Source organism: Acaryochloris sp. IP29b_bin.148, from assembly GCF_028285565.1.
Taxonomy (GTDB): domain Bacteria; phylum Cyanobacteriota; class Cyanobacteriia; order Thermosynechococcales; family Thermosynechococcaceae; genus Acaryochloris.
Genome location: NZ_JANQOY010000249.1, coordinates 1 through 53,749, shown reverse-complemented (window position 1 = coordinate 53,749; position 53,749 = coordinate 1). Strand labels below are relative to the sequence as shown.

Annotated in this window: 41 protein-coding genes and 1 tRNA gene; 19 read left to right on the top strand and 23 right to left on the bottom strand. The window is 49.0% G+C overall.

Going from position 1 to position 53,749, the window contains the following annotated elements; genetic code table 11:
* From Q0986_RS22720 to Q0986_RS22705, 4 genes are all read right to left on the bottom strand, one after another.
* A partial coding sequence (locus tag Q0986_RS22720) for an MFS transporter (protein WP_299416577.1) occupies positions 1-1,464 on the bottom strand: 1,464 nt, incomplete at its 3' end.
* Positions 1,461-2,342 (bottom strand): DNA repair protein RecO, encoded by an 882-nt coding sequence (gene recO / locus Q0986_RS22715; RefSeq protein ID WP_299416574.1) that lies wholly within the window; start codon positions 2,340-2,342, stop codon positions 1,461-1,463. The genes recO and Q0986_RS22720, both read right to left, overlap by 4 nt.
* A 94-nt stretch (positions 2,343-2,436) precedes the next feature.
* The gene (gene deoC, locus Q0986_RS22710; RefSeq protein WP_299416570.1) at positions 2,437-3,135 is read right to left on the bottom strand and encodes a deoxyribose-phosphate aldolase; all 699 of its coding nucleotides are present in this window, start codon (positions 3,133-3,135) and stop codon (positions 2,437-2,439) included.
* Between the two features lie 103 nt (positions 3,136-3,238).
* On the bottom strand, positions 3,239-4,204 hold the full coding sequence (locus Q0986_RS22705; RefSeq protein ID WP_299416567.1) for a TraB/GumN family protein: 966 nt from the start codon (positions 4,202-4,204) through the stop codon (positions 3,239-3,241).
* A 432-nt stretch (positions 4,205-4,636) separates the two neighbouring features.
* On the opposite strand from Q0986_RS22705, the gene Q0986_RS22700 reads away from it, so the two are divergent.
* The 7 genes from Q0986_RS22700 to clpB all read left to right on the top strand — a co-directional run bounded on the left by Q0986_RS22700 (position 4,637) and on the right by clpB (position 14,262).
* A complete protein-coding gene (locus Q0986_RS22700; protein ID WP_299416564.1) occupies positions 4,637-5,926 on the top strand; it encodes a ferredoxin-NADP reductase in 1,290 nt (429 codons plus the stop codon).
* Between the two features lie 223 nt (positions 5,927-6,149).
* Positions 6,150-6,497, top strand: a complete 348-nt coding sequence (locus Q0986_RS22695) for a DUF4870 domain-containing protein (protein ID WP_299416556.1) — start codon at positions 6,150-6,152, stop codon at positions 6,495-6,497.
* A gap of 627 nt (positions 6,498-7,124) precedes the next feature.
* Positions 7,125-8,705, top strand: coding sequence for a peptide ligase PGM1-related protein (locus Q0986_RS22690; RefSeq protein ID WP_299416553.1), 1,581 nt, complete (start codon positions 7,125-7,127; stop codon positions 8,703-8,705).
* 119 nt (positions 8,706-8,824) lie between these two features.
* The gene (gene rfbB / locus Q0986_RS22685) at positions 8,825-9,892 is read left to right on the top strand and encodes a dTDP-glucose 4,6-dehydratase (protein WP_299416549.1); all 1,068 of its coding nucleotides are present in this window, start codon (positions 8,825-8,827) and stop codon (positions 9,890-9,892) included.
* 61 nt (positions 9,893-9,953) lie between these two features.
* Positions 9,954-10,826 (top strand): glucose-1-phosphate thymidylyltransferase RfbA, encoded by an 873-nt coding sequence (rfbA, locus tag Q0986_RS22680; RefSeq protein ID WP_299416545.1) that lies wholly within the window; start codon positions 9,954-9,956, stop codon positions 10,824-10,826.
* A gap of 6 nt (positions 10,827-10,832) precedes the next feature.
* Positions 10,833-11,396 (top strand): dTDP-4-dehydrorhamnose 3,5-epimerase, encoded by a 564-nt coding sequence (gene rfbC / locus Q0986_RS22675; protein ID WP_299416542.1) that lies wholly within the window; start codon positions 10,833-10,835, stop codon positions 11,394-11,396.
* Between the two features lie 178 nt (positions 11,397-11,574).
* Complete coding sequence (gene clpB, locus Q0986_RS22670) at positions 11,575-14,262, top strand: ATP-dependent chaperone ClpB (protein WP_299416538.1); 2,688 nt, start codon at positions 11,575-11,577, stop codon at positions 14,260-14,262.
* Between the two features lie 57 nt (positions 14,263-14,319).
* On the opposite strand, the gene Q0986_RS22665 is transcribed toward clpB, so the two are convergent.
* Together Q0986_RS22665 and Q0986_RS22660 are read right to left on the bottom strand one after the other, a co-directional pair.
* On the bottom strand, positions 14,320-15,000 hold the full coding sequence (locus Q0986_RS22665) for a phosphatase PAP2 family protein (protein WP_299416534.1): 681 nt from the start codon (positions 14,998-15,000) through the stop codon (positions 14,320-14,322).
* 121 nt (positions 15,001-15,121) lie between these two features.
* Positions 15,122-15,496: a DUF2237 domain-containing protein gene (locus tag Q0986_RS22660; RefSeq protein WP_299416530.1), complete on the bottom strand. Its 375-nt coding sequence runs from the start codon at positions 15,494-15,496 to the stop codon at positions 15,122-15,124.
* Positions 15,497-16,072: 576 nt separating this feature from the next.
* Between Q0986_RS22660 and Q0986_RS22655 the strand changes: the two genes are divergently transcribed.
* The gene (locus Q0986_RS22655) at positions 16,073-17,683 is read left to right on the top strand and encodes an SUMF1/EgtB/PvdO family nonheme iron enzyme (RefSeq protein ID WP_366918668.1); all 1,611 of its coding nucleotides are present in this window, start codon (positions 16,073-16,075) and stop codon (positions 17,681-17,683) included.
* A 115-nt stretch (positions 17,684-17,798) separates the two neighbouring features.
* Positions 17,799-19,418, top strand: coding sequence for an SUMF1/EgtB/PvdO family nonheme iron enzyme (locus Q0986_RS22650; protein WP_299416522.1), 1,620 nt, complete (start codon positions 17,799-17,801; stop codon positions 19,416-19,418).
* Positions 19,419-19,440: 22 nt separating this feature from the next.
* Here the strand turns inward: Q0986_RS22650 and Q0986_RS22645 are convergent, their stop codons facing one another.
* The 5 genes from Q0986_RS22645 to Q0986_RS22625 all read right to left on the bottom strand — a co-directional run bounded on the left by Q0986_RS22645 (position 19,441) and on the right by Q0986_RS22625 (position 27,585).
* Positions 19,441-22,764 carry a hybrid sensor histidine kinase/response regulator gene (locus tag Q0986_RS22645; protein WP_299416518.1) on the bottom strand — a complete coding sequence of 1,108 codons (3,324 nt, stop codon included), beginning with the start codon at positions 22,762-22,764 and terminating at the stop codon, positions 19,441-19,443.
* The gene (locus Q0986_RS22640; RefSeq protein ID WP_299416515.1) at positions 22,765-25,206 is read right to left on the bottom strand and encodes a methyl-accepting chemotaxis protein; all 2,442 of its coding nucleotides are present in this window, start codon (positions 25,204-25,206) and stop codon (positions 22,765-22,767) included.
* A 76-nt stretch (positions 25,207-25,282) separates the two neighbouring features.
* Positions 25,283-25,849, bottom strand: a complete 567-nt coding sequence (locus tag Q0986_RS22635; protein WP_299416510.1) for a chemotaxis protein CheW — start codon at positions 25,847-25,849, stop codon at positions 25,283-25,285.
* Entirely contained in the window at positions 25,850-26,215 is a 366-nt protein-coding gene (locus tag Q0986_RS22630; RefSeq protein ID WP_299416507.1) for a response regulator, read from the bottom strand.
* Between the two features lie 149 nt (positions 26,216-26,364).
* On the bottom strand, positions 26,365-27,585 hold the full coding sequence (locus tag Q0986_RS22625) for a response regulator (RefSeq protein WP_299416504.1): 1,221 nt from the start codon (positions 27,583-27,585) through the stop codon (positions 26,365-26,367).
* Between the two features lie 615 nt (positions 27,586-28,200).
* Here Q0986_RS22625 and Q0986_RS22620 point away from each other — a divergent pair.
* Both Q0986_RS22620 and Q0986_RS22615 read left to right on the top strand, forming a co-directional pair.
* Positions 28,201-31,080 (top strand): BRCT domain-containing protein, encoded by a 2,880-nt coding sequence (locus Q0986_RS22620; RefSeq protein WP_299416501.1) that lies wholly within the window; start codon positions 28,201-28,203, stop codon positions 31,078-31,080.
* Between the two features lie 160 nt (positions 31,081-31,240).
* Positions 31,241-31,375: a hypothetical protein gene (locus tag Q0986_RS22615; RefSeq protein WP_299416498.1), complete on the top strand. Its 135-nt coding sequence runs from the start codon at positions 31,241-31,243 to the stop codon at positions 31,373-31,375.
* A gap of 159 nt (positions 31,376-31,534) precedes the next feature.
* On the opposite strand, the gene Q0986_RS22610 is transcribed toward Q0986_RS22615, so the two are convergent.
* The 4 genes from Q0986_RS22610 to Q0986_RS22595 form a co-directional block, all read right to left on the bottom strand.
* Positions 31,535-31,993 (bottom strand): DM13 domain-containing protein, encoded by a 459-nt coding sequence (locus tag Q0986_RS22610; RefSeq protein ID WP_299416495.1) that lies wholly within the window; start codon positions 31,991-31,993, stop codon positions 31,535-31,537.
* A 133-nt stretch (positions 31,994-32,126) separates the two neighbouring features.
* Positions 32,127-32,972, bottom strand: coding sequence for a neutral zinc metallopeptidase (locus Q0986_RS22605; RefSeq protein WP_299416492.1), 846 nt, complete (start codon positions 32,970-32,972; stop codon positions 32,127-32,129).
* A 136-nt stretch (positions 32,973-33,108) separates the two neighbouring features.
* Positions 33,109-34,614, bottom strand: a complete 1,506-nt coding sequence (locus Q0986_RS22600; protein ID WP_299416489.1) for a pentapeptide repeat-containing protein — start codon at positions 34,612-34,614, stop codon at positions 33,109-33,111.
* A gap of 134 nt (positions 34,615-34,748) precedes the next feature.
* Positions 34,749-36,335 (bottom strand): bifunctional aminoglycoside phosphotransferase/ATP-binding protein, encoded by a 1,587-nt coding sequence (locus Q0986_RS22595; RefSeq protein ID WP_299416486.1) that lies wholly within the window; start codon positions 36,333-36,335, stop codon positions 34,749-34,751.
* A 130-nt stretch (positions 36,336-36,465) separates the two neighbouring features.
* Here Q0986_RS22595 and dacB point away from each other — a divergent pair, with 130 nt between their 5' ends.
* The 5 genes from dacB to Q0986_RS22570 all read left to right on the top strand — a co-directional run bounded on the left by dacB (position 36,466) and on the right by Q0986_RS22570 (position 44,254).
* On the top strand, positions 36,466-37,932 hold the full coding sequence (dacB, locus tag Q0986_RS22590) for a D-alanyl-D-alanine carboxypeptidase/D-alanyl-D-alanine-endopeptidase (protein WP_299416483.1): 1,467 nt from the start codon (positions 36,466-36,468) through the stop codon (positions 37,930-37,932).
* Positions 37,932-40,319, top strand: coding sequence for a heavy metal translocating P-type ATPase (locus Q0986_RS22585; protein WP_299416479.1), 2,388 nt, complete (start codon positions 37,932-37,934; stop codon positions 40,317-40,319). The genes dacB and Q0986_RS22585 overlap by 1 nt, the downstream gene beginning before the upstream one ends.
* A gap of 658 nt (positions 40,320-40,977) precedes the next feature.
* Complete coding sequence (rpoD, locus tag Q0986_RS22580; RefSeq protein WP_299416475.1) at positions 40,978-42,093, top strand: RNA polymerase sigma factor RpoD; 1,116 nt, start codon at positions 40,978-40,980, stop codon at positions 42,091-42,093.
* A 313-nt stretch (positions 42,094-42,406) separates the two neighbouring features.
* Entirely contained in the window at positions 42,407-43,543 is a 1,137-nt protein-coding gene (locus Q0986_RS22575) for an NAD(P)-dependent oxidoreductase (RefSeq protein ID WP_299416469.1), read from the top strand.
* 135 nt (positions 43,544-43,678) lie between these two features.
* The gene (locus tag Q0986_RS22570) at positions 43,679-44,254 is read left to right on the top strand and encodes a TIGR04376 family protein (RefSeq protein WP_366918667.1); all 576 of its coding nucleotides are present in this window, start codon (positions 43,679-43,681) and stop codon (positions 44,252-44,254) included.
* A gap of 105 nt (positions 44,255-44,359) precedes the next feature.
* Here the strand turns inward: Q0986_RS22570 and Q0986_RS22565 are convergent, their stop codons facing one another.
* The 7 genes from Q0986_RS22565 to Q0986_RS22535 are packed head-to-tail and all read right to left on the bottom strand — an operon-like array spanning position 44,360 to position 48,721.
* Positions 44,360-45,376 carry a hypothetical protein gene (locus Q0986_RS22565; RefSeq protein ID WP_299416461.1) on the bottom strand — a complete coding sequence of 339 codons (1,017 nt, stop codon included), beginning with the start codon at positions 45,374-45,376 and terminating at the stop codon, positions 44,360-44,362.
* A 44-nt stretch (positions 45,377-45,420) separates the two neighbouring features.
* The gene (locus Q0986_RS22560) at positions 45,421-45,888 is read right to left on the bottom strand and encodes an allophycocyanin (protein ID WP_299416457.1); all 468 of its coding nucleotides are present in this window, start codon (positions 45,886-45,888) and stop codon (positions 45,421-45,423) included.
* A gap of 29 nt (positions 45,889-45,917) precedes the next feature.
* Positions 45,918-46,400, bottom strand: coding sequence for a 2Fe-2S iron-sulfur cluster-binding protein (locus tag Q0986_RS22555; RefSeq protein WP_299416454.1), 483 nt, complete (start codon positions 46,398-46,400; stop codon positions 45,918-45,920).
* A 48-nt stretch (positions 46,401-46,448) separates the two neighbouring features.
* Positions 46,449-47,126, bottom strand: coding sequence for a V4R domain-containing protein (locus Q0986_RS22550; protein ID WP_299416449.1), 678 nt, complete (start codon positions 47,124-47,126; stop codon positions 46,449-46,451).
* A 19-nt stretch (positions 47,127-47,145) separates the two neighbouring features.
* The gene (locus Q0986_RS22545; protein ID WP_299416447.1) at positions 47,146-47,634 is read right to left on the bottom strand and encodes a hypothetical protein; all 489 of its coding nucleotides are present in this window, start codon (positions 47,632-47,634) and stop codon (positions 47,146-47,148) included.
* An 8-nt stretch (positions 47,635-47,642) separates the two neighbouring features.
* On the bottom strand, positions 47,643-48,008 hold the full coding sequence (locus tag Q0986_RS22540) for a hypothetical protein (protein WP_299416444.1): 366 nt from the start codon (positions 48,006-48,008) through the stop codon (positions 47,643-47,645).
* Positions 48,005-48,721, bottom strand: coding sequence for a V4R domain-containing protein (locus tag Q0986_RS22535; protein ID WP_299416440.1), 717 nt, complete (start codon positions 48,719-48,721; stop codon positions 48,005-48,007). Before Q0986_RS22535 ends, Q0986_RS22540 begins: the two co-directional genes overlap by 4 nt.
* Positions 48,722-49,439: 718 nt before the next feature.
* Here Q0986_RS22535 and Q0986_RS22530 point away from each other — a divergent pair.
* Complete coding sequence (locus tag Q0986_RS22530; protein ID WP_299416436.1) at positions 49,440-50,081, top strand: hypothetical protein; 642 nt, start codon at positions 49,440-49,442, stop codon at positions 50,079-50,081.
* Positions 50,082-50,192: 111 nt separating this feature from the next.
* Positions 50,193-51,707, top strand: coding sequence for a threonine ammonia-lyase, biosynthetic (gene ilvA / locus Q0986_RS22525; protein WP_299416433.1), 1,515 nt, complete (start codon positions 50,193-50,195; stop codon positions 51,705-51,707).
* Between the two features lie 60 nt (positions 51,708-51,767).
* Here ilvA and Q0986_RS22520 read toward each other — a convergent pair whose 3' ends face one another.
* Positions 51,768-53,477 (bottom strand): SulP family inorganic anion transporter, encoded by a 1,710-nt coding sequence (locus Q0986_RS22520; RefSeq protein ID WP_299416430.1) that lies wholly within the window; start codon positions 53,475-53,477, stop codon positions 51,768-51,770.
* 193 nt (positions 53,478-53,670) lie between these two features.
* On the opposite strand from Q0986_RS22520, the gene Q0986_RS22515 reads away from it, so the two are divergent.
* Positions 53,671-53,747 (top strand) — tRNA-Met (locus Q0986_RS22515).
* Positions 53,748-53,749 lie beyond the last annotated feature (2 nt).

Sequence of the window (53,749 nt, the reverse complement as noted above, 5' to 3'; positions counted from 1 at the left end):
TGAGGGGTTTGCATCATCTGATACAGATGAGCTGGTATCGGCAATATACCAGGATAAGAGCCCCCCGATCACAACAATCCCTGCCAACCCTAGTAAAACCGTTTGTAATCCGAAGAAGGTTTCGGCCAAGCCTGCCAGGGCTAAGGGCAAACTTAGGGCGATGTTGCTGGCATTATTTTGCAGGCCAAACACCTTGCCCCGCATCTCTTCTGGCGTTTTTTCTTGGATCGTGGTTTGCATAGGAACGCCAATCAAGGCGGCAGCCGCTCCCAAGCCGACCATCAGGATCAGAGAAATCCACAAGGATTGGGTGGTGAAGGCTAAGCCCCCTAACATGGCAGCCATTCCCATGGAACCGTAGAAACTGAGCCGATGTCGGGGCAGATTTTGGCCAATGGACCCGAGAACGGTGGCGCTAATCGCCATGCCAATCCCGCCGGTCGCCAGTAAGAACCCAAACTGAGAGGTTTTAATGCCAGGCAAGACTTCTGCGAGCCGCACCACCAAAACAGCGAGGGCAGCAAACACAGAGAATAAAATCACCAATTGAATTAAGGCAGTTCGCACTCGTCGATGTTCATTCAGGTATTGCAGTCCCTCTTTGATATCGGTCCAGACATGGCTATCGCCCGTGGAACGATTGGCCGCCGTTTCTCCCGTTCGTAGAAATAGGAGTAGCAAACCTGCGATCGCATAGCTACCGCCTACAACCAATTCCCGCCCAGCGTCCCAACCGAGATCGGAGAAATACCCGCCGACAATTTCTAGGAGTGGCTCTCCCGCTGCAAACCCGCCAATCAACGCCAACAGCATCGTCAGGGTGTAGAGGGAGTTTGCACTTAACAGATGGGGCTTCTCTACAATCAAGGGAATCGCCGATTGCTCAGCGGGGGCAAAAAATTGTGTGAGGGTAGAGACCAAGAACGTCACGCCCAATAACACCCAAAACCCCAAGGGAATCTGAAACCAACCCGGTTGCTGACCACAGGCCCACAGGAGAGGTGGGAGACTTAGGACTAAGGCCCCTCGGAGACCATTAGTAAGGACTAAAACCCATTTCTTCGACCACCGATCCACGTATACGCCAGCAATTGAGCCAAACAGGACGGCCGGAATGGTGAAGGCAATCATAATGGAGGACACCCACACACTCACCGATTGGTCTGGGGCCTTAAATCGACTGGTAATCAGGGCAATAATTAAGACCAAATAGACCTTGTCCGCCATTTGAGAGAAGACTTGCCCGAACCACATCAGCATAAAATTCTGATTGCGCAGAACAGGCCAATAGCCCTGCTCGTCTGGCGTTTTATCGACGGGAGTGATCGCTACGGGGTCTGGTCTTGGAGACGCAGCAAGCGGTTGAGAAGATAAGGCGGGACCAGCAGAGGGAGACGAACTCGGTTTATCCGCAGAACGGGGAGATGAGGTCAGGTCGCGTTTGGGGTCATGTACTTGGGTCATGAAGACACGGAGGTGAGGTCGGGCAGAGCGGTGAAACAGGTATCAATGAGCGCAGCAGAGCGAATCGGACGTTCAAAATAGGCTTCGGCATAGCGGCGCAGGGCAGACTCCACGCCTTGCCAAATGGCTAATGGATAAGCGGTTACTAACGAGAAGGGTAAGGGAGAAGTGGGTTGAATGTCGGCCGGGTTAAGGTCTTGGAGTAACGCTAGTTCCTGGGCCGATAATTTACCCTGTACCCGATGCTCGGTCGCCACAGCATAGATAGACCCTTGTTCAGCTGCCTTTTGGATGGCGGTGCTGGGTCGAGGCGGCCCTGTCAGGGTTACGGCACCACCTGCGCTAGCACTAAATCCCACGCGCCAGGTCGGGTTGGTGATCGGGGGGGCTAGAGGTTTATGGGTCAAACAGCAGGTATGGACTTGAGGGGCAATGCCTGCCCACGCCAACAATTGCAGGGTGCCGTGAATCAGGCAGCAAGGTATTTGCGCGGGTGTGGCCGTTTGCAGTTGAGTCAGCTGTTGGCAAAATAAGTCCCATAGCTCGGTTTGGGGCTGCCCACTCAAGGCTTGATAGAGCGTCAGCTCGGCCAAATATTGGCTGGTGGTTAGCTTCGCTAAGTTTTGGCTGAGTCCTGGATAGGATTCAAGGGTTTCGGCTTGGGCAATTTTATCCAGGGACCGTCCCTGCACCAGCATCAAGTCATTAACGACAAATAAAGCACTGCGACCGCCTAATTTTGATTTGGGTTTGCGGCATCCGGGTGCCACCGCCCGCACTAGACCCTGTTCACGAGTCAAAATGGTCAGCAGACGATCCGCCTCCCCGAAAGGCATACTTTTAAGATTAATTCCTGTGGCTTTGTAGGTTCGACTCATGGCCTACCGGGTTCGATAAAACCTTTGATGGGGAATGGGCTTCGATATCTTGCCCTGATTCAAACATCCTCAGGTGGATATTTCGAGAACAGAACTATCCCGGCCCTGAGGGTTCAGGAGACTCGATGTCAGCCATCGCCATTCGCACGAGATCCACCCCTCGGGAGGTTCCCAAACGATGGGCTCCTGCTGCAATCAACGCGAAGGCTTGCTCAAGGGTGCGAATTCCCCCTGAGGCTTTGATGCCCACGCGATCGCGAGCGACCGTTGCTAATAATTTTATATCAGCAGGGGTGGCTCCGCCGTGCCATCCTGTACTTGTTTTCAGAAAGGCAACACCCGCATCCAGACTGACTTCTGCCGCTAACCGTTTTTCGGCATCGGTGAGCAGGGTCGTTTCTAAAATCGCTTTCACGGTTTGACCCGTCACCGTACAAATTTTGGCGAGTTCCTGGTGCACGGCATCAACGTTCCCCGCCTTTAACCAACCGATATTAATGACAACATCTAGCTCGGTCGCGCCCTGATCTACGGCCTCTTGGGCCTCATAGAGCTTAACGGCAGAGGTGGTCGCCCCACTGGGAAACCCAATGACCGTACAAACCTGAGGTGAATACTGATAGAGACGGTTGACGGCGGTTTTAACATGAATGGGGTAGACACAAACCGCCGGAAATTCAAATCGAATGGCTTGGTCACAGAGGGTTGCGATCGCAGCCTCAGAGGCCAACGGATCGAGAAGGGTGTGATCGATATAACGCGTGATATCTACATCCGCTACCGTTAGGGTCACATCACACCTCAAATGCCCACAATTTTGAGGAACGCTGTCCCCCTGATCCAATGTATCAAGATTACGGGTTAACTGGGCTTTAATCCGTTAATTCTTCTGGCTTCTAGAGGCGCTTGGGAGTATGCCCCTTCGCTTGTAGCAGCTTCAACACACTATCTTTACCCACCAAATGTCCGGCTCCGACCACAATCAGATAGTCATCCTCTTTTTGCAATAGAGGTTCGATGGTGGTCATCCATTTACGATTGCGAGCCCCGAAGATTTGGTCTTCTAAATCTGGATAGTCTTTGAAGCTCTTGAGTAATAAACTTTCTAACGTTTGATCATCTCCCGCCTTCCAAGCTTGGACCATCTCTTGGAACGACGTCTCTAGGGTGTCTAATTCTTCAATGGTTTGGCGAATATATTGTTCTTGATCGCCCTGAGAAAAATTATTAAAGAGATTGAGCTGGTCTTCGATCGCTTCTAGAGCCAGCGTCTCTTTCCCATCTTTCTTAGCCTTTTGGAAAAAATATTGATCCACACCATTTTGTGGGTTAAAGCCCAAGCGCTGGAACTTCATTGTGATCAAGGTTAAGGAAAAAAACCACGGTTTGAAACCGGAAAAAGCTTCAATGGGTAATCCCACTTCTGAGGCGGCCGTTTTTGCCAGTTGATAGGTTTGCGGGGTCAGCCGATCCGGAAGCGTTTTACCATCCTGGGCCGTCGCCTTTTCCAGAACCATGGATTGAGTTTCGCTGGATTCCAGCTGATCCATATCCACTTCAAACACCAGCTTTTCAGCATCCTCATAGGCGTCATTAATCTGTGTCGCTAAGGGATAGTCTGATTCCTTTAAGAGGTGAATGGACCCGAGAAGATAAATCGTATTCTTGGGAGATTTAACTTGCCAAAGAAACGTTTTGGGGGGTTGGGGTGCTTCGGGTTGGGCTTGAGTCGTCTGCGGGGTGGGGGTTGAGGTGGAGTCAGTCGGTTTCTCCTGACAGGCACTGATCAACGCCAGCAGGGCAATGACCGCGATCCGGGATAAGTTTTTCGTTGCGATCGCACTAAATGGAAGTTTAGTCATTGAGTCCCCAACCGTTGAGATAGACCTAGAGCAGCCAGCAATAATCTAGCATTCCCCATTTTTGTATGGGTTTATACAGGCGATTCCAGCCATTGACCATCACTAAAGTACTTATGCTTCCAGTGCGCTGATCTGGGTACCCATGCTATGACGACGGATATTTAACAGTCAGCCACCCTACTCAATCAGTTCAGGAGGCGGCTGATAACAGGCCCAAAGCCTATTTTGGATCGACAAAAGGAACGTTACGCGTTTGCGGAACGGCTGCCTGTTAATACAAGGTTTTGAAGCTTTTGCGGTGTACGATAGACATGCACCGCTTAAGATTTATTTTAGGTGATGGTGTCACCAAAATGGTGCATTGGTTTATCGCATAAGCAGCCAATACCCCAGTTGAATGATGAGTGAGCATTAAGAATGGATTATGAAAGCATGAAAGGGTTAGCCGGAGAGGTTGAACCCAAGCTAATGGCTATATTGGCTGAATTTAATAAGACGCTAAAAAAATATGGTATTTCGAATGCACGGGTGGTTGAATTTACCCTCAGCGACCAAGAAATGCCAGAAATGGAAGGTCTTTCCTGCAATTTCTCGTGTTGGCTATCGCCTAGCAATTTGACCTGTGGGATCAAATGTGAATTTGAAGCCTCCGGCACCACTGGAGCTAAACCTGCAGCCATCGCTACACCGACTGCTAAAAAAGCTGAGAAGGCCAAGCCTGTAGCGGCAGCAGCGGTAGCTCCCACTAAATCGGCTGCACCTGCGGCGAAGAAAGCTAAGAAAAAGTCGGATGTTCCGATTAATATCTACCGTCCGAACAAACCCTTTGTGGGCAAGTGTGTTTCTAACGAAGAGCTTGTTGGTCCTGGTGGTATTGGTACTTGTCGACACCTGATCTTCGATATTTCTGCGGGTGATTTGAAATATGTCGAAGGTCAGAGCATCGGTATCATTGCAGATGGGACGGATGATAAAGGTAAACCTCACAAGATTCGTCTTTACTCCATTGCCTCTGCCCACCGGGGTGATTATCTAGATGATAAGACCGTCTCCCTTTGTGTACGCCAATTAGAGTATCCCGATCCTGACACGGGTAAAACGGTATATGGGGTTTGCTCCAGCTTCCTTTGCAATCTCAAACCGGGTGATGATGTCAAAATCACAGGTCCTGTCGGTAAAGAGATGCTCTTACCCGATGATCCCAATGCCAATATCATTATGCTGGGAACAGGGACTGGCATTGCCCCCTTCCGCTCCTTCCTCTGGCACTTGTTCAAAGAGAATGAAGATGCTAAATCCAATCCATTCTGGTTACCTAATTTGCTGGGGTGGGTGAAACCCAATGACCAGCCCAAATTTAATGGCAAGACTTGGTTGATTTTCGGTGTCGCCACGACCCCCAATATTCTCTATAACAAGGATTTAGAAGATCTACAACGTCGCTATCCCAATAACTTCCGCTTAACAAAAGCCATTAGTCGTGAGCAGAAGAATCCTGAAGGTGGACGCATGTATATCCAGCACCGAGTTGCGGAGCATGCGGAAGAACTCTGGCAGCTGATTCAACAGGAAAATACCCACACCTATATTTGTGGTTTGAAAGGCATGGAAAATGGCATTGATGAAGCCCTAAGTGCTGTTGCTAGTAAAGATGGCGTCAATTGGAGTGACTATCAACGAGAAATGAAAAAAGCACATCGCTGGCATGTAGAAACCTATTAAGCTGCTATTCTTTGGCGAGCCTCATTCTTGAAAGTTAACTCTCTGAAGCACTCCAGTTCTCCATGAACTGGAGTTTTATTCTATAAGTCGGTTGGAGAGGATCGGAAAAAAAGCGACCCAGGATCGGGTTTCTGGGGTTCGCTTTCAGAAGAAGATTGAGTAAGATCAAATCAGTTTTAGACCAGCTGTGCTGGACTACCGTTGCTTGAAAAGAGGCTCGTTCATGGTTGCCAATATCTATGATCCAGATAAACGCAAACTCTTGTCGTCTCTAAGTCATGGTTCTATTTTTCTGAGTGCTTTGGTATTATCCATTGGCATTCCGCTGGTGATATTACTCGTTTCCGACGATCCGGTTATTAAAGAAAATGCCCGGGAAGCGATTAATTTCCACATCAATGTTTGGTTCTATGGCTTCTTATTCGGCATTTTATGTTGGGTTCTGCTGGGATTTCCACTCTTAGGTTTGTTGTTTCTTGCCCATTGGATTCTGCCTGTTTTGGCCATTCGCCGTTGTTTTCAAGATCCAGACAATCCCTATAACTACCCTTTTATCTTTCATGTCTTGTAGGCTATCCCCCTACTAGATTGAGCAAATCAAGGACTCTAGTACTGCTTTAGTCATGAAATAGGAGACAACAGGCGGCCTGTTTTGGGTCGCCCTGGACACTTAACTTTCGCGTCGATCGCTCCAATGACAGACTGGGCATTGGCAATTTCCGATAGCTCGCTCAGTAATGTGAAGGTTCGTTTTGCACTCTGGACACTGTCCAGTGAAAAAAGGGTGCGTCATAATCAGCCGCACTTGTTCTACGTATGTTAGTTGCGACAATGTATAGCTAAGGGAGGGATACATTGGTTGGTTAGGATGGTCGGTCACGGTCGTGGGGATCGGGTTACGGAGGAAATAAAAGCCCAAGGAGGAAAATGGTTATCGTCGTACTTTATCGGTAGCGATTACTGTTTGCACAGCCTATATCTAATCTGTCCGATCAGATCAGGGATCAACCACTGAGAAACTACTGAATTCCTGACCGTGGTTGGAATTGGCGATTCTTATCCATCTGCGAGGTTATACGGATAGTGGGGCTGAGAAGGCCATGAAACGTTACGCAGCACCGTACCCATGACATCCATTACAGCGACATGTAAAGCCAACGGCTAAGATAGGCTGATATCGAATGCAAAGGCATGATGTATGGCTGCTGTGGAACGGCAATTTAAACAGCTTCAGGCCCAACTCTGTGATCGCTGGCAGGATATTAAAACCCTAGAAACGGGACATTCCGATATTCTGGTGATTCCTTCGTTCAGCGTGGATCAGCAAGAATTACAAAAGATTGATGGCTTCTTGCATTATGAGGAGCGGCTGCTATTCTCGTTGATTCGATTGCGCGATCCGAAAACTCGCCTAATTTATGTGACGTCACAGCCGTTGCCGCCCATTGTTATTGATTACTACTTGCAATTATTGCCGGGTATCCCGTTTTCCCATGCCCGCGATCGCTTATTGTTACTGCCAATTTATGATCAGTCCCTGAAGCCCCTTAGTCAAAAGATTCTAGAACGTCCCCGGTTAATGGAGCGCATTCGTCATTCCCTGCGTCCTGGGTGTTCCTATATGATTTGCTTCAATTCAACGGACCTGGAACGAGATCTTTCGGTTCAACTTGATATTCCGCTGCTGGCCGCTGATCCAGCACTGCTCCATTTAGGAACGAAAAGTGGGAGTCGGCAGGTCTTTGCAGAATGTGGCATTCCGCATCCCGATGGCAGTGAATTAGTTTGGGATCAAGAAGCGCTTGTGGAGGCAGCAGTAGCTCTCTGGCAGCGTCAGCCTCAACTGCAACGGATGGTGATTAAGCTCAACGAGGGGTTTTCAGGAGAAGGAAATGCTCTCTTAGACTTGCGACAAGCAGAGGATGTAGAGACACCCGAACAACGGCGAAAGGTGATTTGTGATCGGCTCCCCCAACTTACCTTTGAATCGCCCACGGAATCTTGGCCTCATTTTTGCGATCGCATCCCCCAATTGGGGGCAATTGTCGAAGCCTTTATTGAAGGAGACCCTAAAACCTCTCCTAGCGTCCAAGGCCAAATCACGCCCAGTGGAGAGGTGGAAATTCTGTCAACCCATGATCAGATCTTAGGGGGTCCCAATCAACAAATCTATTTAGGTTGCCGTTTTCCCGCGTCAGAAGACTATCGTTTACAGCTCCAACAGTTGGGACTAAAGGTGGGTGAACACCTGGCCCAAAAAGGCGTTCTCGAACGATTTGGTGTTGATTTTGTGGTCGCTCAACGGAGGCGGCCCAATGGCACCCTCCATTGGGATGTCCAAGCCATTGAAATTAATTTGAGGAAGGGCGGCACCACCCATCCATTTATGACGCTGAAACTACTGACCAACGGCTTTTATGACATGCATAGTGGCTTATTCTTTGGTCAGCAAGGACTGCCAAAGTACTATGTAGCATCAGATAATCTCTGTAAACCGTCCTATCAGGGCCTATTGCCAGATGATTTGATGGATATCATTGCTCGTCATCATCTCCATTTTGAGACGGGAAGTGAGATGGGGACCGTGTTTCATCTGATGGGGTGCCTGTCGGAATTTGGCAAAGTCGGCCTCACCAGTATCGCGAATTCACCGGAACAGGCAGACACCATCTACCATCGCGTGATTGATATTTTGAATCAGGAGACCCGTTCCCATTCCTCTCCTTCAGATCAGGAGACGGGACCCATCTTGCCCATTGGTTGGAGTATCGTCAGTTGAGGGATCAACCTCAAATTTTTTTGATGATAGAAATTTATGCAAGGGAATGATGATTATGCCCATAAACCCTATAAAATTAAGCCAGGGAGCCTATCTATACCTAGAATGCTTAAAAATTTATGACTATTCTCGTCACGGGAGGCGCTGGTTTTATCGGCGCAAACTATGTTCTGCAACAGCGGCGAACCCAGGATGAGTTAGTCCTCAACCTGGATAAACTGACCTATGCGGGCAATTTAGCGACTTTATCCACGCTCCAATCGGATGCTCAACATATTTTTGTCCAAGGCGACATTGGCGATCGCGCCCTGGTTCAACAGTTACTGGAGCAATATCAACCCCGTGCCCTCCTCAATTTTGCCGCAGAAACCCATGTGGATCGGTCCATTGATGGTCCTGATGCCTTTATTCAAACTAATATTCTGGGGACCTTTCACCTCCTAGAAGCCACACGTTCCTATTGGCAATCCTTACAGCCATCCGCACAAGAGAACTTTCGTTTTCTGCATATTTCAACGGACGAAGTCTTCGGCACGCTCGGTCCAGATGACCCTCCCTTCTTAGAAACGACCGCCTATGCGCCGAATAGTCCATACTCTGCTTCCAAGGCCAGTTCCGATCATCTCGTCCGGTCTTATTTCCACACCTACAACCTCCCCACACTGATCACAAATTGCTCCAATAATTATGGTCCCCATCAATTTCCTGAAAAGCTAATTCCTTTGATGATTTTGAACGCCCTAGAAGGCAAAGCTTTACCGATCTATGGCGATGGCCAAAATATTCGAGACTGGCTATTTGTGGAGGATCATTGTCGGGCCATAGACCAAGTTTTAACAACAGGTCGACCGGGTGAAACTTATAATATCGGCGGGGGAGCCGAAAAACCTAATATTTGGTTGGTTAAGCAAATTTGCGCAATCTTAGATGAACTAGCGCCAGAATCAGAATTTGCGCCCCATAGCAACTTAATGACCTTTGTTCAGGATCGGCCTGGTCATGATCGCAGGTATGCCATTGATTTTCGTAAAATCAACCAGGAACTGGGGTGGAGTCCCCAAGTCACCATTGAGTCTGGGTTACGACAAACCGTACAGTGGTATCTTGCAAATCGGGCTTGGTGCCAGGCTGTCACGGCCAATCAATATGAGCGTCAACGATTAGGGTTAGCATCCTCCGAAAAATGACATCCATACATCACGAGCTCTATCTTTAGACCATACTATTAATTTTGCCAAGCCAAGGCTGATGAAAGGAATTATTCTAGCGGGCGGTTCAGGAACGCGCCTCTATCCCATTACCCGCGTCTTATCGAAGCAATTAATGCCCGTCTACGACAAGCCGATGATTTATTATCCGCTGTCGACCTTAATGCTAGCGGGCATTCAAGATATCCTGATTATTTCGACGCCTCAAGATTTACCCCTCTTCCAGCGGCTATTGGATGATGGCAGCCATCTAGGGCTTAATCTTGCCTATGCCGAACAACCTCAGCCTGGGGGATTAGCGCAAGCGTTTATTATCGGCCAAGATTTTGTCGGCGATGACTCGGTCGCCCTGATCCTTGGCGACAATATCTTCTATGGGGCCTCTTTAGCGGAGCGACTTCAACACGTCACACAACTCACTTCAGGCGGTGTTGTCTTTGGCTATTGGGTCAATGATCCTCAACGGTATGGCGTCTTAGCCTTTGATCAGCAAGGACAGATTACCGATATTGAAGAAAAACCGCAGCATCCCCAATCCCATTACGCCGTGACTGGATTGTATTTCTATGACAACCAAGTGATTGAGATTGCTAAATCCTTAAAGCCCTCTGCTAGAGGAGAATTGGAGATTACAGATGTAAATAGAGTCTATCTTCAGCAAGGGCAACTGCAGGTTGAAAAATTGAGCCGTGGCGTGGCGTGGTTGGATACGGGTACCCATGAAAGTCTGCTCCAAGCCGCTGCCTTTGTGGAAACCATAGAACAACGGCAAGGGTTAAAAATTGCTTGCGTTGAAGAAGTGGCTTATCGAATGGGATATATCTCGGCCGCACAGGTTAAAGCGTTAAGCCAGGATCTACGCAAGAACAGTTATGGGCAGTATCTGCTGAGAATCCTAGAGGAAGGAGAATAGGTCTGGATGAATGTTATCACCACCCCTTTGCCCGGTGTATTAGTGTTTGAGCCTCGTGTGTTTACGGACCCCAGGGGCTTTTTTATGGAAACCTACCATCAACAGCGCTATCGGGACGCTGGTATCCAGGAACAGTTTGTTCAAGACAATCATTCCCGCTCTGGCCAGGGAACACTACGGGGGCTTCATTTCCAGCTACACCATCCTCAAGGGAAGCTGGTCAGAGTGATTGCAGGCGAGGTTTTCGATGTGGCGGTTGATATCCGTCAAGGGTCACCCTGGTTTGGTCAATGGTTTGGGGAGCACCTCTCTGCTGAAAATAAGAAGCAAATGTATATTCCGCCTGGCTTTGCCCATGGGTTTTGTGTGCTGAGCCCATCGGCAGATTTTATGTATAAATGCACTGATTTCTATTATCCTGAGGACCAGCAAGGGATTGTGTGGGATGATCCGGACTTGGCAATTGACTGGCCCCTACAACAGCCCACCTTATCTGCTAAAGATGTCGCTTTGCCCAAGTTGCATGATCTGTCAGAACAGTTGCCCGTCTATGATGTAGCGTCCGTTTAAACCGTCTTCCTCGTCCCCAGGTCTAAGGTCCAAGTTATGGATTGACCCACCAGGATGACGGACCCAGATCCCTCCAATGCGAACCGATTTACAGCTTGCTGCACTCTGTAATATCCGTCGGGATAGCTTGTTATACTAGTCCTGAAAAAGATTTCAGCCCGAGCCGTCTCCTTTCTGTATGCAACCTACTGATCCCGATAAGTTTACCGACAAGGTATGGACGGCTATTGTTAAGTCTCAGGATGTGGCACGGCGATTTAGTAATAACAAGCTAGAGGTTGAGCATCTCACCATTTCTCTGTTGGAGGAAGAGCCCTTAGCCAGTAAGATTTTGACCCGTGCCCAGGTTGATTTTGATCAAATTTTGCAACAGCTAACCACGTTTGCGGAACGTCAGCCTAAGACGGCGGAGGGCACGTCACTCTTCTTAGGTCAGGGGTTAGATCGCCTGCTCGACCAGGCTGATGCCCTCCGGGAGGATCGAACAGATCAGTTTATTTCGGTTGATCATTACTTACTCGCTTTTGCGGAAGATAGTCGGATTGGCAAGTCCTTGCTACGAGATCAAGGGATTGCTCGTACGGATCTGGAAAAAGCCATTAAGGCCATGCGTGGCACTCAAAAGGTTGCCGATCAAGAATCGGAATCTCGATACAATGCCCTTGAAAAATATGGTCGCGATCTGACGGAACGAGCCAAAGCTGGAAAGCTGGATCCGGTGATTGGCCGGGATGATGAGATTCGGCGGGTGATTCAGGTTTTGTCTCGACGGTTAAAAAACAATCCGGTTTTGATTGGCGAGCCGGGGGTGGGAAAGACTGCGATCGCAGAAGGTCTTGCCCAGCGAATCGTCAATGGCGATGTGCCGGAATCCTTGAAAAATCGGCAGTTAATCACCCTGGATATGGGCAGCCTAATTGCCGGTGCCAAGTATCGGGGCGAGTTTGAAGATCGTCTGAAGGCGGTCTTGCGAGAAGTCACCCATTCCGATGGTCAGATTGTTCTATTTATCGATGAACTCCATACCGTTGTGGGAGCAGGGTCAGGCCAAAGCTCCATGGATGCCAGCAACTTACTTAAGCCGATGCTGTCACGAGGGGAACTACGCTGTATTGGAGCCACTACCCTTGATGAATATCGCAAGCATATTGAAAAAGATGCGGCTTTAGAGCGGCGGTTTCAACAGGTTTATATTGATCAACCGACGGTTGATTCTGCCATTTCAATCCTGCGTGGGTTAAAAGATCGCTACGAAATTCACCATAACGTCAAAATTACCGACTCCGCTTTGGTGGCGGCGGCAGTGTTGTCCGATCGTTATATTGCCGATCGGTTTCTACCCGATAAAGCCATCGATCTGGTGGATGAAGCGGCGGCTAAGCTGAAGATGGAGATGACCTCAAAACCCAGTGAACTAGAGGGAATCGAGCGGCGGGTGATGCAGCTAGAGATGGAAAAGATGTCTCTGGAGCAGGAGCAAAAACGCTCCAGCATTGGCGGCATTTATGAGTCTTCGGAAGATCATTTGCAGCGGGTAATGGCAGAGATCGATGAGCTACTGCCCAAGCGCGAGTCTTTGGAAGAGCAATGGAAGACTGAAAAACAGGTCTTAGAAGACATCAATAGCCTCAAAGAGCAGGAAGCTCAGGTTCGGGTCGAGATTGAAAAAGCAGAACGAGAGTTTGATCACGAAAAGGCTGTTCAGCTCACCTATAGCCGCATGGCGACGTTGCAGCAGGAATTGGAAGAGCATGAGGCCAAACTATTGGCGATTCGAGCCCAAGGCTCTACCCTGCTCAGGGAAGAAGTGACGGAGGAAGATGTTGCTGAAGTGGTCGCCAACTGGACCGGGATTCCGGTTAGCCGGTTACTCGAATCGGAACGTCAGAAGCTATTGCAATTGGAAGACCACCTCCATGAGCGCGTAATTGGTCAAGAAGATGCGGTGGAAGCGGTGTCGGCGGCCATCCGCCGAGCCAGAGCGGGGATGAAAGACCCCAATCGGCCCATTGGTTCTTTTATGTTTTTGGGACCAACTGGGGTGGGTAAAACCGAGCTGGCTCGGGCGTTAGCTCAGTTCCTGTTTGATACTGAAGACGCCATTGTTCGGATTGATATGTCTGAGTATATGGAAAAACATGCCGTGTCCCGACTGGTGGGTGCTTCTCCCGGTTACGTGGGCTATGAAGAAGGAGGACAGCTTTCCGAGATGGTGCGGCGGCGTCCCTATTCAGTGGTGCTATTGGATGAAGTCGAGAAGGCTCATCCCGAAATCTTTAATATCCTTTTGCAAGTGCTAGATGATGGCCGGATCACGGATGCTCAGGGACGGACCGTCAATTTCTGCAATACGATTATCGTCTTGACTAGCAATATTGGCAGTGAGCATATCACTGAGGCGACGGAGGAAGAGGAACAGTACCTAGAGATGCAGATGAAGGTATTGGAGGCGTTGCGATCGCACTTCCGTCCTGAGTTTCTGAACCGCATTGATGAAATTACCATGTTCCATACTCTCAATCGCGAACAGCTGGGATCGATTGTCAAGATTCAGCTGAAGCGGATTGAAGCCCTGCTGGCAGAACAGAAATTGGCGATTCAGCTGTCGGAGGAAGCATTGGAACATATTGTGGAAGCTGGATATGACCCGGTGTACGGTGCCCGTCCCCTCAAGCGGGCGCTGCAACGGGAATTAGAAAATCCGATTGCTACCAAAATTTTGGAGAATACCTTTACCAGTGGCGACACAATTGTCGTGGACTGGGATGAGGATGGGCTGATCTTTTCCCAGGCCCCCCGCACCACGTTAGAAATTGCCGAAGAGGAATCTGAAGAAGAAGAACAGTTGGCCCCTGCGGCTTCGTAAGGGGAGAGCATATGAGCTTGAGAACGCTACAACCCTGATCATTTCAAGTGATATGGGCTAATCGGTTACCGCTTGGCGTCGCCAAGCTAACAGAAGTGACTGACCGATAAAGCAGAGGGCTAACCAAACTAAGCCTGCGGCATATCCTGCCACGATGTCTGTGGGCCAATGCACGCCAATATAGAGCCGACTAAACCCAATGGCTGCAATCAGGCCCGTTCCGAGTGTCAACATCAAAGGCTGGAAGGAGCGGAGCTGACGAATCAACCCGTAAACCAGCACGGCATAGAAGACCAAAGACACCATGGCATGGCCACTGGGAAAGCTATAGAAAGGCACCTGCAAAATTTGGTCCCAGAGGGCAGGGCGATGGCGGGCAAACAGCTCTTTTAACCAGATATTTAATCCCAAAGCGCCCCCAATCGTGATCACGAAGGCTAAGGCTTCCTGGCGTCGTTTCTGCCACAGCAATAGTCCACCTATACCCAACGTAAATGGGAAGAGGATTAGGGGCTCGCCCAAATAGGTGACGAGCACCATCCACCGATCCAAGGTCGGAGTATGGAGGTGATGAATGGCTAGCAAAATCTGAGTGTCTAGGTGTTCAATTTGAGGCAGAAGGATTGCGATCGCAACAAAGAGCCCCAATGCCAATCCTGATGCCACAATTCCCAAATATTGCCAGGGAGAACGGATCGATTGACCCAGCTGAGTCAACCACTGCCAAGGTTTAAACATAGGTAGATAAACGCGACGTCAAAGGAGCAGGTGAAACACAGGCTGCCGAGTTAACCCTACTTTATATACCTTAACGTAAGTTTAATAAGTATTAATGCTTGTTGCGCACGGCTAAAGAACGTTAGCTAGTGGCGTCCACAGCATTTTTTTCCAAATCCTTGAGGGAGACGTGCTCAAGGGCGATAGCATGAGTGGCGGCTAACTTCACAGGGGGAGCTACCCCCGCTTCCAGGGCCTGCTGCCAGCGTGATGCACATAAACACCAGCAATCGCCTGGTTTTAGTCCTGGAAACCCATAGATGGGGGCGGGGCTACTTAAATCATTGCCTTGCGACTGGGTATAGGCTAAAAATTCCTCAGTTACTTGGGCACAGACGATATGAGCGCCCATATCACCGGCCCCCGTATTGCATTTGCCGTCCCGATAGAATCCTGTCATTGGAGATGTACAACAGGTTTGTAGAGGACCACCCAACACATTCTTGGCTTCTGTCATTCACGTTGCTCCAACGGTCTAGCTATGGAAAACGATAACAGGTATCCTATTTCATTGAAAAACGGGGCAATAGGGGGCGGGGGCAGAGATGAGAAAATTGTGGATGCATAAAATTCGCAGAACAGGCCGATAAATAGGTAGCTGCAATGGTTATGCGGGCTGATTTCACCTGATTTAATTTGTCTGATTTAAATTGACTTAAGGAAAAATTAAAGGCTTTATACTTTCCATAAACCCTTATTGATTCTGAGTTAGCAGTACTAAAGTTGGTAACGAAGGCACAATCTTCTGAGTCGTTATAGATATCAAACATTCAGCTAAAAATGGAACTTCATGGCTCCAAAACTAGACAGAATATACATATCCGTTGGTTTTATGGTTTAAAAAATTTCTAAGAATAGAGATGAGCTGTGTTAGTAAGAGGCTTGATCGAGGTATTTCATAACACTCGTCAGTTTAGAAATCGTTGGAGCTGGTGAGAGATATCTTCAGGAATAAATAGAGAGTTGAGTGATAGCCATCAACCCAGCTAATAACTAAACTGTTTTGTCTAAAAATAAGCAACTGACCGCAGGTATGGGCATTCAGCGTAGACAATTTTTATTATTTGGGGGGACCCTCTTTCTGAGCGTTACTGCTTCGCCGTGGTCTTTAGCCACGTCCGCTCGCGATATCCGCAAAATTGCTCGTCAGATTACGGTCAAGGTGATGACTCAAGGGCCATCTGGATCGGGCGTCTTAATTAAAAAGAATGGTCCCATTTACACCGTACTCACCGCTGCCCATGTGATTAAAAACTCCAATCCAGGAGAAGAAGCCTATGCCACCACTTACGATGGCGAGACCCACCTCCTAGATACTCAACAGATGAAAACGGGAGACAAGGTAGATATTGCGATCGCAACCTTCTTTAGCAATAAAGTCTATCGTGTCACTGATATTGGCCAGTTCAAGACTTTGGACATCTTGGATGAAATTTATGTGGGAGGGTATCCCTTTACGGATCAGGCGATTTCGGTTTCTACCATGACCTTAACTCGGGGTGAAATCGCTTCCATTGGTCGGTTCGCAGATGGGTATGGGTTCTCTTACACCGCAGTCACTAAGGCGGGGATGAGTGGCGGACCCGTTCTCGATCAAAAAGGACAGCTGATCGGTATTCATGGCCGAGCAGCAGGACAACGACTGCAACAACTGCGGCTTAAGGATGGCCTCAATCTGGGGATTCCGGTAGACTTGGCTATCCAAACGTTTGATCTACTCAACCAGTCCGATCAGCCCCTGCCCTCGGATGCATCGTCTAAAACGGACACACCTGCCTCTGAACCGGCGACTGAGACAGATCCGAAACCGACACCAGAGCTATCTCGCTTTGCCTTTGAAGTTCTGGGGGTGAATGATCAAGGCCGGATCCGAAAACGCAAAAAACGATCGGCCCAATACTATCGCCAACCCCTTAAGGAGGGCGTGGCTTTAGATATGGTCTATATCCCGGACGGACAGTTTACGATGGGGTCTCCGGTCACAGAGCCCAACCGACAAAAAAACGAAGGCCCCAAACATCTCGTCAATGTACCCTCCTTCTTTATGGGCAAATATCCGATTACTCAAGCCCAATGGCAGGCGATTATGGGCAACAACCCCTCTAAATTCCAAGGGGCTGAACGCCCTGTGGAGCAAGTGAGCTGGTTTTTGGCTGAAGAGTTTTGCCAAAAGTTGTCTGAAGCGACCGGTCAAGACTATCGTTTACCGACTGAGGCGGAGTGGGAGTATGCTGCTCGGGCAGGTACAAGTACCCCCTTCCACTTTGGCAATACGCTAACTACGGATCTGGCTAACTATGATGGCAACTATACCTATGACAAAGGATCTAAAGGAGCCTTCAGAGGGAGTACCGTTGCGGTCACACAATTGGCGGGGAACGCTTTTGGTCTGTACAACATGCATGGTCAAGTATGGGAATGGTGTTTAGACCATTGGCATGATAATTATCAGAAAGCCCCTACGGATGGCTCCGCCTGGCTTGATCAGGGGGATGCTAAAATGCGCCGGGTTCGCCGAGGCGGGTCTTGGTATGATGGCCCCCATGCTTGCCGCTCAGCGTTTCGCTATCGCTCTTATCCCTACTCCTATACCAACTCCTTTGGCTTGAGAGTTGTCTGTCCAGCGCTGAAGCCGACGGCTTAGTGGATGGCTGCTTCTGTCAGGGACGACCTATCTGTCTTGAGTCTAAACCCAAGACATTCCTAAATAGAGCGGATACAGTAGGGATAATGGTTTTGCAGATTGATATACGGTAGGAATGGGTATTAAGCGTCGTCATTTTTTGTGGTTTGGGGGGACGGCTGTACTCAGCTTGGCCTCTTCTCAGGGGTCTTTAGCCAAGTCGGTCCGGGATATTCGCCAAATTGCCCGCCGCATTACCGTTCGCCTATTGACCCAAGGTCCCCCTGGTTCTGGGGTGTTAATTAAACGGAATGACAATATCTACACCGTGCTAACGGTGGCCCATGTGATCAAAAATTCCAACCGGGGCGAGGAAGCCTATGTGGAAACCGATGATGGTGAAACCCATTTGCTCAACACTCGCATGATGCAGGTGGGAACCAAAGCGGATATTGCGATCGCAACCTTTACGAGTGACAACAACTATCGCATCACCGATGTCGGTAAGTTTAAAGACCTGGGCATTTTGGATGATATTTACGTGGGTGGCTATCCTCTGGCCGATCAGGCCATTTCCGTCTCCACCATGACCCTGACTCGGGGAGAAGTGGCCTCCATTGGTAAATTTGAGGATGGCTATGGGTTTTCCTATACTGCCGTCACCAAGGCAGGCATGAGTGGTGGCCCCGTATTGGATCGCGAAGGTCGTCTCATTGGGATTCATGGACGGGCGGCGGGGCGGCGCTTGCAGGAGGTGCGGATCAAAGATGGTTTGAATTTGGGAATTCCGATCTCAACTGCGATCGCAACCTTTGGGCTCGACAATCAATACCAGCCCCTGACCGCTGAGCAACCGGACACATCTGAACCACAGACCTCTGAACCTCCTGAACCAAAGTCCACCCAAGAGCCATCGGAGGAGACCCTACCCGGACTCTCTCGGTTTGCCTTTGAAGTGGTAGGAGTGAATGCACAAGGCCAGATCCAAACCCGTCGCCGCCAGTCTGCCCAATATTATCGCCAGAAGCTGAAAGAAGATCAGACCCTCGATATGGTCTATATCCCAGGGGGGCGATTTAGTATGGGTTCTCCGGCGACGGAAGCGACTCGGCAAGCCAGTGAAGGTCCTCAACACCAGGTCACAGTGCCCCCCTTTTTTATCGGTAAATACCCGATTACCCAAGCCCAATGGCAAGCCGTGATGGGGGAGAATCCAGCGAAGTTTCAGGGGCCAAATCGTCCCGTTGAGCAAGTGAGCTGGCAGGTGGCGACAGAATTTTGTCAAAAATTGTCTGAGTTAACGGGTCAAGACTATCGCCTGCCCAGCGAAGCCGAATGGGAATATGCCGTCCGCGCTGGCACCAGCACACCTTTTTGGATGGGGGCAACCCTGACAGCCGATTTAGCCAACTACGATGGCAATTATACCTATGCTCGCGGCCCTCGCGGCCCTTTTAGAAAGGCGACGACCCCAGTGGGACAATTTGCACCGAACCCCTTTGGTCTCTATGACATGCATGGTCAAGTCTGGGAATGGTGCCAGGATCATTGGCATGAGACCTATCAAGGAGCACCCACAGATGGATCCGCCTGGGTGAAGTCAGCGGATCTGAGATCGCACCGAGTCAGACGAGGTGGATCTTGGTACGATGGTCCCCATGCTTGCCGGTCTGCCTTTCGCTATCGCTCATTGCCGAGTAGTTATCAGAACTCCTATGGCCTCAGAGTGGTCTGTCAAGGGTTTAAAAATATTTAGCGGCCCAGAAGGATCGACAGAATTACCCTACTAACTCGGGGGTTTTGGGGTAAATATACTCCGCGAGGGTGTTGAGTAACTCCTGCTCGTTAAATGGCTTAGAGAAATAGGCCGACGCGCCCAAATTTATAGCAACTTTGCGATGTTTGTCGTGACTACGGGAGGTCAACATCACAATCGGCAGGTTTTCAAACCGAGGTTGGCCTTTAACTTCTTCCAATACGCCATAGCCATCCAGTCTAGGCATTTCAATGTCACAAACGACTGCCTGTACGGCTAAGCCACTTTCCAATTTATCAACGGCTTCTTGACCATCCTTGGCCTGCTCGACTTGGTAGCCTGCCTTTTCTAGTGTTATAGCGAGGAAGCGACGGACATTGACGGAGTCATCCACCACCAAAATGGTATTGTTTGAGCTGATTTGGGGAAGAGGTTCAGCTGTCGGAGCTGCCATACCGGATTGCTGCTGTTTCAAAGACCATTGAAGAACGGTCAATGGATCAAGGATAGGGACCACGCGACCATCCCCCAAGACTGTAGAGTTGACAAATCCAGGTGGCATGGGTAAGGGGCTGGCAATATTGCGAATTGTGACTTCTTGCTCACCCCAGAATCGCTCAATTTCCAGCCCCCCAATATTGGACTCTTCGCCAATCACTAGGACCGTGGATCGATTAATAACCGGCGTTCCCAGCATTTCAGATAACTTATGGGTTTGATTAAATGCCCAGTGCTTTGCCAGATTTATAACTGGAATGACCTGATCCTGCCACGTCAACTCTTGGGTCTGCTCCATACTTTGGAACTGATCTGGGTCTAGACGCAGTAGTTCACGGATGCTATCTACGGGTACTGCAAAAATCAGACCAGAATGTTCCAGGATCATGACCCGCAAAATAGAAAGAGTATAGGGCACCGTCATCGTAAAGGTGGTTCCCACGCTCCTTTCCGTATGCACGTGGATATCGCCTCGGATGTCACGGAGGTTCGTCCGCACCACGTCCATCCCCACACCTCGTCCGGAGATTTCAGTCACTTCGGTAGCAGTACTGAAGCCAGGCTCAAAAATGCAGTCCAGTAAATTCTGCTCTGGCATCTGAGACACTTCTGTCTTGGTGAGTCCCATTGCCTGTAACCGATCGCGCACCTTATCCAATCGGATACCAGTCCCATCATCACTAACAGTAATGACCGTTTGAGCGCCCCGGTTATGGGCTTTAATAGTAATCGTTCCTTCGGGTGGTTTGCCAATCGAAATTCGGTGGTCTGGATGGCCAATCCCATGGCCAAAGGCATTCCGCAATAGATGGTTGAGGGCATCGCCGAGGGGTTCAATGACTGCCCGGTCAATCAGAGTGGCTTTTCCCTCCATGACCAAATTGACAGGTTTGTTAAACTGAACGCTTAAGTCGCGAATCACCCGAGGGAAACGCTTGACGATTTCCCCAAAGGGCATCATCTGGGTTTGGGTAACATTGGTCTGCAATGAGCGCGTAGTCTGGTTAATATCTCGAACGGCCTGGCCCATATCCTGAAGCATCAGGGTAATATCTGAACCTACCTCTTGCAGCTGAACAATCGTTTCAATTTGCTCCTGGGCAATCAGATGTAAGTCCGTATATCGGTCCATTTCGAGTGCATCAAATCGGCCTAAGGCGGACTCGGTAACTTTCGGGGGCTGAGTTGGGGCCGCATCCTCAATGGGGACAATTCCTTCCATGGACGCCCGGTCATACCATTGCTGTAATTGGGAGTTAGACGCTTCCAACTGTCGAATCCGCTGTCGAATGAGTTCGGTATAGGTTTGCAACTGCTCAAAGCGCAAATTGACCGTATTCCGTTCCAGGATCAATTTTCCAAACAGGCGATTAAATTGCTCCAGTTGCTCCACTGGAACGCGCACGGTTTTGCCGCTAAGAGGCTTTACGGAAGGAGCTGCAGGCTGTGTAGCTGTGGCTTGTTCCCAAATTTGGGTGGCACTCTCAAGTGTTAGCGGAGATTCAGCAGTGCCGGTAAGCTCTTCGGTCACCAAATCTGCTGTAGGACCACTGAGATCAGAGTCAACTTCAAATGCTTGCTGTAGCTCTGTCAGTTCCACCGAGTCCTGCAAATTGACGAGAGTTTCTGCATTAAACAAATCATCTGCAGAAAAGTCTTCGGCAGGAATATCCAGCTCAGTATCAGGGGCTGGTAGCTCGACCGATAAGGCATCGGCCAAGTGGGCGATTGCTGGATCAGTGACAGAAATATCTTCCAGATTGACCGATTCTAGCGGCTCAGGGTGAGGTAGATCCGTTGCCAAAACATCGGCTAGGTCATCAACAGCTGGATCCTCCAAAAAGGGGATGGCTTCTGCGGCAAGCTCTGTTGGCATTTCTATCTCGCCAAAGTCGGCTTGCAAGGTCGATAAATCTACCGAATCTAAAGTATTCTCAAACTCAACTTCAGAATTGGAAATGATATTAGGCGTAAAATCCTGAAGCTGGTAGGGGAGTTTCTCAAAACTGCGGCGCAGAACCAACGCATGGGATCGTCGCCAAGTTTTGAGAGCGGCAGTCGATAGTTCGGGGATTTGATGGGGAGCAACTTGGGTTGCGAGTTCTTGAATCGATTGGCAGAGCTGAATAAAGGGGGCTAAATTGGCCATATGACCAAAGGCCACCAGCTCTTCAGCTGTTATCGCCAGCTCTTCAGCGAGCTGAGGCGTAGGCAAGGTCTCAAAATAACCTTCAATCCGATCAAGAACGGCTTCCACTCCATCCTCAAACATAAGTAAAGCCGGATCGATCTCTTCATTGTCACCGTTAAGGAGGGCATTTTCGTCGTCATCCGTCACCTCTCCTAAATGAGCCTGCAGTTGGTCAAATACAGGCGAAATATGTTCAGACATCCAACCTGTATCAATTTCCATCCCCTGTTTATAATGATCGCCCACTTCCCGTAAGCAATCTAACCCTTGCAACAGTAAGGTCTCTACCTCAATAGCGATGGTTTTGGAGGCGTGTCGAACCCGCAAGATCTTGAAGAAATCTTCTAGGCGGTGGGCCACTCGACTTAAATCCATCAATCCCATCATGGCAGCGCCTCCCTTCACGGAATGGGAGGCTCTTAGCGCTTCATCCAGCTGATGGGGTTCAGCAGCGTTCGTTGCTAAACCGAGCAGAACACGTTCAATTCTGTCGTAACAATCTTCCGCTTCTTCGAGAAATTTGAACTGGACTTGTTGTTCTTTATCCATAATGCTGCGGTGATATTCAGTCGCTAATGTCGATGGAGGGAATCCGGCTATCGATCTCAAATCCAGGGGGACCAACAGAGGAACGATCACCTCCTCTGCTCGGGCCATTTAGCTAGATTCTTCAACCTTAAACTGGGCCACGGCTGCTTCCAACTTCTGGGCCACGGCCGCCGTTTCTTGCATGGAATCAGCCACCTGGGTGGATGATTCAGCCCGCTGCCTTGCCAGTTCTGCCATTTGTTGCATGAGTGTGGTCACAGCTTTCGAGGTTTCTGTTTGAGAGACGGTGGCATTGGAAATCGATCGCATCAGATCGTTGATTTCTTGGGACCGGGTCAACACGACCGCCAGCTTTTCTTTCGTAGTTTCCACTAAACGGGTACTATCGACCACCTGATTGGTCCCTACCTCCATAGCTTCGGTGACTTCTTTAGTCTCAGCTTGAATTCCGGCCACAATTTGAGCAATTTCCTTCGTGGCAGCAGCAGACTGTTCAGCTAGAGCCCCCACCTGTTCGGCAACCACAGTGAATCCTTGACCTTGCTCCCCGGCGCGACTGGCCTCCACACTGGCGTTAATGGCCAACAGGTTGGTTTTCAGGGCAATTTCATCAATCAAAGACACTACCTGCGAGATCTTTTGGGAGGATTCGCCTAAGCGCTTAATTTTCTTAGCGGTTTCACCCACGGTATTCCGCAGACTGAGAATACTATCAACCGTTTGGTCCATTGCTGAACTTCCTTCCTGCACCGTGGTATAGGCTTCATCTGAAATTAAGGCAGCTTTACCCGCATTGTTGGCCACATCCTCAATAGACATGGACATTTGCTCAATGGAGTTGAGGGTGGTGCGGGTTCGTTCGGTTTCTTGCACGGCCTGCTCAGCCAATGCCTGAATTTCTGTTCCGTTTTCATCGAGAGAGGAACTCACCTGGCCCGAAGAAGTTTTTACCTGGCCAGCAATCTCATTGAGATTATCGATAATGGCATTGAACAAGTCGGCAACCGTACTCATTTCCATAGAAGATAAGCTAGCGCGCACTGTTAAGTCCCCATCGGTGGCGTCTCCCACTTCATCAAGAAGTTGGTAAATCTCCATCTCCAATTGGTCGCGAGATTCTTTCTGTTCTTGCGCAACTTGCTTGGTTTCACTGAGGAGGGTTTGCACCTCAGACACCAAAATATTGAATGTCCGAGCTAGTGTGCGGGTTTCGCGGGTGCCTTCAACCTCAGCACGAGCATCCAAGTTGCCTGCAGCGGCAGCATCAGCAGTGGTGGTCAGTTTTGCTAAGGGATTAGATAAGCTATTGGATAACCAATAAACTAGGGCAGTAACAATACCTGCAAGCAATAGGCCAATTACAGCGAACAGAATCAGTTGGTTACGGGCAACGGCGGCTTCTTCAGCGGTGGAGACGGATGCGATCGCAACCAGCTTCGAGTTGGGAATAACTGATATGTTATAAAACCGATTTTTGTAGGTAAACGACGCAACAACCAGTTGAAAGCTTTCCGATTCTTTCGTCTTCAGCTTGACATCCCGAATCCCTGGAATATTCTGAATTTGCATTTGAGTCGCATTAACGTTTTTATCCTCGGATTCCAAGTAATCTTGCAGCACCTTGGCGGCCGCTACAACATCTACTCCACCCATCACTTCTTGGGCTTTTGTGGTATTGCCTTGCTGGGTAACAGTATTCACCACGGCGTTACTGTCTAGATTCGGGTTCACAATTTGAACCATTTCTGTTTCTGTGAGGCTAGGGGAGACTAGCGTATTGATGGCTTCGTCTAATTCCTTCGTGGCTAACGCTAACTTCATCACACCCAGAAACTTGCCAGAGTCATCCTTAATTTGCTTAGATATAGCAATAACATTTGTATTTGCCGATTCATCAAACTCTGGTTCTTCGATGAATTGCCCCTTTGCTTTTGCTTCTGTCCACCACCGTTCATCATTCTGAACGAAGTCTGAGGTCGGGTTGCTATAGGCCACATTGAAGCCATATTTGTCGGTCACAAATACCTCTGCCAACTGGGCATTCCTGACCACCCGCTCTAAATATTGATTCAATTGGGCATTGGGTTTTAACAGCTTGGTACTAGCAAATTGCTTTTCCACTGCCTCAATTGGCTTTTGAAGAAGTCCCTGAGCTTCTGACTGTTGGGCTCCTTCTTTCACTGCTTGTAGCAATAAGGAATTACTATTGATCAAATCTGGAAATTTTAGGGCATCCAGTAGAAAAATAGTTGAAGCCTCACTGGTGAGTAGACTAACCTCCTCTAGCCGTAATAGGGTTTTTTCCTTCACCTGAGCTTCTGTTTGCACAAAACCGATCGCACTGGTAAGGGCTAGCGGTGCTAAAGCAACTGGCAAAACCGTGGTTAACAGACGTTGACGAAGCGTAGCGGCAGGCTTAAGGGTTGTTTCCGCCTGATGTTCTGAGAGCGTTTCTGTGGATGAACCACTGAGCGGATTTTTCACATTGGTGAGATTGCCGTTGCTATTCGGGGTTGCGTCAGTAGGGGTAAAGTCCTTTTGAGTAGTCATGATCTCTGGATAGGTAAGTCTGTAAAGGAATAGGTCAACACGGAGTTAACAGGTCTGAATTGATAGTGGTTGAGTATTAAGATGGGTAGAGAGCTGGCGCTGTTGCTATCGCAGGTGGATGAAGAATGTAAGTAAGCTGGCCATCTTGCTGGCACCCTCCCGTAACGTAGGGTTGCAGATTGGCAGGGCATAGAGGCGTAGCAGTTTGTAGTTGTTCTTCGCTGAAACGAGTGACCCCTTGAATGTCGAGCACGGCTAAACCCAAGAGGGCTTCTCCGTCAGCAGCAGCCTGATACTTTGAGCCAGGTACCCGCACTACAATGACTCGATATCGTCGCTGAGGACCGACCAGGCAGGGGTACCCCAACAACTGTGGTAGATTCACCAGACAGAACACCTGTTCTCGCGAACTCATCAAGCCCAGAACCGATCTGGGTAAATTGGGTAAGAGGGTAATTTGCTCAGCAGGGACTATTAAGGATTCCTGCACATACACCATCGACATCAATGCCTCAATGCCCTCAGTCAACAAAAATCGCAGATAAGGTTGTCCCTGCAATTGCGTTGCCTGAAATAACTGCGGCAATAGTTCTTGCAGTCTAGACAGAGAAGTTGTCGAAGCAGTGGGTTGTTGGGTGGTCATCTATTTCATCGCCGCTCTAAGGGCACTTACGAGATCTTGCTTGGTGCAGGGTTTGGTGACATAAGCCTCAATGCCTTGCTTGGCTGCCCACATCCGATCTACATCCCGACTTTTGGCCGTGCAGGCTACAACCGGAATATCAGCTGTTTCAGGATTCTTTCTCAGCTTCCGGGCCAAGTCTAACCCTCCCATTTCCGGCATCATCCAGTCGGTAACGATAGCATCCGGCTTATTTTGGCTAACTTTTTCTAATGCTTCAGCCCCATTGGTAGCGGTAACAATGGTGTACCCCTCTTCTGTCAGGTATTGACTGATTAAGTCAAGTTCAGACTGTAGATCATCAACGACTAAAATTTTGCTGCTCATTAATTGTTCCTTTAATCGGTTAGAGGATTAGAATTGACAGGATTAAGAAGGGGTACGTTGGAACTTGCAACGTTGTTGTTTTAGCTAGACGGGGCAACCAGAACTGGGGGAGTGCTGTTGTCCGCAGTGCACAGAAAACAAACAACACATTAGACCGGATGGAGCTGTGTTAAATACTTCTCCACCATTTCTGTTAAGCCTTTTTGGGTAAAGGGTTTAGTGAAATAGTCGGTGGCACCGGCTAATTTGGCGCGGGCCTTGTCAATCATTCTTGTATTTCCCGTCACCATAATAATCGGGGTCTCATCAAACACATTGCTATTCCTGAGTAAATTACACAGACGATAGCCATTGATCTTGGGCATCGTAATATCCAGCAGAATTAAATCAGGTTGAACTCGGAAGATAATGGTGGATGCTTGGATTGGATCACTCACTGTGGTGACTTTATATCGAGTGCTCCCCAAACAACGCTCAATTTCACTCAAAATAGTTGGACTATCATCAATACAGACGATTTTGAAAACCTGATTGGCGTCCTGTGCTGCTTTTGCTACCTGGGCCTTGGATATTTTCGGTACCCGTGGCAGATGATCAAAGGGTGGTTGAGGATTGCGTAGATAGATAACGTTTTGATCTACATAGGGGCCAAAGAGCTGAGCTATATGGAGTTCATCCTGTTTCAACAACACCGATAATTGGCGAAGGCTAAAGCCTCGACTCATTAATTGGGCCAATTTGGTTAATACTTCTGGGGAGAACTTCCCACCAGCAACGGGCTTATTGATATCACGAACATCCAACAAGTAGGGGCGTTGATAGGGGGACCAAATATCAGAGCAGCAATTTTGCCATGCCTTCATCCGCTGCCTCAGGAACCTGATGGTGTCCACTAGCTCCAGTAATGGAATCTCACCCGAAATCGTTGATACCCACTCCGGTTTTGCCACGGCATTGTCCCAGGTAGCTTGACCCTGTCTTAGCCATAAGAACGTTTCTAGGGCATCTTGCGTAAAATCTTCAATGAGTTGTTGGGTCTGCATGGCATCCAACAGATGTCGCTCTTGTAGCCACAGCATCGATCTCCCAATCAGTCCTTGATCGTCAGAGGTTGTTAAGGAAGGACTGCTAACCTTTGCTGCAGGCGGCATTTCCTTAAGGGCATTAAAGGCTTGATCTAGTCCTCGATGGCACAGAAAATAGCTGAGCTGTGCTGGAGTTTGTATCGAACAATCCACATATTGTAATTCCCCCTCGGTCAAATAAATCTGCCAAACAGCACTATCACTCTTGGTTCTGAGAACACCACTAGCTTGAGAGCTTGATAACTCAGTTAACAGCTGATAGGGATCAAATTTAGTCGATTCCATAGGCTAAATCTTTGGGAGTTAGGACTTGCTAGAATTATCAAGAAATTTAGCTTGAAGATGATTAACTCAGTAGGTTAATTTCTCTTTATTTCAGGGATCATCAAGTAATCTAAAATTTACGTTTTAGATAAGTGTTACAAAAAATGACACTTGCTGACTCATGACCATTTCCCTTATGGTACCCATATTTTTGTCGAGTTTTAACCCTATATTTTTATAGTTTTTTTAGAGCTAAATTTCCATATTTATATGAATATGAACTTAAATTTGATGTTTATGGCCTATTACTAGCTTTACCGTTCTTTCTGACTATATTTATTCAAAACTTAATGTTAAAACTCGGTTAGCTTTTAACGAATCTATTTAGCTTTGCTGGTGCGATCTCATCGGGGCAGTCGCGAGTGTAAGACATGCATCGCCTTGATATTTTAGGCTTTCAACGCCACCCTTTGAGTGCATGTATGATGCTATGGAATGTCCTGCTAATCGTAGGACATCGGAGATTGGCCTTAAACTTCTTACACCTACCTAGCATTTCTCAGCAGAGAACGTCAGGATAGATGGAGGGAGAATAGTTCCTCAGTCGTGATGTTTGCAAAGGTCTAAGACGAGTCCATGCCTGAATTGTCCAGTTTCCTTAATCTCCGTTTAGTTATTGAATGTGTTGGCGCGCTCTCACTGGTTATGGTAGCGATTGACGCTCGTCGCCACCGTCAGCACCAAAATCAACTCGAAGCTGATTATGTTCAGCAACAGCAATCGCTCACAGATGATCAAGCGGAGCTGCAAACTCACCTACAAACCTTAACCACTGAGAATCAAACCTTAACGACCGCCTTAGAAACTGCGAAGCAAGCGGTTGATGCCCATGAACAAGAAGTGACCCAACAGCAGGAGCACTTTCGGAATCAACAGCAGATCTGGGAGCAAAACCAACAGACGCAACAAAAACGGCTAGCGGACTTACAAACTGAACTCCAAGCCCAACAGGCCCAATGCCAGCAACTTTCCACAGAATTGGCGGGGCGAGTTGCTGTAGAGACTGATGTAGACGCGCTAACTGCAGCGAAGACCCAAGCTGAGGTGGACCTCCGTCAAGTTCAATCTAAAATCCGAGGTTTGCAACTCCAGGTTGAGACCCTTACCCAAGCTCAGGAGCCATTAACAACAAAGTTAGCTACCGCTGAAGCGACGGTTGCCCATTTGACGGAAACCAATACCCAGCTACAGCAACAACTGCATCAATGGGAACAGCAACAGCAGCAGTCCGAGTCTCAATATCAGCACGCTCAGTCAGTGATTCACACCCTTGAGCAGCAAGTGCTGACGATGACGCAACAGCTCGATACTCAGCGCCAATCTCAGCAGGAGAATTGGGCGGAGGAAAGGACTGCTTTGGAAGCGCAGGTCTCTAACCTAACGACCGCCAAACAGCGTCTAGCCTCTGAGCTAGAAACTGCTCAGGCGGACAAGGCCACCTTAACCTTGCAAGTTGAGACTCTGACAAATACTCAGACGCAATGGACGGCGGCTCAAGCCAATACAGCACAGCAACTAGCCGATCTGGCCGAAGATTATCAACAGCTGCTACAGGATCGCGATCGCTTAGTGATCGAACAACAGAGCATGGCGGATGCACCTGCCCAAGTCGAGCGCCTGACCCAGGATAATCAGATGCTTTGCGATCGCATCAACGAACAACAACAAAATCTTGAAACCTTAAACAGCCAGTTGGCCGCCGCTAAGGCGACGCAGCAACAGCTGGCCGAAGACTATGAAGTGGCTCAAACAACCTTGGCGGCCCTAGAAACTCAGGATGCCGATCTAAATACCGAATTAGCCAACGATCTCCAGGATGCCCATGTTCAAATCAAAGCCCTACAGCAGGAGATATCAGTCCTCACCACAACGAATTCAGAACTGATAGCAGCTAGACAACAAGCCACTGCTGACCTTACCGCGGCCCAAGATTTGACCCAGACTTTGCGCCAGCAGCTGCAGGAACGCCAAACGTTAGCCGCGCAGTCGGATGCAGAGGCCATGGCAACCCTAGAACAACAGCTGCAAACCTTGCAACGCGAGCGAACGGATCTCCACCAACAGTTGGCCAAGAGCCAAACCCAAATGGTGCCGCTGCAACAACAGGTTACCGACCTCAAACAACAGCAACAGACCTTAGAAACAGCCTTACAAGCGGCCCAAGGTCAGACCACTCAACTGGAACAACAGCTCAATACCGCCCATCAAGCTCAGGATCAGCTCCAGCAAAACTTACACACGCAGGTAACGACCCTAGAAGAACAAGCCCGGACCCTAGAGCAAGAGAAAATGGCACTCACCACTGCCCTAAAAGATGCGGAGGCTGTTCCCATACCGTTGCGAGAATCTTTGCAAGTGTCCCAAGCAGCACAGACCCAATTGGAGCAACAGTTAGCAGACCTTTCACAACAAAATCAAAGCTTACAAACCGCTTTGGAAGAGGCCTCTGACTCATCGGCATGGGAAACAAAATTAGCGGCAGTATCTGATGAGTGCGATCGTCTTACCTTAACCGTACAAACGGCAGAGACTACTATCCAGACTCTCACGGCCCAACTCACGGATCTAGAATCTCTCCCGGATCAGCTCCAAAACCTTCATCAAGACAACGCTGGTCTACAAGATTCCCTGCAACAAGCACAAGCCAAGCTGCACCAAGTCCAAACGCTGACGACCGAAGTCGCCCAATTGACTCAAACGCGCCAGACTTTGCAAACCGAGCTATCCCATGCCCAAGGGGAAACTAAGAGATTGCAGGCCCAGATTCAGTCACTGGAGCAACAGGTGGATGAGCTACAAGCCGTTGCTCCCTCTTCAGCGTTAGAACAGCAGCTCCAAGAACTGACAGTTAGCCGTGGACAGCTCCAGCAGGATTATGAAACGGCCACTGCCGAAATCGTGACCCTCCAACAACAGATTCAGCATCTAGAACAACAAAACACTGAGATTCCTGAACTGAGTGAGGCCCTACCTGAACAAGCTATGGCAGCTTTGAAAGAGGCCGATCAGCAGATTACGACCCTAGAAGCCCAAGTCAAAGCCCTTCAGCAAGACAAGGCTGAACTCGAAAAAGCTATGAAAATGGCCAAGGACGTGGTCTCTCATTTTGAGCAACAGGTCAACCATCTTACCCAAGAAAAGCATCAGCTGGAGGCGCAACGCCAGCCTGAGAGTGCCTCCTCAATGCCTGCCGTTCCCCAGGAAGAGTCCTCTCTCCCCTTAAGCGGACAAAGTTTTGTGATTACGGGGAAACTGGCCCAATTGAGTTATGAACAAGTGAAAACAGTGATTCAGGAAGCTGGAGGAACCATTAATACTCACCCCAGCGCCAAAACCAGTTATGTGGTAGTCGGCCAAGACCCTGGCAATAAGTTGAAAAAGGCTGAAAAATATAGCATTCCGCAGTTGTCAGAACAGCAATTGGTCGAGTTGCTGGGACTGGATCTTTCGCCCTAAGCACTGTGTTCTGAATCCAAGCAAGTTATTGCAAAATCTTGCAATCCTCAAAGAAATATAGAATTCCATTTCCCTACCGTTAGGAATTGCTACTGGTCCTCAAAGAACATGGGAGAATTTCGGTTGGAATTCTGAGCCTAATTTCTGAGGAGATAACCCTATGACGGTGCGAACCATCACAGATCAGCAAACAACGATCCAATTTCCAGGTTACAAGCTGGATGATGCCGATGCTTGGTTAGAAACCTTGAAAGAAGGTGGACGCCAAGTTCGCGGAGAACTAGCCAAAACCTAGTTTTAGGGGCTACGTTCAAGACTGCCCTGCTTCTGCCATTAGGTTAGAGTTCCTCTTCTGAGGCAATACCCTCACGCGCGAGGGTATTTTTGTATGCAAGGTCACGGATTGATTGCGTATCCTTGGGCTGTAAGGTTTGTGCTTGTTCAAACCATTGCTCTAACTCAGCGGTGCATAGCCAAAGGTGACATTGAACTCTTGGCACCATAGGGCGACGGATGCATACTCCTCTAAATTAATCCCATCGGGAATTGCATAGAGCTGCTTGCCACTAAACTTCTCTAGTGGAGATAACGTAATATAGGATCCTTCTTCGATCGCTGCTGGAACAGTCGCTTGACGAGAGAGGACTACTTTGACATCAGGCCCCTCGCCCGTACTGAAGTCAGAACTCAATTCCAAATATTGCTTGCCCTCCTTGGTGATGATTTGGGCAGAGCCTGTAGATTGCTTTTTGACGGTGACAAACTGTCCAGAGGAGACCACAGACTGACGAGCGATGAGCAACGCATTGTCGCTAACATTGCCCTGAGTCATAGAAGCCGCAGCTAAGCTAGGCTGAACCACACTGGTCGCTAATACGAAAGCAGATAGAGTGCCAAAGACAAGACGTTTCATGATCATTTCCCTATAAGACTGAACTTATTTCTAAGTATGTCGACTCAATTTGAGAGGGATTTGATCAACACCTGAGACGGGCATAAATTAAATTGAGGATTGGCTGAGAAAATATAGTCCAAGTTTGGCAATGTTAGAGATTGCGAGCAGCAAAGGTATCGCAATCCTTCAGGCTCCCCTGCTGAAAGCCCACCTTAAACCATCGAACGCGCTGGGCAGAACTCCCGTGGGTAAAGGAATCGGGAGTTACGTAACCTCGGGCCTGCTGCTGCAATCGATCATCCCCAATACTACTGGCTGCATTAAGGGCTTCTTCTAGGTCTCCTTGCTCCAAAAGTTGGCGCGTTCGATCCGCATGGTGAGCCCAAATCCCGGCAAAGCAATCTGCTTGCAATTCTTGCCGCACTGAGAGTTGATTCCCTTCAACGGGGCTGACGCGACGCTTCAGATCCTGGACCTTGCGAGACACCCCTAACAAGGTTTGCACATGATGCCCGACTTCATGGGCAATCACGTAAGCTTGGGCAAAATCACCAGGGGCTTGATGTCGCTGCTTGAGGTCATCATAAAAGCTGAGGTCGATATATACCTTTTGATCCGCTGGACAATAAAATGGCCCCATCGCGGCTTTGCCTAAACCACAGGCGGAGGGGGTTTGGCCTGTAAATAAAACTAAGTTGGGCTTGCGATAAGTGAGTCCTTCTTGTTGGAATAACGTCTCCCAGGTGTCTTCGGTATCCGCGAGGACAACGGATACAAAGTCTGCCAACTCATCTTCTGCCGCAGGTCGGTTCCCTGGCACGGAGGAGGTTGGCCGATTGTCGGCCTGGTTCAAAATAAAACTAGGATCAATGCCAAAAAAAGCGGCAATCAGGGCAATCACCAATAACCCCAACCCACCGCCTGTCACCGAAGGCCTAGCAGAGCTGCCCCGCCGATCTTCTACGTTGCTACTTCTGCGACCCATTTTCCAGCGCATATCTATCCTCCTTGGGACTTGAGCATCTGCCCCCAGTGCAGCATAAACAATTTTTTGTAAGAAAATAAAATTTTTAAGCCTAATTTCCAGTCGATATTTCTGAACGATACCGAGGGGGCACGATTAATGCGATTCGTTAAGGGAGAGAACTTATGGCGGGGTTGAGGAGATCGAACAAATGATTAATGATGTCTTGAGGATTCTTTAACTGTATGGATTCTGGCGTCGACACCTGGCCTATCCCCTGTCCCTGCTGCTGTTGATGGAGCTGACGGCGAGTGTTGACGTAGGCTAACATCAGTTCCTGATGGACTTTTTCCTGATCAGCATGTGGGGCGGTATGGACTTTGACGAGGATCACTCCATTGCCCTTATGTTCAATACATTGGATACCCATTTGCGCTTGGGGATACATGCGCTGGATCCGTTTGAGTGCATTGGCAAAGGCCGTCCAGTTAACCCCCTTATGAAAGGTGAGATTAATGGTTTCTGCACTGGTCCACAGTAGCTCTGCGAGTTCTCCGGTCAAAAACTTGCCGTGACTCGGCTGGCGACCTTGCTCATTCTTTTTCAGATAGATATATTCACAAATCGTATGGTCAAACTGAGTGGTGCGGTTGAGCAGGGTCTCTTCAAAACAGGCTGCCGTTAAGTTGGTCATCGACAGATTAGCCCCTTGGATCTGGCTCCGAGATAGATCGGCTTTTCGCAAATCTGCTTCTCGTAGATCGGCCGCGGTTAAATTCGCTTCGTTCAGGTTGGCCTGGTGGAGATTGGCGTGCAAAAAACTGGCTTTGCGACAGTTTGCTCCTGCTAATTGGGCGGCGTTTAAGTTGGTGTCGACAAAGAGGGCTTTGCTGAGATTGGCATTGATCAAATCACTGTCGCTGAGGTTGGTATTCTTCACATCGGCATGACTTAAATCAACGCCGCCCAAATTGGCTCGACAAAGCTGACCTTTTTTCAGGGTGCTGCCCTGGAGATTAGCGCCTCTTAAGTTGGCTTCAATCAAAATAATGCCGTTGAGATTAGCGCCGTGTAGATCGGCCTCAATCAGTCTGGCGAAGCTCAGATCGGCTTTGCTTAAGTTGATATTGCTCAGATCGGCCCGTGATAAATCGGCTTCACCCAACAGGGCTCGGTTGAGGTTGGCCCCATGGAGATTCACATCGCTTAAATTGGCTTCTAAAAGCGTGGCTTTGATCAGATGAGCTTTACGGAGATTGGCTTTGCTAATATTGGTCCGACTTAAATCTGCAAAGTTTAAAATGGCTTGGATCAGACTCGCTTCCACCAATAGGGCCTTGGTGAGCCGAGTTTCAATCAGAATAGCTTGGTCTAGATTGGCAAAGCTTAAATCCACTGCTTTGAGATTGGCTTTGCCTAGATTAGCCCCGGTGAGTTTGGCTTCACTCAAATAAGCATCGGATAAATCGGCAACGCTTAAGTAGGCTCCGCTCAGATCAGCCCCGGTTAAATTGGCATGGTTAAGATTGGCGCCAATAAGATTGGCTCCGCGTAGATCCAATCCGCTGAGATCAGCTTCACCTAAATCTGGCTGATCAGAGAACTTCTCTTTGCGCCAGGCATTCCAATGTTTGACTCCACGCTTAATCAAGCGGAGATGGGCCGTATTTGCCACAGAGGTAATTTTCCTTTTTGTTTACTGCACTCGAGCGTTCCCCCCCGCCTTTAGATATGCAATAGTTAAGTTGGTGAATGCCAAATAATATTAAACTCTGACTAAATTATATCTTCATCTGCTGTCTACTGACCTCAGGGTAACCTGACATTCTCTTTTTTGGCGAGATGCGTACTAAAAGATGTTAACTGTGTGTCTAAATCTTGGTCAGTTGATAGTCGAGTGAGCCGTTGTTCTTCTGTGGGCGTAAAGGTTTGAAATGCCTGCTGTTGGCTAGAAAGTAAGGCGGCGGTGGCATCGGAAATATCGCCTTGACGGTTGTGTAGGCGCGATCTCAACACGGTCTCAGGGGCAGTACAGTACACGATCTGGATCGGAAGATGCGCGTGTTCCGCCAGGGTGAGGACTTGAGCGCGTAAGTTTTCCTGATCATATTTGGCATCTAAAATCACCGTCCATCCTGCCTGGGCTAAGGAGAGGCCCAACTCGGCTAAGCGCTGATAGGTCTTTTGGGTCATGGTTGCGGTATAGATGTTATGCCCCTTTCCACCGGGTTGATCCAAGGGAATGCCAGCCAGGTGTTTGCGAACCGCATCGGACCGGATATGAATGCCATTGAATTGGGTGGCCAGACGACGGGCCACCGTGCTTTTCCCAGATCCTGACAAACCCGACATCAGGAGGATTTGCCCCTGCCGGGGTTGAGTATATTGATAGGCCAAATGAAAGTAGTGTGTAGCTTGTTGCCAATACGAGCGGGCTGTGGGGGCTGAGGTATCCGTATTTTGGGCTGTCATGCTGTTAACATTGCCGCGAATCGTCGCCCGCATGCTTAAGTAGGCCGGTAGTAATAAGGCCCCCTCGTAGTCCCCTGTCTGTTCTAGGTAGGTATTGAGAAAAATATTGGCCAAGTCAGGACGATGGTGAAACTCTAAGTCCATCACCATAAAGGCCACATCGTAAATGACATCAATATGGCGAAATTCACGGCAAAATTCGATGCAGTCAAAGATTTGAATGCGATCTTGATAGAGACAAACATTATTTAGGTGTAAATCACCGTGACAGTCGCGGATTTTGCCGTGGGTGACTCGCTGGTGGAGCCCATCTGAGTGGTCTCGCCAGAACTGTTGGGTAAAGGCTCGGGTTTGCTGCCACTGGTCTTGCGTTTGGGAGATTCCAATAAACGCTTTGGCAAGGGTGTAGTTTTCCTCATCGATAGCGCTGAGTGCCTCGGGTGTGCCATTTCGCTGAATCGCTGGGCTAGTCGCAGCAGCAGTGTGGAAGTGAGCCACTACTTGACCCAGTTCTTGTAGATGGGATGACGTTAACTGACCGATATGGAGCAGGTGACTAAACAACCCCTCCTGAGGAAACTGACGCATTTGCAGCGCATAGTCGATGATCGGTGTTTGGGGATGAGGAGAGGTTTGGAGGTAATAGTCATCGTCTTGATAAATGGGCCAGACGGCCAGATAGAGGTCTGGAGAAAGACGACGGTTAAGACGGAGTTCTTCTTGGCAGAAGTAGGCCCGTTGTTCCAGCGTGGAGAAGTCTAGCAATCCAAACTGAGTGGGCTTTTTCAGCTTGTAGGCGAAGTCTCCGGTTAAGAACACATAGGAGATATGAGTTTGCAGTAGCTGCACAGGGGCCTGGACCGGATGAGGATAGAAATCCGGCTGCAGCATTCGCTGAACGAGGAGGGGTAATGCAGCATCCATGGTTCCCTGATAGGTCTCTATTTCTATTTTAGACGAATGGCTAAGGGCCAATTATAAAGTCGGTCTGAAGGGTCAATAAGCCCTTTAGGAATTCGCGTTAAGCTGGCAGCTAGCAACCAAAATGGATGGCATGTCTCTACTGAAAAGCCTTTGGGGGGGGATATGGGTGAGCGGGATGATGGGGGCCTCCATCGCCACTGCTGCCCCTGCTTTAAAGCCGCATTGTCTGTCTCAACTGCGGCGAGACGTGGATGCGATCGCATCCCAACCCCTGTTTAATCAAGCTCGCTTGGGCATTGCGATTCAGCCCTTGGGGACCACTCAACCCCTTTATGCTCGGGATGCTCAGCGTTATTTTCTGCCCGCTTCTACTATAAAGGTGATGACCACGGCTGCCGCCCTGACCCAACTGGGGCCGCAATTTCGGATTCCAACGGAGGTCTATGGCACAGGGGTAGGCAAGACGCTGGAGCACTTGAGAATTGTGGGCCGAGGCGATCCGAGTTTATCCGATCCGCAACTCCAGCAGATCGCCGCTCAACTGCAGAAACAGGGGGTGCGTCAGATTAAACACCTTGTCGGAGAGGATCGGTATTTCCAGAACAGTGTGGTGCCCTCTTGGGCCTGGGAGGATCTGCAGGCCGGGTATGGAGCACCTATCAATAGCCTGATTCTCAATCAAAATGCCTATGAACTGAAGCTATGGCCGCAGTCCTTGGGCCAACCCTTAAAGATAGAATGGCTGTCTCCGCCGCCCACGGGTGCTTGGCGACAACTGAACCGCACGCGCACGGTCGCCAAAGATGCACCTGAATTTGTCAATATTGAGCGCCGTCTCCAGGGCAAAACCTTAGAAATAGAAATCACTGGACAGTTACGGGTGGGGGCACCTCCCGATCGTTCAGCGGTGGCCATTGTCAATCCGGGGTGGTTTCTGCTCCACCGCTTACAGGCCCTTCTGGCTCAACATCAAATTCAGGTGGGGCAGATCTCTTTACTCACCCGTGATCAGGCGCGTCAGATGGCGCTAAAAACGTCGTCAGAGCGTCGCTTAGTTCAACTTCAATCTCCACCGCTTTCAGCCTTAATTGCCACCACCAATCAAGAGAGTAACAATCTCTATGCCGAAGCGTTACTCAGAACCTTAGGGGGAACCGTGGCCCCCAAGAACAGCCCCCAAACCAGCCATCAACAAGGCTTAACAGCGCTGCAGCAGGCTTTAACCCAATTGGGGGTGGATGCCTCCGCCTATGACCTTGCGGATGGTTCAGGGTTATCCCGCCATAATCTGGTCAGTCCGATGGCGCTCGTACAGACCTTGGATGGCGTCCTTCGCTCTCCCCATGCCGCTGTTTTCCAAGCGTCCTTACCGCAAGAGTCCGTGGGCAAACATCCAGCATCTACGCTGAGGAGTAAGAGTGGCGGGATGCGAGGGGTTTCCACCTTGGCAGGCTATCTGCAAACTGCCCAGTCTTCGCCCATCCTATTTAGCATCATGGTGAATCAATACAACCAATCCAGTGCCAAACGGCGTCAAGCGATGGACGCCATCCTGTTATCCATTCATCGTTGGCAAGCTTGTCAATCTAAAAGCTGATGACCTCACATTCTCCTTCTGAACCGCAGACTGCTACGGTCTTGTCCGTATCTGGGATGAAATGCGCAGGCTGTGTCCGAGCGGTGGAAAAACGCCTCCAGCAGCAACCCGGCGTTTCGCGGGCGGTGGTCAATTTAGTGACGGAACAGGCGGCCGTTGAATATGTCCCCCAAGCGGTTGATCCAAACGCCTTAGCCCAGCTGCTCACCACCGCTGGATTCCCCAGCCAGGTTCGGGACCGAGACCCTGCCTCTAGCGCTGGCAATGGCGCTGGCCAGGCTCCTGGTCCTAAGGCAGGGGTGGATTGGCAGTCGGTCCAGCGGCTGATATTCGCCGCTATGTTAGTGGTCTTATCCGGGGTGGGGCATCTAGGACATCTGCCAGGGTTTGCCCTTCCGGGGAGCATCCAATTTCACTGGGGATTAGCAACCTTGGCTTTGCTGGGGCCTGGACGTTCCATTCTCTGGGAGGGCTGGCAAGGGCTCCGGCACAATCTGCCGAATATGAATACCCTGGTGAGCTTGGGGAGTGTGACGGCCTATCTGGCCAGCGTTGTGGCCGTGGTTTGGCCGCAGCTGCATTGGGACTGCTTTTTTGATGCACCTGTGATGATTGTGGGCTTAATTCTATTAGGTCGGGCCTTAGAGGCGCAAGCGAGGGGACGAACTAAAGCGTCCTTGGAGAATCTGTTGGCCTTGCAGCCTATGGTGGCCCGCTGGCTGCCCGATCCTGAGGCCCATCCTGATTATGGGGTGGATGTTCCCGTGCAAGATGTTCAGATGGGCGCCTGTTTGCAGATTTCGCCAGGGGATAAATTCCCCGTGGATGGCCAAGTCCGGTCGGGACATACCCTTGTGGATGAGGCGATGCTCACGGGGGAAGCGATGCCCGTCGCTAAAGCACCCGGAGATGAGGTGGTGGCAGGGACACTGAATCAATCGGGGCTGGTCACCATTGCTGCCACGCGCACGGGCCAACAAACCACCTTGGCCCAAATTATTAAGTTGGTGGAAACTGCTCAGACGCGGAAAGCGCCGATTCAGCAGTTTGCTGACCGAGTGGCTGGCTACTTCACTTATGGCGTACTTGCGATCGCAACCCTGACCTTTCTGTTTTGGGTTGGCATTGGCGTTCATCTCTGGCCCGACGTCATTGCTCAAGGCACCCTACCCATGATTCATGATCCAGAGGTGCCAGCCGTCATCGATCCAGGAGCGGCCAGTATTTTGCTGGGGCTGAAATTGGCGATTGCGGTGCTTGTGATTGCCTGTCCCTGTGCCTTGGGGCTGGCGACCCCCACTGCCATCTTAGTGGGAACCAGCTTAGGCGCTGAGCGAGGTTTATTGATTCGAGGCGGAGATGTTCTCGAACAGGTCCATCAGCTCGATACCATCGTGTTTGATAAAACTGGAACCCTGACGTCTGGGCACCCGAAAGTCACCGATTACTGGTTGTCGGAGTCCCCTCCAGATCTCCCCCTTTGGGAGTCTCCGCTGTCACCCGAGACCGTGCTCCAGATGGCGGCCACTCTAGAAGTTGGCGGTCGCCATCCTCTGGCAACGGCCATTTTAGATCACGCCCAGACTTTATCAGTGCCGCTCTGGTCGACAACGGCCTTGGAGGTGGTGCCCGGAGCAGGGGTCTGTGGACAGGTGGAACAGTGGACGGCCCATTTAGGCTCAGCAACGTGGCTGCAGCAGTGTGGGATCGAAATCCCTGTTACGGCCCAGCAACAAGCACTAGCTCAGGCAGGCAAAAGCGTTGTTTATTTGGCCGTTGCGAATACCTACCTGGGTGGAATTGCTGTGCAGGATACGCTCAAACCCGATGCCGCGCCAACGATCCGCCAGCTGCAAGAGATGGGGCTGCACGTCAAAATGTTGACGGGCGATCAAGCGGCAACGGCGGAGGCAATGGCCCCATCGCTCCACCTAGAGATGAAAGATATTGAAGCGGAAGTTAATCCAATGGGTAAAGCGACCGCTATTGTCCAATTACAAGCTCAAGGCCATAAAGTCGGCATGGTTGGAGACGGCATCAATGATGCCCCAGCGTTAGCTCAAGCAGATGTCGGCATTGCCCTGAGTGGTGGTACAGATGTCGCCATAGAAACCGCTCAAATCATCCTGATGCCTGGTCATACAGAAGCTAGGTCCCTTAGTAGCCTTGTGGATGCTTTGCGTCTGAGCCAAGCCACCTTTCGTAAGATTCAGCAAAATCTCTTTTGGGCGTTTGTCTACAATCTGATTGGCTTACCTATTGCCGCAGGCTTACTTTTACCTCAATTTGGCATTTTGCTCAGTCCGGCTGTCTCGGCGGCGATTATGGCCTTTAGCTCTGTGAGCGTGGTTACCAATTCTTTACGTTTGCGGCGTTTGTCCTTTTAATTAATATTGTATTTTCGTTGTGAAATATTTTGCTTCCGCCTGCAGAGGGGCAATCAACCGCCTTATTGATGTAAATAAATTTAAACTTAATTGAACGAAGATTAAGTTTTGCTTTTGTGCTTCCATGCCATTGGTAGAGGATAGACATTGCTCTGGGCTCTAAATCTAGTGAATTCAATGAGGGCTTTGACACTAGATATAGTGGCAGCCTGCTCTAGAGCAGGCTTATCCTGGGTGAAATAGATCACGGAATGGTGGTGATCCAGATCAATAAATGCTCTACTGAAAAGGGGAGCAAGTTCGTACGACAGTGGGGAATCTGAACGACATATCACGGTGATGTGATGGGAAATAAGTGAGTTCGGATGTCGTTTTCGAGCGTATAGGTCATAATTGCGGTGGAAGTCATTGTAGACGCCCCCAATTTTTGTGAGAAAGGCTACAATCGTGGAGGTTTAGCAATCGTCGATGGCTTGGAGCCCAATACAGGACTGTGTTTCGTTCTGGGTTGGCCTTCAGCTTGCCCATGCAGATACTGTCTGGGTCAAATCAATCGGCGTCTAAGCTCACCCCCCCTAGCTGAATTTGTTAGATTCGGTTGTAGTGAGTAAATATGGTTCTCCTATCGTTTTAATTAGGGAGTATTGAGGAATCCGGCATGACCCAAGCCAATAATGTACTAGAAGCTATCCAAGCCCCTGCGAATGATTTAGATAATCTTGTGGAGGATGCTGCCAGTAGCGCTAGTGAGGATAACCAAGCTGACGAAGGAGGGAAAGCGAGTAAAGCCCGTACTGCCCGTCGTCGCGGTCAATCCAAGAAAAAGCATTACACGGAAGATTCCATCCGTCTTTATTTACAAGAAATCGGCAGAATTCGGTTGCTACGAGCTGATGAAGAAATTGAATTGGCCCGTAAAATTGCAGATTTGCTAGAGCTTGAGCGAATTTACGACGATCTTTACGATCGCTTAGAACGTGAGCCTCAGCTGCAAGAGTGGGCTTTAGAAGTGGATATGCCCCTCAATCGCTTCCGCCATCGGCTCCATGCAGGGCGGCGTGCCAAGGACAAAATGGTGCAGTCGAACCTCAGGTTGGTGGTGTCCATCGCCAAGAAATATATGAATCGGGGCCTATCGTTTCAAGATTTGATTCAAGAAGGCAGCTTAGGATTAATTCGAGCTGCGGAAAAGTTTGACCATGAGAAAGGCTATAAGTTCTCCACCTACGCCACTTGGTGGATTCGGCAGGCTATTACTCGTGCGATCGCAGATCAATCCCGCACTATTCGTCTTCCCGTCCACCTCTACGAAACCATTTCCCGCATCAAAAAAACCACCAAATTGCTCTCCCAGGAAATGGGTCGCAAACCCACAGAAGAAGAAATTGCGACTCGGATGGAAATGACCATTGAGAAGCTCCGCTTTATTGCTAAGTCCGCGCAGCTACCTATTTCTTTGGAAACGCCCATCGGTAAAGAAGAAGACTCTCGATTGGGAGACTTTATTGAGTCCGATGGTGAAACCCCTGAGGATCAAGTTTCTAAGAGCCTACTGCGCGAAGATCTAGAAACGGTTTTGGATACGCTCAGCCCTCGTGAGCGGGATGTTCTCAAGCTGCGATATGGCTTAGATGATGGCCGGATGAAAACCCTAGAGGAAATTGGCCAAATTTTTAACGTTACCCGTGAGCGAATTCGCCAAATCGAAGCCAAAGCGCTTCGTAAGCTGCGCCACCCCAATCGCAATAGCGTTTTGAAAGAATATATTCGCTAGTTTCTCGCTTTGCTTTTCTGGTTTATATTCAGTGCCAGGTTGTACTGAGTGTGACCCTTAGAAAAGCACGGTGAGCCGTAGTCTATATGGGCATCAAGCAACCTCCCTTAAATTGGGCTGGGTTGCTGGTGCCCAATCATTGTATATGCTGGTGAGGGTGGGGGATATGAACAGTCGTATTTTGTAGGATTGATGCGTTCAGTGATCACTGAAAACGTTCATTCAATAAACTTCTGAATATTAGCGTTGCTAAGTTGTGAAGTGCCCGGCCAAACTGCTCATAAACGTTATCCAAGCAGACTACTGTTATCCTATGTTGTTGCCCCATCTAGAACTGCTCAACCACCAAGCTGAAGATATTCGAAATTGGTATATCAACAAAACCTTGGGGGACCCCCATCGTCCAGCTATCCAGTCCCTGCATGACCGTCATATTTGCGTCATGGGGGGGTGTGGTCAAGTCGGATCTCACCTGATTACCAAACTGTATGAGTATGGCTACCCCGTTGATCACCTCTCAATCAATGATGATTTACGACTGGGTAAACGCGAAAATTTACCCGTTATTTTTCGTGACCAAGTCGATACCCGGTGCCATCGCGATTATGCGCTGAACCCAGATCGCCAGCCTGACATTTTAATTTTTGTCGGAGGGCGATCGAGTGCCCCTCATTTCCAGAGTCTGGCCGATGTTCTAGAAGAAGTTGCAATCTGGAAAACGGTTCTAGAATGGTGCGTGGCGGAGAAGATTCGGCTTATTTTTGCGTCTACCAGTAGCCTTTGTAAAAAGCGACCTTCCCTGGAAGAGCAGCGGGTCTGGCCTGCTTCGCTGTATGAAGCGGCGAAGTTGATGATGGAGGACATGATTATTCAGCAAGCCCTCTGCGATGATTTAGCGGCCCAAATTTGCCGATTTTTTTCAGTCTATGGCGTCACCGAGCAACATAAAGGGGCGTTTGGCAATCTATATACTCAAATTCTGTGGCATACCCTCCAACAAATTCCCTTTGAGCTATGGGGGCGAGCGGGACAATTTGTGCCAGGTGAGCAAACCCGAGATACGATTTTTGCCGCAGAAGTGTCGCGAGCGCTCCTGTATTTGTTGACTTTGCCAGAGCCGCAGCCTCAGGTCGATAACATTTCGGACATGGTCTACAACATTGGCCAAGGTCAACCGATTTCGATTCGCACCATGATCCAACAGATTGAAGCCTTATTGCCCCCAGAATGCCAGCCCCTGATTGTCGAGGCTGAAGTGCCAGAAACGATCCCCAATTATGTGGTTCATACCTGGGGAAATCCCCAGAAGCTTCTAGGCACTGACTTTCACCCCCTTTTTACTGAGCATCCTGATAATCTGAAATTTATTGCCTATGCCTTGCTGAGCAATCTGGATTGGTACTGGTCAACGGTGGAGGATTTGCGTCGTCAGTCCTTAGTCAAGGTTTGATGGCTAGAGAATGGATGGGATTGTGGCAGGCTTAAGGATGGTTCAGGGAATGCTGAAGGTGATCAGATCACCCCTGGGAAATATGACACACTCAAAACAGTGGTATCAAGCCCATCAGTTACGGAGGCTTCAATGATGAATGTGTTTGAAGACGTGAGCCGCTTTTTAGAAAAGCAGTTAGAAGAATTTCTTCGAGCCCATCCACATTTGGAATTGCAGGTTCTGGTCGATAATTTGCGAGAGCAGGACGTTAAAACAACTAAGTTACTGGCCGAACTAGAAGCGGAAGAGAAACGTCAACAAGATGCCATTTTAGCGACAGCGAACGAGATCCAGCGCTGGCATGAACGCATTAAAAAAGCGGAGGCAGCTGGACGACAGGACTTGGCCACGGCAGCTAAAGCGCGCGAAGCCTCACTGCTAAGCCAAGGCAACCAACAGTGGGGACAAATGGAGGTGACCAAAGCGCGATTGCAGCAAACCCAATCCTTGTTGGAGAAAATTCGGGTCCGGCAACAAGAGGTGCAAGAAAAAATTCGACAAACACCTCGTAAACCCCAGCCCAGCCCAGCCCCCTCTCAAACGTCAGATCCTTCCAGTGGTTGGTATCACAAGGTCTCCCTGGGTGATCCCGATCCCCTAGACGAACAGTTCAGAACTTGGGAAAGAGAGGCAGAACTCGAAGCGTTAAAACGCCAGATGGGGCGCTAAGGTATTCTGTATCCACCTCCAGTGCAGCGGTTTTAAACGTCTAGCAGGGCATTCAGTTGGATGACTGAATGCCCTGCTATCGATATAGGATTGTTGAGAATTGATTTAACCGAAGAGATTCTCAATCAGGTACTGTTCAGTTTCTTCTTCCGGAGAGGGATCGCCACTAATTAAGTCATGAATGTTTTGACTGAGGTCACGGGCTTTCTCGTATTGTGTCAAATCCCCTTGCTCAAAATAGAGCTTGGCTGCTGTGCGCAGGTCATCAACAGCATGTTGCTTGTGATCAAAGTCGGATTTGAGTAGGCCGCGCTCAAAGTAAGCATTGGCAAGGGTCGGCTCTAGTTGAATCGCCTGAGAGAAGTCTTCCATGGCGATGCGATGATCTTCTAACCGCTGCAATTGCTTGCGAATAAGACCGCGCTGATAAAAGTGATCCGCTATCGCTGGATTGGCTGAAATGGCCTGGGTGAGGGTGTCAATCTCTCTGAGGATTTCCACCAGTTCCTCCACACTTTCGGTTTGGGCTGCAAGATGCTGAGAATTATTTTGTTGGGCATCGACACGGCTATCCAGGTCTGAAGCAGAGGACTGTAGGTATGCGATCGCATTTTTTAAATCCTCCATGTCTGTGGACAGTTTCTCAACTTGTGTTTGCGATGTTTGATTTTGCTCGTTCAGGGTCTTAAAGGTGACCTCTCCCTGTTGCTGGGACTGTTTGAGCGTTGTGAGCACAGATTTCAACTCGTCTGTTTGTTCCGTTAAGGTGGCGATGGTTTGCAACGCTTGGGTCTTTTGCTGAGTTAAATGCTCAATTTGAGCATGAACGCCTTCACTACTTTGCTTCAGTACAACGATCTCAGCATGGGCTTCGTCTTGGCACCGTCGGATCAAATGGGCGTTCTCCATCCGTTGCTGCTCTTGAACAGCCGCAATCTGTTGACGGCGATTGGTCAGATTAAGGATAGCGGTTAAAGACAAAGGAATTGAGGCAAAAGCAATTTGCTGAGTGACCAGGGAGGCAACACCCCCGCCGATCGCGGCACAAACAGTCAGGGTATCAATGAGGTTAATCCCGCCGGAGGGACTGGCGCTCTCTTGCATGTTATTTGCGGCTTGCATAGTTTCCGAAAATCCTAAAATTCTCAATAATGGTTCAGGGACAATTAGTTTAGTAGGGCTTGATTGAGATGTAACGCAGGCATCATTAAATCGGCCTCTTCCGCCGTGAGATGCTCCCGCAGAATTTCAGGCATTTCTTGCCATGTCAATGTAGATGCATGCTCATCCTTAACGGCATGGACAATCGTTCGTTGCCAAAGTAATAGCCCATCTCGGAGACGATCGAGATCATTAAACAGCATGGCCGTTGCTGTATAGCGCAGCGTATTTTTGCGATCGCGATGGCACGTTTCTCGATAATCTTTAGATCCCTTATGAAAGACTTGCGGATCAATCTCCATTAATTTTGTATCCGCTTGCTCCATCAGGGTTGCCTCAGCATCCCGAATTTTTTCATAGGCGCTAATGCGTTGGCGAGCGGACTGAATATAGGACTTTAAAAAGTTCAGGTCTGCATCCGTTGCATAGCGACCATCTGCTTCAATACTCAGGTGCTTGAGTTGTGACAGCATATTATTTCCCCCTCATTAATGTTGGTTGTTTATACGGGTTGTGAATGGGCTAAGTGAGTTGAAACGTCACTGCGAGTCTCTTCCAGTTGGCTGATCATGGATCGAGTGATGAGTTTCCCTTTCTCCACCAGAACCTTGCCATCTAAGGGATGTAAAATATTGTCTTCAGCGCGGCGACCAATCAAGCATTCGATGTCACTTATATCACTGAGATACATCCCCGCCGGGAGTTCGACAACGACGCCCTCGCCCATGACTTTGCTTTGGCAAGCCAAACGGGAATTCAGTTTACAGGTTGTGATCACTCCTAAGGTCCGCCGTTCCCGGCGACTCATGGGAGACAAATGTTCCATCCCCTCTTTGATGTGGATATGGCAAGTGGCACACATTCCACGCCCCCCACATTCGCTGAGAACCTTCAGTTCATTTTTGAGTAAGGCCGATAGCAAATTATCATTGGTGGCGATACTCGTTTCTTGGCCAATAGGGTCTAATTTAACGATTTTGGCCATCGCTATACTCTCCCAGTTTGTCTACGGATTAATTGTTTTGACATGGGTCTAACTCACAGTTGCAGCAGGTTGACTACAAAGTTGCGATAGGATTGTGTCGTGATCCTGAGCTTCTTTGATCCAAGCTTCGGCAGCTTTGATCCGCTCTGGCAACCCTAAAATAAAGGAGTTGTGGGTGGCCTGCAGCGATTCACAGGTGGTTTGCACACAGCCCAGCTCACGTCCCGTTAACTGACTAAAAAAGGCGCTCAAGAGTCCTGACTCGACAAAGCAAGAGGGATGTTCTCCCGCCCCTCGCACTTTAGCAAAGGCAGAATGCTGAGTCTGAACGACCAAAAAACCCTGTTGATGGTAACTAAAATCAAGCTCGATCAGTCCCCAGCCATAAGTTTTCCAGCATGCTTTGAGTAGCTGTAAAAACTCCACCATTTCCATCTCAGCTAGAGACTTCCCGTAGTATTCACTAACCTCAGAGGCAAATCGTCGGTAAAAATTTCTTCCCCAATAATAGCCACATTGTTGGAGGACTAAGTCGGCAGCGGGGCCTACTTCATGTTCTAAACCGGAGTACAGCGCACTCAACAAGGTTTCTGGCAACGCAATTAAGCGGGCGCCTTCCCGGTTCTCAATCAATCCTAGTTCCGTGTCCCCTTGGACGTATACATTGGGGGCAAAGAAATTACCAGGGATATGCTTCTGGCTTGTTAACTCTTCAACGGCAATCATTATTTCGATCCTCTGGTCATTAACCCAAAACCACTAATTCTCGATTACTATCTTCACTGAATAGCGCTGCATCGACGGGCTGGAGGAAAGGCTCTATCAGCATGATTTGGTCCTCAGCCAAGACGGAGTGCAAGCACTGATGCAGTAACTCACTGATATGTTGATGCAAGGAGAGGTATTCGTCCCCACTCACTACATCCGTGAGCCAGCCCAGTTGGTCGGTCAGCACCTCAGGCTGATCCATCAGCATAGCCATGGCACTGTAACGTAATACAGCAATCCAATGGGTCAACACTTTTTCGATATCGGATGGAGAATTGGAGGCAGGTTCCTTATGCAGCTGATCTGCAATGGTTTGGAAAATAACCAGCTCATGATCTCGAATAGCTTCATATACGGTCAATCGATCTTGCAGAGCATCCACTTGCTGCTTGAAGCTATTCATCTCTGTGGGCTGTAGGTAATGATCTTCCGCAGCGCGCGCAAGATCTTCAAAGGTTGATTGCATGATAATCCTCAAAACATATCAGAGAAGTCATTTAAGTTCAGGTCATCCTCAGGAGCAATCAGGGATGACTTCGATATATCGGGTATGGCGGCGATATTGGGGTGCCCTTCCCAAGCAAAGTACTGAAAGAAGTCCTTGATAGTCAGACGGGTAGAAAACGACTGAGAGGAGGGCACCAACGTTTGTGGTTTGACGGGAAGTCCTAACCAATTCAATTGACTCAAAAAGGTCTGTACCGTCTGGCGCTGCCAATTAGCCATTTCACCCTCGGCAGCGTGGGGCTTCGATCCCTCTGGCAGCTTTTGTCCTGACCAGTTATAGGCTTGTAGGAACTCGTGGACAGTTAAATCCTGCCATGCACTGGGTTCGCTCATTCTAAATATTCCCCATTGTGAAGTCGGGTTTCGATATCTCGGGTGGTGGCTCCTTCGTTTTGCCAGAATGTGGCTGCATCAATGCGATCTTGCTTGCCAAGGAGGAACTTACAGTAGGTTTCGCCCATGGCGTAGCATTGGGTTTCGATACAGCTCAGCTCTTTTTTAACGAGATGGCTAAAGAACCCTGCGAATAAACCTGCATAAATATGGCAAACGGGCTTACCGACATCACCGAGGGTCCGAGCGACAGCTGAATCAAAGATGTTGATAAACATAAAACCATTCTTTTGGTTTTCTAAATCAACCTCCCAATTTCCCCAGCCTTGGCTGGTAAAGGGCCACCACCAAGCTTCTAAGGCCAAGGAAGGACGACATTTTTGCAAGGATTGTTGAAATTGGGCCTCAAACCAGTTTTGGAAGAAGACAGCATCTTGTTTGCCCCATTCATGACCGATGTTATACATCACTACAGAAGAGGCGCTTCCCACCTCTTGCTCTAAACCTTTGATGAGCGCAATGATGAAATCTTCACTCGCTAGAATATTGCGCGAATTGTGCCAATCATCAATGGTGCCTTGTTCCCGATTAAAGGAGAAGAAATCCTCAAAACGATAGTGATTAAGCTTGTGAGGATAGGACTGTTTAAATGAATGTCCGCTAGCGCCGCTTGAACTGGGACTGGCGGCGGTTTCTGCTGGTGTAAAAACCATTGAGAATAACCCTTTTTTGTTTAGTTGAATGATGAACGGGTAGTGGTTGCCTAAGCAAGGCTCGAAGCAATCTATCTACAGTAGATAGGTATAAAAATACTTTGTTTATAGACAAATAAAGTAGCATTCTTTGTCTATAAACAAGGGTTCCCTCTTGCTGGCTAGATTGAACTTTTTTTGATAAATTTCTACCGCTAATCGATGCGGATAAATCCCTATAAGAAGGTGCGGATATATGCAAGCATATGCATGTATCCATAGCTCTGTCCTATGGATAAGGCCATCGTTCTATAGGATATGGCAATGAAGGTTTATGAGTGATTTAGGAAATGGTCTGCGGCAGATATTTTTTATAAGAAGAATAAAAATATCTGCGCAAATAATATTTACTAAGATCACATATAGACTTATAAAGCTCAATCCGTGAAACCACGGATTTTATAGAATGTTTTTCTATTCTAGGAGTGAAAAATTGCTAAGCCTGTATTTTTGATAGCAGACTTTTTCTATTTCTAGTGTTGAGGCTAGAGGCTATGGTGCAAAACGCTGAATAAATGTCAGATCTACTTTCAGGAATGTGTAACCTTTAAATATCAACAAAGATCTGTGCTGTCTAGGTGAATTCCTTGAGTGCACATCATCAGATCTATCCTCCAAAGCTAGTTTTTTACCTTATTTCATTTGGCTAGGTTCGATTGTGCCCACTAAGATCTCTCCCATGACGAATTACTACATACGGAAGCTTTACCGTCAGAAGGATCCGTATGTATCACAGGTGGAGGATATGGGCGATGACTTTTCCACATTTCTGGATCTTGAGCATGTTCTCAAAAACCTCTATGGTCGAGGTGAAACGCTCGATCTGATGATTCGGCAGTTAGAAACGCTGGTGCAATACCATCAGGGACTCACTGCTCAATCCGTTTCACCACCGGCTCAGCTAGAGGAAGTTGAACAGCGTATTTTCGCTATTTTAGGAGAGTCAGATCAAGGGACAGGACCCTCTATATCAGCGAAGGCCGCGATTCAGGAGACACCGACCTCCCTGGAAACGGGGGTCACGGTTGAGACGCTATTGGGTATTCTCAACCAATTGCAAGAAATAGGTAAAACCTATTTGGGTGCAGCCATCACGGTTAATTATCTGCAAGCTGCGCGCCCTAGCCAAGACTGGTTTAAGCAATTTCAGATTCAGCGATCGCAAAAGGTTACCTATCCAGGCAATCTGACTCAATCCTTAGACGATCAGCAAAAAGAACTGGCACGGCAATGGATTAACACCTTTATCCAATCCTGTGCTCAGGTGATCACCAAATTTCCAGATATTGTCGATCAGCCCCAAATTCTGAACCAACTGTAATCGGGCCAACTGGAATGGGTTGACGCCGGCGGAGATTAAGCCCCTCGTGTTTCGACTGCAAGACAGCGTACAGTAGAAATAATCGCTCGCTTTTGCAAAGGACGAGGCTCTGTGAGTCATCCAGACTATCTTGAACGCATCCTGACAGCGCGGGTTTACGATGTGGCACAGGAAAGTCCCCTGGAACTGGCTCCCCGCCTATCAGACCGCCTACAGAACCGCATTCTCCTCAAACGAGAGGATATGCAGTCGGTCTTCTCCTTCAAGCTCCGGGGTGCCTATAACAAAATGGCGCAATTACCCCTGGACCAACTGCACCAAGGCGTGATTGCGGCGTCTGCCGGAAACCATGCGCAGGGAGTGGCTTTGGGTGCCCGACAACTAGACACAACAGCCCTAATCGTCATGCCAGTCACTACCCCCAACGTTAAAGTCGAGGCGGTCAAAGCCCGAGGGGGCCAGGTCATTCTCTACGGCGATACCTACGATGACGCCTATGCCCATGCTCGTCAACTATCTGAGGAAAAAGGACTGACCTTTATTCATCCCTTCGATGACCCAGATGTGATTGCGGGGCAAGGCACCATTGGTATGGAAATTTTGCGGCAGTATCAAAAGCCCATCCATGCCATTTTTGTTGCGATTGGCGGCGGTGGTTTGATTTCTGGTATTGCAGCCTATATCAAACGCCTGCGGCCAGAGATTCGAATTATTGGGGTTGAACCGATAGATGCTGCTGCCATGCATCAATCTCTGCAAGCCGGCCAGCGGGTTCGGCTCTCCCATGTGGGGTTATTTGCGGATGGGGTGGCGGTGCGAGAGGTGGGCACAGAAACCTTTCGTCTCTGTCAGCAGTATGTGGATGACATTGTCTTAGTGAATACTGATGATACCTGTGCGGCTATCAAGGATGTGTTTGAAGAGACCCGCTCTATCTTAGAACCTGCGGGGGCTTTGGCCGTTGCCGGGGCCAAAGCGTATATTGAACAAAAACAGGTGCGATCACAAACCCTAATTGCCCTAGCCTGTGGGGCCAATATGAATTTTGATCGGCTCCGATTTGTGGCTGAACGGGCAGAGTTGGGGGAACGTCGGGAAGCGATCTTGGCCGTGACGATTCCCGAAGAACGCGGTAGCTTTCGAAAGTTTTGTGCCTGTTTAGGTAACCATAACCTGACTGAGTTTAACTATCGGATTGCGGACAAACAGGAAGCCCATATCTTTGTGGGGGTACAAATTCAGAATCGAGCGGATGCGGCCCAAATCATCCAAACCTTTGAGAAGCAAGGGTTCAAAACCCTCGATTTAACGGATAATGAATTGGCCAAACTCCATCTCCGTCATATGGTCGGTGGGCGATCTGCCTTAGCCGAAAATGAACTGCTCTATCGATTTGAATTTCCCGAACGTCCAGGGGCACTCACTAAGTTCTTAAGCTGCATGAGTCCCGATTGGAACATTAGCCTCTTTCACTATCGCAATAATGGGGCTGACTATGGGCGGATTGTCGTGGGTACCCAGGTCCCTCCCCATGAAATGCATCAATGGCAATCCTTCCTCGATACCTTGGGATATCCCTATACGGATGAACGGCACAATCCAGCCTATCAATTGTTCCTGGGCTAAGAAATTAGGAAAGGCTGCTGACTACTGCTGTGTGCGCCAGTCAGCCCAGCTGCTTGAGTGCTAGTGCTCGTCTACTGTTGAGATCTGAGAGACGGGGACATAGAGTAATGCTGCCGCCTCTTTTAAGGCATCTAAACGCCGATTAAACCAACAGTCTTTAGGCAGTTGGTGAATTGATTGAATTCGGTGCAACCGTTCGGCAACCTGACCATGCACACCCACCAGAAACACTATTTTGCCCGTATCATCCGCATCTTTGAGAATATTTTCAATGGCCAAAGAGGCAGTAATGCCCACCCGCGTCACATCGCTCAGGTCCAGAATGAGCACTTTATAGGCTTTCACAATCGAAAGCCGCTGAGAAATCGATTTGGCGGCCCCAAAACTCATGGGTCCACTAAAGAAAAATAGCAGGATTTTTCCTTGGGCCTTGGCAATAATCTCTTTTTCGAGCTTGCTCAGCTGTTGGTCGTCTGTTGGCCCAGTAATGGTTCGCATGGTTTCAACTTGCAAATCAGTCAGGCTCTTAATGGTTAACAAGTTGGCCAAAAATGCACCAACGGCGACAGCGGTCACCAAATCGACAAACACGGTTAAGAACATGACCAGGTACATTACACCGGCACCCTTTAAAGACAGCCGATGGGCCCGTTTGAGAAAACTCCAGTCAATAATATCGATGCCCACTTTAATCAAAATTCCGGCTAAGACAGCATTCGGAATGGGTTCGGTTAAAGAAGAGGCTCCCACGACAATAATGGCCAGCACTAACGCATGAATAATGCCAGACAAGGGCGTCTTGCCCCCTGATTTAGAATTAATGACGGTGCGCATGGTTGCCCCTGCCCCCGGTAGCCCGCCCAAGAATCCCGATACCAAATTGCCAATTCCCTGCCCAATCAGTTCGCGATCGGAATCGTGCTGAGTATGGGTAATGTTATCCGCGACCAATGAGGTGAGTAGCGAGTCAATGGAACCCAGCATGGCCAACATGACACTGTAGCCCAACATCGTTTTGGCGTACTTTATCTGAAACAGGGGCAAATGGGGTTCCGGCAAGCCGGCGGGGATTTTGCCAATAATGGGGATGCCGCTATTTGGAAATAGATAGACTGACATTGACGTACAAATCACTAAGGCGATTAAGGGCGCCGGGAGAATCCGGTTCAGCCGGGGCGGTGCGGCAAAGACAATCACCAAGGTTAGTACACCTAACCCCAACGCCACCGGATTGATATCAGTGACAACATTCGGGAGTTGTTGGATCGCACTCACCACTTTGGAGGATGCTTTATGTCCCAGTAAGGGGGCAATTTGTAGGGTAATAATGATTAAGCCCACGCCGGACATAAAGCCAGAGATGACGGTATAGGGCATTAAGGTGATGTACTTCCCTAACCGTAATAGCCCAAATAAGATCTGAAACAGCCCTGCCATCATCACTACCGTGAAGGCCATAGCCAACCCAGATTGAGGATCTTCCCTCATCAAAGCTGTAAAAATGGTGGCCATCACCACAGACATGGGGCCAGTGGGGCCAGAGATCTGAGAAGGCGTCCCCCCACATAAAGATGCGAATAGGCCCACCCCAATGGCACCGTACAGGCCAGTAATGGCTCCTGCACTAGTGGAAATATCTGCTGTGGCAGAGACTCCGAAGGCAAGGGCGAGTGGTAGGGCTACAATTGCGGCGGTTAATCCACCCAGTAAATCGCCTTGAAAGTTACGAAAGTGTAGGGTATTGATAAACCTAAACTGAGCATTTGCCATGAAGCGAAGCCTACTATTGAGTTCATTTAGGTGTGAAAAATTTAGGTGTGTAAAATTATAATCTCAGGACTAATCACTATTTGCAGGGAAAAATTGAAGGGAAGATTTGCCTAGATACTTAGAAGAGCGTATTCACCTAATGTAATAGAAGTTGCCAAGTGTGGCCATTCATGTCTATACTGAGGTTCCACGCCGCGGGGTAGAGCAGTCTGGTAGCTCGTCGGGCTCATAACCCGAAGGTCCATGGTTCAAATCCGTGCCCCGCCACCAGT

What these genes read in the sequence shown, in the direction of transcription:
- recO (WP_299416574.1), bottom strand. Translation starts at nt 2,342, where the DNA reads ATGAGTCGAACCTACAAAGCCACAGGAATTAATCTTAAAAGTATGCCT.
- Q0986_RS22705 (WP_299416567.1), bottom strand. Translation starts at nt 4,204, where the DNA reads ATGACTAAACTTCCATTTAGTGCGATCGCAACGAAAAACTTATCCCGG.
- Q0986_RS22700 (WP_299416564.1), top strand. Translation starts at nt 4,637, where the DNA reads ATGAAAGGGTTAGCCGGAGAGGTTGAACCCAAGCTAATGGCTATATTG.
- Q0986_RS22695 (WP_299416556.1), top strand. Translation starts at nt 6,150, where the DNA reads ATGGTTGCCAATATCTATGATCCAGATAAACGCAAACTCTTGTCGTCT.
- Q0986_RS22690 (WP_299416553.1), top strand. Translation starts at nt 7,125, where the DNA reads ATGGCTGCTGTGGAACGGCAATTTAAACAGCTTCAGGCCCAACTCTGT.
- rfbB (WP_299416549.1), top strand. Translation starts at nt 8,825, where the DNA reads ATGACTATTCTCGTCACGGGAGGCGCTGGTTTTATCGGCGCAAACTAT.
- rfbA (WP_299416545.1), top strand. Translation starts at nt 9,954, where the DNA reads ATGAAAGGAATTATTCTAGCGGGCGGTTCAGGAACGCGCCTCTATCCC.
- rfbC (WP_299416542.1), top strand. Translation starts at nt 10,833, where the DNA reads ATGAATGTTATCACCACCCCTTTGCCCGGTGTATTAGTGTTTGAGCCT.
- clpB (WP_299416538.1), top strand. Translation starts at nt 11,575, where the DNA reads ATGCAACCTACTGATCCCGATAAGTTTACCGACAAGGTATGGACGGCT.
- Q0986_RS22665 (WP_299416534.1), bottom strand. Translation starts at nt 15,000, where the DNA reads ATGTTTAAACCTTGGCAGTGGTTGACTCAGCTGGGTCAATCGATCCGT.
- Q0986_RS22660 (WP_299416530.1), bottom strand. Translation starts at nt 15,496, where the DNA reads ATGACAGAAGCCAAGAATGTGTTGGGTGGTCCTCTACAAACCTGTTGT.
- Q0986_RS22655 (WP_366918668.1), top strand. Translation starts at nt 16,073, where the DNA reads ATGGGCATTCAGCGTAGACAATTTTTATTATTTGGGGGGACCCTCTTT.
- Q0986_RS22650 (WP_299416522.1), top strand. Translation starts at nt 17,799, where the DNA reads ATGGGTATTAAGCGTCGTCATTTTTTGTGGTTTGGGGGGACGGCTGTA.
- Q0986_RS22645 (WP_299416518.1), bottom strand. Translation starts at nt 22,764, where the DNA reads ATGGCCCGAGCAGAGGAGGTGATCGTTCCTCTGTTGGTCCCCCTGGAT.
- Q0986_RS22640 (WP_299416515.1), bottom strand. Translation starts at nt 25,206, where the DNA reads ATGACTACTCAAAAGGACTTTACCCCTACTGACGCAACCCCGAATAGC.
- Q0986_RS22635 (WP_299416510.1), bottom strand. Translation starts at nt 25,849, where the DNA reads ATGACCACCCAACAACCCACTGCTTCGACAACTTCTCTGTCTAGACTG.
- Q0986_RS22630 (WP_299416507.1), bottom strand. Translation starts at nt 26,215, where the DNA reads ATGAGCAGCAAAATTTTAGTCGTTGATGATCTACAGTCTGAACTTGAC.
- Q0986_RS22625 (WP_299416504.1), bottom strand. Translation starts at nt 27,585, where the DNA reads ATGGAATCGACTAAATTTGATCCCTATCAGCTGTTAACTGAGTTATCA.
- Q0986_RS22620 (WP_299416501.1), top strand. Translation starts at nt 28,201, where the DNA reads ATGCCTGAATTGTCCAGTTTCCTTAATCTCCGTTTAGTTATTGAATGT.
- Q0986_RS22615 (WP_299416498.1), top strand. Translation starts at nt 31,241, where the DNA reads ATGACGGTGCGAACCATCACAGATCAGCAAACAACGATCCAATTTCCA.
- Q0986_RS22610 (WP_299416495.1), bottom strand. Translation starts at nt 31,993, where the DNA reads ATGAAACGTCTTGTCTTTGGCACTCTATCTGCTTTCGTATTAGCGACC.
- Q0986_RS22605 (WP_299416492.1), bottom strand. Translation starts at nt 32,972, where the DNA reads ATGCGCTGGAAAATGGGTCGCAGAAGTAGCAACGTAGAAGATCGGCGG.
- Q0986_RS22595 (WP_299416486.1), bottom strand. Translation starts at nt 36,335, where the DNA reads ATGGATGCTGCATTACCCCTCCTCGTTCAGCGAATGCTGCAGCCGGAT.
- dacB (WP_299416483.1), top strand. Translation starts at nt 36,466, where the DNA reads ATGTCTCTACTGAAAAGCCTTTGGGGGGGGATATGGGTGAGCGGGATG.
- Q0986_RS22585 (WP_299416479.1), top strand. Translation starts at nt 37,932, where the DNA reads ATGACCTCACATTCTCCTTCTGAACCGCAGACTGCTACGGTCTTGTCC.
- rpoD (WP_299416475.1), top strand. Translation starts at nt 40,978, where the DNA reads ATGACCCAAGCCAATAATGTACTAGAAGCTATCCAAGCCCCTGCGAAT.
- Q0986_RS22575 (WP_299416469.1), top strand. Translation starts at nt 42,407, where the DNA reads ATGTTGTTGCCCCATCTAGAACTGCTCAACCACCAAGCTGAAGATATT.
- Q0986_RS22570 (WP_366918667.1), top strand. Translation starts at nt 43,679, where the DNA reads ATGAATGTGTTTGAAGACGTGAGCCGCTTTTTAGAAAAGCAGTTAGAA.
- Q0986_RS22565 (WP_299416461.1), bottom strand. Translation starts at nt 45,376, where the DNA reads ATGCAAGCCGCAAATAACATGCAAGAGAGCGCCAGTCCCTCCGGCGGG.
- Q0986_RS22560 (WP_299416457.1), bottom strand. Translation starts at nt 45,888, where the DNA reads ATGCTGTCACAACTCAAGCACCTGAGTATTGAAGCAGATGGTCGCTAT.
- Q0986_RS22555 (WP_299416454.1), bottom strand. Translation starts at nt 46,400, where the DNA reads ATGGCCAAAATCGTTAAATTAGACCCTATTGGCCAAGAAACGAGTATC.
- Q0986_RS22550 (WP_299416449.1), bottom strand. Translation starts at nt 47,126, where the DNA reads ATGATTGCCGTTGAAGAGTTAACAAGCCAGAAGCATATCCCTGGTAAT.
- Q0986_RS22545 (WP_299416447.1), bottom strand. Translation starts at nt 47,634, where the DNA reads ATGCAATCAACCTTTGAAGATCTTGCGCGCGCTGCGGAAGATCATTAC.
- Q0986_RS22540 (WP_299416444.1), bottom strand. Translation starts at nt 48,008, where the DNA reads ATGAGCGAACCCAGTGCATGGCAGGATTTAACTGTCCACGAGTTCCTA.
- Q0986_RS22535 (WP_299416440.1), bottom strand. Translation starts at nt 48,721, where the DNA reads ATGGTTTTTACACCAGCAGAAACCGCCGCCAGTCCCAGTTCAAGCGGC.
- Q0986_RS22530 (WP_299416436.1), top strand. Translation starts at nt 49,440, where the DNA reads ATGACGAATTACTACATACGGAAGCTTTACCGTCAGAAGGATCCGTAT.
- Q0986_RS22520 (WP_299416430.1), bottom strand. Translation starts at nt 53,477, where the DNA reads ATGGCAAATGCTCAGTTTAGGTTTATCAATACCCTACACTTTCGTAAC.